At 67.2% G+C, this 56,353-nt stretch carries 53 protein-coding genes and 1 pseudogene (1 of these 54 cut by a window edge); 34 read left to right on the top strand and 20 right to left on the bottom strand.

What is annotated here, in order from left to right; translation table 11 throughout:
• The 5 genes from ASF72_RS12185 to ASF72_RS12165 all read left to right on the top strand — a co-directional run.
• On the top strand, positions 1-647 hold the 3' portion of the coding sequence (locus ASF72_RS12185) for a histidinol-phosphate transaminase (RefSeq protein WP_082484234.1). It extends 472 nt beyond the left edge of the window; 647 of the gene's 1,119 nt are visible here — the last part of the coding sequence; its start codon lies off the left edge, out of view; its stop codon occupies positions 645-647.
• A gap of 149 nt (positions 648-796) precedes the next feature.
• The gene (locus ASF72_RS12180; RefSeq protein WP_050683615.1) at positions 797-2,032 is read left to right on the top strand and encodes a thiamine pyrophosphate-dependent dehydrogenase E1 component subunit alpha; all 1,236 of its coding nucleotides are present in this window, start codon (positions 797-799) and stop codon (positions 2,030-2,032) included.
• A complete protein-coding gene (locus ASF72_RS12175) occupies positions 2,032-3,012 on the top strand; it encodes an alpha-ketoacid dehydrogenase subunit beta (RefSeq protein WP_050683614.1) in 981 nt (326 codons plus the stop codon). Before ASF72_RS12180 ends, ASF72_RS12175 begins: the two co-directional genes overlap by 1 nt.
• A gap of 7 nt (positions 3,013-3,019) precedes the next feature.
• Positions 3,020-4,528 (top strand): dihydrolipoamide acetyltransferase family protein, encoded by a 1,509-nt coding sequence (locus ASF72_RS12170; protein ID WP_056599203.1) that lies wholly within the window; start codon positions 3,020-3,022, stop codon positions 4,526-4,528.
• Complete coding sequence (locus tag ASF72_RS12165) at positions 4,521-5,150, top strand: phosphatase PAP2 family protein (RefSeq protein ID WP_235504717.1); 630 nt, start codon at positions 4,521-4,523, stop codon at positions 5,148-5,150. The genes ASF72_RS12170 and ASF72_RS12165 overlap by 8 nt, the downstream gene beginning before the upstream one ends.
• A gap of 16 nt (positions 5,151-5,166) precedes the next feature.
• Here ASF72_RS12165 and ASF72_RS12160 read toward each other — a convergent pair whose 3' ends face one another.
• From ASF72_RS12160 to ASF72_RS12140, 5 genes are all read right to left on the bottom strand, one after another.
• Positions 5,167-5,502: a hypothetical protein gene (locus tag ASF72_RS12160; protein WP_082484232.1), complete on the bottom strand. Its 336-nt coding sequence runs from the start codon at positions 5,500-5,502 to the stop codon at positions 5,167-5,169.
• Positions 5,503-5,654: 152 nt separating this feature from the next.
• Positions 5,655-6,083 (bottom strand): universal stress protein, encoded by a 429-nt coding sequence (locus tag ASF72_RS12155; RefSeq protein WP_050683612.1) that lies wholly within the window; start codon positions 6,081-6,083, stop codon positions 5,655-5,657.
• Between the two features lie 46 nt (positions 6,084-6,129).
• Positions 6,130-7,422 (bottom strand): aminotransferase-like domain-containing protein, encoded by a 1,293-nt coding sequence (locus tag ASF72_RS12150; protein ID WP_056599666.1) that lies wholly within the window; start codon positions 7,420-7,422, stop codon positions 6,130-6,132.
• Between the two features lie 48 nt (positions 7,423-7,470).
• Positions 7,471-8,355, bottom strand: coding sequence for a hypothetical protein (locus ASF72_RS21035; RefSeq protein ID WP_235504716.1), 885 nt, complete (start codon positions 8,353-8,355; stop codon positions 7,471-7,473).
• Positions 8,356-8,496: 141 nt separating this feature from the next.
• Positions 8,497-9,060 carry an NAD(P)H-dependent oxidoreductase gene (locus tag ASF72_RS12140; RefSeq protein ID WP_050683610.1) on the bottom strand — a complete coding sequence of 188 codons (564 nt, stop codon included), beginning with the start codon at positions 9,058-9,060 and terminating at the stop codon, positions 8,497-8,499.
• Between the two features lie 122 nt (positions 9,061-9,182).
• Here ASF72_RS12140 and ASF72_RS12135 point away from each other — a divergent pair, with 122 nt between their 5' ends.
• The 6 genes from ASF72_RS12135 (at position 9,183) to ASF72_RS12110 (ending at position 17,314) form a co-directional block, all read left to right on the top strand.
• Positions 9,183-9,791, top strand: a complete 609-nt coding sequence (locus tag ASF72_RS12135) for a TetR/AcrR family transcriptional regulator (RefSeq protein WP_235504715.1) — start codon at positions 9,183-9,185, stop codon at positions 9,789-9,791.
• A gap of 359 nt (positions 9,792-10,150) precedes the next feature.
• On the top strand, positions 10,151-11,134 hold the full coding sequence (locus tag ASF72_RS12130) for an ABC transporter permease (protein ID WP_056599197.1): 984 nt from the start codon (positions 10,151-10,153) through the stop codon (positions 11,132-11,134).
• 2 nt (positions 11,135-11,136) lie between these two features.
• A complete protein-coding gene (locus ASF72_RS12125) occupies positions 11,137-12,126 on the top strand; it encodes an ABC transporter permease (RefSeq protein ID WP_056599194.1) in 990 nt (329 codons plus the stop codon).
• Entirely contained in the window at positions 12,123-14,360 is a 2,238-nt protein-coding gene (locus ASF72_RS12120) for an ABC transporter ATP-binding protein (RefSeq protein ID WP_056599191.1), read from the top strand. Before ASF72_RS12125 ends, ASF72_RS12120 begins: the two co-directional genes overlap by 4 nt.
• A gap of 52 nt (positions 14,361-14,412) precedes the next feature.
• Positions 14,413-16,131, top strand: a complete 1,719-nt coding sequence (locus ASF72_RS12115) for an ABC transporter family substrate-binding protein (protein ID WP_056599660.1) — start codon at positions 14,413-14,415, stop codon at positions 16,129-16,131.
• A 115-nt stretch (positions 16,132-16,246) separates the two neighbouring features.
• Positions 16,247-17,314 carry a Gfo/Idh/MocA family protein gene (locus ASF72_RS12110; RefSeq protein WP_056599657.1) on the top strand — a complete coding sequence of 356 codons (1,068 nt, stop codon included), beginning with the start codon at positions 16,247-16,249 and terminating at the stop codon, positions 17,312-17,314.
• Here ASF72_RS12110 and ald read toward each other — a convergent pair.
• The gene (ald, locus tag ASF72_RS12105) at positions 17,311-18,429 is read right to left on the bottom strand and encodes an alanine dehydrogenase (RefSeq protein WP_050683604.1); all 1,119 of its coding nucleotides are present in this window, start codon (positions 18,427-18,429) and stop codon (positions 17,311-17,313) included. The genes ASF72_RS12110 and ald overlap by 4 nt on opposite strands.
• A 233-nt stretch (positions 18,430-18,662) precedes the next feature.
• On the opposite strand from ald, the gene ASF72_RS12100 reads away from it, so the two are divergent.
• Complete coding sequence (locus ASF72_RS12100; protein WP_050683603.1) at positions 18,663-19,883, top strand: PucR family transcriptional regulator; 1,221 nt, start codon at positions 18,663-18,665, stop codon at positions 19,881-19,883.
• A 9-nt stretch (positions 19,884-19,892) separates the two neighbouring features.
• Here ASF72_RS12100 and ASF72_RS12095 read toward each other — a convergent pair whose 3' ends face one another.
• Positions 19,893-20,297 carry a helix-turn-helix domain-containing protein gene (locus ASF72_RS12095; protein ID WP_056599188.1) on the bottom strand — a complete coding sequence of 135 codons (405 nt, stop codon included), beginning with the start codon at positions 20,295-20,297 and terminating at the stop codon, positions 19,893-19,895.
• A 48-nt stretch (positions 20,298-20,345) separates the two neighbouring features.
• Here ASF72_RS12095 and ASF72_RS12090 point away from each other — a divergent pair, with 48 nt between their 5' ends.
• Positions 20,346-21,152 carry an alpha/beta fold hydrolase gene (locus tag ASF72_RS12090; protein WP_056599185.1) on the top strand — a complete coding sequence of 269 codons (807 nt, stop codon included), beginning with the start codon at positions 20,346-20,348 and terminating at the stop codon, positions 21,150-21,152.
• Here the strand turns inward: ASF72_RS12090 and ptsP are convergent.
• A complete protein-coding gene (gene ptsP, locus ASF72_RS12085; RefSeq protein WP_056599182.1) occupies positions 21,149-22,834 on the bottom strand; it encodes a phosphoenolpyruvate--protein phosphotransferase in 1,686 nt (561 codons plus the stop codon). The two genes, ASF72_RS12090 and ptsP, sit on opposite strands and share 4 nt — an antisense overlap.
• A 160-nt stretch (positions 22,835-22,994) precedes the next feature.
• Between ptsP and ASF72_RS12080 the strand changes: the two genes are divergently transcribed.
• From ASF72_RS12080 to ASF72_RS12035, 10 genes are all read left to right on the top strand, one after another.
• Positions 22,995-23,720: a TetR/AcrR family transcriptional regulator gene (locus ASF72_RS12080; RefSeq protein WP_050683599.1), complete on the top strand. Its 726-nt coding sequence runs from the start codon at positions 22,995-22,997 to the stop codon at positions 23,718-23,720.
• A gap of 93 nt (positions 23,721-23,813) precedes the next feature.
• Positions 23,814-25,808: a PTS mannitol transporter subunit IICBA gene (locus ASF72_RS12075; RefSeq protein WP_050683598.1), complete on the top strand. Its 1,995-nt coding sequence runs from the start codon at positions 23,814-23,816 to the stop codon at positions 25,806-25,808.
• Entirely contained in the window at positions 25,808-26,971 is a 1,164-nt protein-coding gene (locus ASF72_RS12070; protein WP_056599179.1) for a mannitol-1-phosphate 5-dehydrogenase, read from the top strand. The genes ASF72_RS12075 and ASF72_RS12070 overlap by 1 nt, the downstream gene beginning before the upstream one ends.
• Before the next feature lie 200 nt (positions 26,972-27,171).
• Positions 27,172-28,122 carry a siderophore ABC transporter substrate-binding protein gene (locus ASF72_RS12065; protein ID WP_050683634.1) on the top strand — a complete coding sequence of 317 codons (951 nt, stop codon included), beginning with the start codon at positions 27,172-27,174 and terminating at the stop codon, positions 28,120-28,122.
• Between the two features lie 23 nt (positions 28,123-28,145).
• Complete coding sequence (locus ASF72_RS12060) at positions 28,146-29,153, top strand: ABC transporter permease (RefSeq protein ID WP_082484230.1); 1,008 nt, start codon at positions 28,146-28,148, stop codon at positions 29,151-29,153.
• A complete protein-coding gene (locus ASF72_RS12055) occupies positions 29,146-30,207 on the top strand; it encodes an iron chelate uptake ABC transporter family permease subunit (RefSeq protein ID WP_056599176.1) in 1,062 nt (353 codons plus the stop codon). The genes ASF72_RS12060 and ASF72_RS12055 overlap by 8 nt, the downstream gene beginning before the upstream one ends.
• Positions 30,208-30,244: 37 nt before the next feature.
• Positions 30,245-31,003: an iron ABC transporter ATP-binding protein gene (locus ASF72_RS12050; protein WP_050683595.1), complete on the top strand. Its 759-nt coding sequence runs from the start codon at positions 30,245-30,247 to the stop codon at positions 31,001-31,003.
• A 39-nt stretch (positions 31,004-31,042) separates the two neighbouring features.
• Entirely contained in the window at positions 31,043-31,552 is a 510-nt protein-coding gene (locus tag ASF72_RS12045; protein WP_056599173.1) for a GNAT family N-acetyltransferase, read from the top strand.
• Between the two features lie 49 nt (positions 31,553-31,601).
• Positions 31,602-32,045 carry a MarR family winged helix-turn-helix transcriptional regulator gene (locus ASF72_RS12040; RefSeq protein ID WP_200933647.1) on the top strand — a complete coding sequence of 148 codons (444 nt, stop codon included), beginning with the start codon at positions 31,602-31,604 and terminating at the stop codon, positions 32,043-32,045.
• 108 nt (positions 32,046-32,153) lie between these two features.
• On the top strand, positions 32,154-33,395 hold the full coding sequence (locus ASF72_RS12035; RefSeq protein WP_056599170.1) for an MFS transporter: 1,242 nt from the start codon (positions 32,154-32,156) through the stop codon (positions 33,393-33,395).
• Between the two features lies 1 nt (position 33,396).
• On the opposite strand, the gene ASF72_RS12030 is transcribed toward ASF72_RS12035, so the two are convergent.
• The 5 genes from ASF72_RS12030 to rraA form a co-directional block, all read right to left on the bottom strand.
• Positions 33,397-34,992, bottom strand: coding sequence for a DUF6297 family protein (locus ASF72_RS12030; protein WP_082484228.1), 1,596 nt, complete (start codon positions 34,990-34,992; stop codon positions 33,397-33,399).
• Positions 34,979-35,665 (bottom strand): ABC transporter ATP-binding protein, encoded by a 687-nt coding sequence (locus ASF72_RS12025; RefSeq protein WP_056599166.1) that lies wholly within the window; start codon positions 35,663-35,665, stop codon positions 34,979-34,981. Before ASF72_RS12025 ends, ASF72_RS12030 begins: the two co-directional genes overlap by 14 nt.
• A gap of 75 nt (positions 35,666-35,740) precedes the next feature.
• A complete protein-coding gene (locus ASF72_RS12020) occupies positions 35,741-37,180 on the bottom strand; it encodes a sugar porter family MFS transporter (protein WP_050683631.1) in 1,440 nt (479 codons plus the stop codon).
• Between the two features lie 178 nt (positions 37,181-37,358).
• Positions 37,359-39,008 (bottom strand): MDR family MFS transporter, encoded by a 1,650-nt coding sequence (locus tag ASF72_RS12015; protein WP_050683590.1) that lies wholly within the window; start codon positions 39,006-39,008, stop codon positions 37,359-37,361.
• A gap of 109 nt (positions 39,009-39,117) precedes the next feature.
• Positions 39,118-39,615, bottom strand: coding sequence for a ribonuclease E activity regulator RraA (gene rraA, locus ASF72_RS12010; RefSeq protein WP_056599163.1), 498 nt, complete (start codon positions 39,613-39,615; stop codon positions 39,118-39,120).
• Positions 39,616-39,733: 118 nt separating this feature from the next.
• On the opposite strand from rraA, the gene ASF72_RS12005 reads away from it, so the two are divergent.
• The 6 genes from ASF72_RS12005 (at position 39,734) to ASF72_RS11980 (ending at position 45,220) form a co-directional block, all read left to right on the top strand.
• Complete coding sequence (locus ASF72_RS12005; RefSeq protein WP_056599160.1) at positions 39,734-41,032, top strand: MFS transporter; 1,299 nt, start codon at positions 39,734-39,736, stop codon at positions 41,030-41,032.
• A 125-nt stretch (positions 41,033-41,157) separates the two neighbouring features.
• Positions 41,158-41,766 carry a TetR/AcrR family transcriptional regulator gene (locus ASF72_RS12000; RefSeq protein WP_050683587.1) on the top strand — a complete coding sequence of 203 codons (609 nt, stop codon included), beginning with the start codon at positions 41,158-41,160 and terminating at the stop codon, positions 41,764-41,766.
• A 290-nt stretch (positions 41,767-42,056) separates the two neighbouring features.
• Positions 42,057-43,253 carry an NAD(P)-dependent malic enzyme gene (locus tag ASF72_RS11995; protein ID WP_056599157.1) on the top strand — a complete coding sequence of 399 codons (1,197 nt, stop codon included), beginning with the start codon at positions 42,057-42,059 and terminating at the stop codon, positions 43,251-43,253.
• A gap of 23 nt (positions 43,254-43,276) precedes the next feature.
• Positions 43,277-43,780, top strand: a complete 504-nt coding sequence (locus ASF72_RS11990) for a DUF456 domain-containing protein (RefSeq protein WP_056599154.1) — start codon at positions 43,277-43,279, stop codon at positions 43,778-43,780.
• Between the two features lie 39 nt (positions 43,781-43,819).
• Positions 43,820-44,224 (top strand): nuclear transport factor 2 family protein, encoded by a 405-nt coding sequence (locus ASF72_RS11985; RefSeq protein ID WP_056599151.1) that lies wholly within the window; start codon positions 43,820-43,822, stop codon positions 44,222-44,224.
• A gap of 9 nt (positions 44,225-44,233) precedes the next feature.
• Positions 44,234-45,220: a hypothetical protein gene (locus tag ASF72_RS11980; protein ID WP_056599148.1), complete on the top strand. Its 987-nt coding sequence runs from the start codon at positions 44,234-44,236 to the stop codon at positions 45,218-45,220.
• On the opposite strand, the gene ASF72_RS11975 is transcribed toward ASF72_RS11980, so the two are convergent.
• Complete coding sequence (locus ASF72_RS11975; RefSeq protein WP_050683582.1) at positions 45,217-45,852, bottom strand: LysE family translocator; 636 nt, start codon at positions 45,850-45,852, stop codon at positions 45,217-45,219. The genes ASF72_RS11980 and ASF72_RS11975 overlap by 4 nt on opposite strands.
• 81 nt (positions 45,853-45,933) lie before the next feature.
• Here ASF72_RS11975 and ASF72_RS11970 point away from each other — a divergent pair, with 81 nt between their 5' ends.
• Complete coding sequence (locus ASF72_RS11970; RefSeq protein ID WP_082178095.1) at positions 45,934-46,389, top strand: Lrp/AsnC family transcriptional regulator; 456 nt, start codon at positions 45,934-45,936, stop codon at positions 46,387-46,389.
• Between the two features lie 18 nt (positions 46,390-46,407).
• Here the strand turns inward: ASF72_RS11970 and ASF72_RS11965 are convergent, their stop codons facing one another.
• From ASF72_RS11965 to ASF72_RS11955, 3 genes are all read right to left on the bottom strand, one after another.
• The gene (locus ASF72_RS11965; protein ID WP_056599145.1) at positions 46,408-47,073 is read right to left on the bottom strand and encodes a hypothetical protein; all 666 of its coding nucleotides are present in this window, start codon (positions 47,071-47,073) and stop codon (positions 46,408-46,410) included.
• Complete coding sequence (locus ASF72_RS11960) at positions 47,070-48,551, bottom strand: hypothetical protein (RefSeq protein ID WP_056599142.1); 1,482 nt, start codon at positions 48,549-48,551, stop codon at positions 47,070-47,072. Before ASF72_RS11960 ends, ASF72_RS11965 begins: the two co-directional genes overlap by 4 nt.
• An 82-nt stretch (positions 48,552-48,633) precedes the next feature.
• On the bottom strand, positions 48,634-49,092 hold the full coding sequence (locus ASF72_RS11955) for an Lrp/AsnC family transcriptional regulator (protein ID WP_050683579.1): 459 nt from the start codon (positions 49,090-49,092) through the stop codon (positions 48,634-48,636).
• 412 nt (positions 49,093-49,504) lie between these two features.
• Here ASF72_RS11955 and gluQRS point away from each other — a divergent pair, with 412 nt between their 5' ends.
• The 3 genes from gluQRS to ASF72_RS11940 are packed head-to-tail and all read left to right on the top strand — an operon-like array spanning position 49,505 to position 51,328.
• Positions 49,505-50,410, top strand: coding sequence for a tRNA glutamyl-Q(34) synthetase GluQRS (gene gluQRS / locus ASF72_RS11950; RefSeq protein WP_056599138.1), 906 nt, complete (start codon positions 49,505-49,507; stop codon positions 50,408-50,410).
• A 47-nt stretch (positions 50,411-50,457) separates the two neighbouring features.
• Complete coding sequence (locus tag ASF72_RS11945; protein WP_235504714.1) at positions 50,458-50,658, top strand: AsnC family protein; 201 nt, start codon at positions 50,458-50,460, stop codon at positions 50,656-50,658.
• Positions 50,659-50,680: 22 nt separating this feature from the next.
• Positions 50,681-51,328, top strand: a complete 648-nt coding sequence (locus ASF72_RS11940) for an HD domain-containing protein (protein ID WP_056599133.1) — start codon at positions 50,681-50,683, stop codon at positions 51,326-51,328.
• Here the strand turns inward: ASF72_RS11940 and ASF72_RS11935 are convergent.
• Together ASF72_RS11935 and ASF72_RS11930 are read right to left on the bottom strand one after the other, a co-directional pair.
• Complete coding sequence (locus ASF72_RS11935; protein ID WP_056599130.1) at positions 51,306-52,568, bottom strand: low temperature requirement protein A; 1,263 nt, start codon at positions 52,566-52,568, stop codon at positions 51,306-51,308. The two genes, ASF72_RS11940 and ASF72_RS11935, sit on opposite strands and share 23 nt — an antisense overlap.
• An 18-nt stretch (positions 52,569-52,586) precedes the next feature.
• On the bottom strand, positions 52,587-53,903 hold the full coding sequence (locus ASF72_RS11930; protein ID WP_050683575.1) for an ATP-binding protein: 1,317 nt from the start codon (positions 53,901-53,903) through the stop codon (positions 52,587-52,589).
• An 87-nt stretch (positions 53,904-53,990) separates the two neighbouring features.
• Here ASF72_RS11930 and ggt point away from each other — a divergent pair, with 87 nt between their 5' ends.
• Positions 53,991-55,823: a gamma-glutamyltransferase gene (ggt, locus tag ASF72_RS11925; protein WP_056599127.1), complete on the top strand. Its 1,833-nt coding sequence runs from the start codon at positions 53,991-53,993 to the stop codon at positions 55,821-55,823.
• An 85-nt stretch (positions 55,824-55,908) separates the two neighbouring features.
• Here the strand turns inward: ggt and ASF72_RS11920 are convergent.
• A pseudogene (locus ASF72_RS11920) lies at positions 55,909-56,353 on the bottom strand (amino acid permease); the annotation flags it as partial.

Genomic DNA, 56,353 nt, shown 5'->3' with positions numbered 1-56,353 from the left:
CCGTTTCTGCCCGGACCCGCGTCATTCTGCTCTGCACGCCCAACAACCCCACAGGACCGGCGCTCCAGGCAGCCGAAACCGAGTCCTTCATCCGTGCCGTGCCTGCGGACGTGGTGGTGGTCATCGATGAGGCCTACCAGGAGTTCGTCCGGTCGGACGGGGCCGTGGACGGCATCGACCTCTACCGCGGCTATCCCAATGTAGTGGTGCTGCGGACCTTCTCGAAGGCCCATGGACTGGCCGGGCTCAGGGTGGGCTACAGCGTCAGTAATCCCGGCATCACGCAGTACCTCCGGGCGGCTGCCACGCCGTTTGCGGTGTCGCAGATCGCCGAAAAGGCAGCCGTCGTTTCACTGCAGAATTTCCCCGAAGTTGTAGGAAGGGTACAAACCCTGGTGGACGAACGCGACCGTGTGGTTGCGGGGCTGCGGCACCTGGACTGGGCTGTCCCGGAAGCCCAGGGCAACTTCGTCTGGCTGGCCTTGGGATCCGACAGTGCCGGTTTCGCCGCGGAAGCGGCGGCAAGGGCACTGTCGGTCCGGTTGTTTCCGGATGAGGGTGTCCGGGTGAGCATCGGTGAAGCCGAGGCCAACACCCGCTTCCTGCAGCTCTGTGCGGACTATACAAAGGCGCCCCGGGGTTCCTAGCGCTTAACAAGTGGCCGCGGCGCTACCTACTGAAGATAAAGTTAGGATCAGTAAGCCAATGTATATGCCGTACCGGGAATGTATTCCTGTGAAGGCATATATCCCAGCGACATTGCATCCAACCTGGATGCGGCAAGCAAGGAGACGGTATGGGCACACATCTGCCTTCCACCGAGTTCGACGGAACAGCTGTTGACGATCAGCGCGAAGCTGATGCGGAAGCCGTGCTGGGTGCACCCCCCGCGCACATGGTCCAGCTGCTGGGCCCCGACGGAACGCTCGGGTCGGACCCGGTGTTCAGCAAGTACGCGGCAAAACTGACGCCGGACGTGCTCCGCGGCCTGTACGCCGACATGGCGGCCATCCGGCGCTTTGATGTCGAGGCCACCGCCCTGCAGCGGCAGGGCCAGCTGGCCCTGTGGGTGCCGCTCACCGGCCAGGAAGCTGCGCAGATCGGCTCGGGCCGGGCCAGCCAGCCCCAGGATTACATCTTCCCCACCTACCGTGAACACGGTGTGGCACTGACCCGCAACGTTGATCTGGCTGAGCTCCTGCGCCAGTTCCGCGGCGTCTCCAATGGCGGCTGGAACCCCAAGGACACCAACTTCCACCTCTACACCCTGGTCCTGGCGGCGCAGACCCCGCACGCCGTGGGGTACGCCATGGGCATCCAGCGGGACCAGAAGCTTGCGGCAGCCGCCGGGAACGCGGCCGCGCTGCCCAAGGCGGCTGTGATGGCCTACTTCGGGGACGGCGCCAGCTCCGAGGGCGATGTGCACGAATCGATGGTCTTCGCCTCCTCGTACAACGCCCCCGTGGTGTTCTTCTGCCAGAACAACCACTGGGCCATCTCCGTGCCCAGCAACGTCCAGACCCGGGTGCCGCTCTCAAACCGCGCCAAGGGCTACGGATTCCCGGGCATCCGGGTGGACGGGAACGATGTCATCGCCGTGCACGCCGTGACGGAATGGGCGCTCGAACACGCCCGCCAGGGCCACGGACCCGTCCTGATCGAAGCGTTCACCTACCGTGTTGGCGCCCACACCACAGCCGATGACCCCACAAAGTACCGGCCGTCGTCGGAGGAGGACGCCTGGCGCGCCAAGGATCCCCTGGCCCGCCTGGAAATTCACCTGCGCGCCGAGGGCATGGCGGACGACGACTTCTTCGCCAAGGTCAAGGCCGACGGCGACGACCTCGCCGCCTACGTCCGGCGCACCACCCACGACCTGGAAACGCCGGACATCCGAACCGCCTTCGCCAACACCTATGTCGAGGCGCACCCGCTGGTGGCCGAGGAGCTGGCCTGGTTCGAGGAATACAGTGCAGGGTTCGCCGGCCCGGACGAATCCGGCAGCCCGGCAGCAGCAAAGGCAGGCCACTGATGACCACCATGACCATCGCCAAGGCCATCAACGAAGGCCTCCGCGCCACTTTGGGTGCGAACCCCAAATCTCTGCTGATGGGCGAGGATATCGGGCCCCTGGGCGGTGTCTACCGGGTCACTGACGGCCTGATCGGCGAGTTCGGCCCGGACCGGGTCGTCGACACACCCCTGGCGGAATCCGGCATCATCGGCACCGCCATCGGGCTGGCCTTGAGCGGGTACCGGCCCGTCTGCGAAATCCAGTTTGACGGCTTTGTGTTCCCCGGCTTCAACCAGATCACCACGCAACTGGCCAAGATGCACTCGCGCAGCAACGGCAACCTGACTGTCCCCGTGGTGATCCGCATCCCCTACGGCGGTGGCATCGGCTCCATCGAGCACCATTCAGAGTCGCCGGAAGCGTTGTTTGCCCACACGGCCGGCCTGCGGATCATCACCCCCTCCAACCCGCACGACGCCTACTGGATGATCCAGCAGGCAGTGGACTGCCAGGACCCGGTGATTGTCTTCGAACCGAAGCGCCGCTATTGGCTCAAGGGTGAGGTGGACACAACGTCTCCCGGCGCCTCCGCTGATCCGTTCAAGGCACATGTCCTCCGTGAGGGTACGGACGCCACGGTGGTGGTGTATGGCCCGCTGGTCCCGGTGGCACTCGCAGCTGCCAACGCGGCGGCAGAGGACGGCCACAGCGTCGAAGTGATCGACCTCCGCTCCATCTCCCCGATCGACTTCGACACTGTCACCGCATCGGTCAAAAAGACCGGCCGGCTCATTGTGGCCCACGAGGCACCTACCTTCGGCGGGATCGGCGGCGAAATCGCGGCCCGCATCAGTGAACGGGCCTTCCATTCGCTGGAAGCCCCGGTCATCAGGGTGGGCGGCTTCCACATGCCTTACCCGGTGGCCAAGGTGGAGGAAGACTACCTGCCGGACATCGACCGCATCCTGGAGGCGCTGGACCGCGCCCTCTCCTACTGAGGACACCATGACTTTAAACAAGTTCAACCTGCCCGACGTCGGCGAGGGGCTCACGGAGGCGGAAATCGTCGCCTGGAAGGTTAAGCCCGGCGACACCGTGGCCGTCAACGACGTCATCTGCGAGATCGAAACCGCCAAGTCGATCGTGGAGCTGCCGTCCCCGTTCGCCGGGACCGTCAGGGAACTGCTGGTGCCCGAAGGCGTCACCATCGATGTTGGCACCGCCATCATCAGTGTGAGCGATGACGTTGCAGGCGACCCCACCCCCGCCGATGTCCGTGCGCCCGAGGCTCCTGCCCAATTGATGTACGGCACCTTGCCCGCGGACGCCGGCGATGACGCGGCAGCAGCGGACGACGCCGGAACACCGGGAGCGCGGCCGGCCGGCGGTCCGCTGGTGGGTTCGGGCCCCAAAGCCGACGCCGTGAAGCGCCGCCCCCGCAAGACAGCGGCGGCGCCTGCGCAGGCCGCACGCCCCGCTGCCACGCCCGCGCCCGCCACTGCGCCGGCGCCGGCGCCGGCCAGCGTGCCCGCGGCCGGCCCGGTGGCGGTGCCTGCCGCCCCCGCCGGAGCCGAGGACACCAGGCCCACCCTTGGTGGCACCATCACCGGCCTGGTCAACCGTGTCCTCGCCAAGCCCCCGGTTCGCAAGATCGCCCGCGACCTCGGTATTGACCTCGCGGACGTTGTGGCCACCGGGCTGCGTGGTGAGGTCACCAGGGAGGACCTGGTGAGCTACCAGTCGCAGCGCGATGCCGAGCTGGACAAGGCAGACGGCTTCTGGGGCAAGGCCGGCAAGCCGCAGGACCAGCGTGTGGAAACCATCCCCGTCAAGGGTGTCCGCAAGGCCACGGCCCGGGCCATGGTGGAGTCGGCGTTCTCGGCCCCGCACGTGAGTATCTTCGTGGATGTGGACGCCAGCCGGACCATGGAGTTCGTCAAGCGGCTCAAGGCATCCAGGGACTTCGAGGGCGTCAGGGTTTCTCCGCTCCTGATCCTTGCCAAGGCTGTCATCTGGGCCGCCGCCAGGAACCCGAGCGTCAACGCCACCTGGGTGGACAACGGCGCGGCAGACACCGCCGAAATCCAGATCAAGCACTACATGAACCTGGGAATCGCCGCCGCCACCCCGCGCGGGCTGATGGTGCCCAACATCAAAAACGCCCAGGACCTTTCCCTGAAGGAACTGGCGCTGGCGTTGAACAACCTTGCCACCACCGCCCGGGCCGGCAAGACCCAACCCGCAGAAATGCAGGGCGGCACCCTGACAGTGACCAACATCGGCGCCCTCGGCATCGACACGGGGACTCCCATCATCAACCCGGGCGAAGTGGCGATCGTAGCCTTCGGCACCATCAAGCAGAAGCCCTGGGTCCTGGACGGCGAGGTCATCCCCCGGTGGATCACCACGCTGGGTGGTTCCTTCGACCACCGCGTTGTGGACGGCGACCTGTCCGCCCGGTTCATGGCGGACGTAGCCGCCATTCTGGAGGAGCCGGCGCTGCTCCTTGACTGAAGCTGCGGTGCCGGCCGCCGGAATCATCAGGGCAAAAAACAGGGCTGCCCGCTGGATCACCGAAATCCTCCAGCCGCCGGTGGTGGTCAGTGCACAGCTTCTGCTGAGCCCGCTGACCACCCCGGGCTTGCCTGGAACACTGGGCTACGGGGCGCTGGCGGCCGTGTTTGTCTGCCTGCTTCCGCTGGGCCTGCTGCTCATCCTGGTCCGGCTGGGACGTGTCAGCGACCACCACATCAGCAACCGCAAGCAACGCGCCCCCGTGCTGGTCCTGACCCTGGTCTCCATTGGGGTGGGGCTGTTGGTGCTGGCCGCAACCGGGGCTCCGCCCAGTGTCACCGCCATGGTCCTGGCCGTGGTGGGCGGCGTGGTGGTCCTGGCGGCAGTGAGCCCCTTCTGGAAAATCAGCGGCCACGCGGCGGCAATTTCCTCGTCCACGGTCATCGCCGTGCTGATGCTGGGACCGGCATGGCTGCCGCTCGTGCTGCTGGTCCCGGCCGTGGGGTGGTCCCGGGTGGTCCTGCGGGCACATACCCTGGCGCAGGTAGTGGCGGGCACCTTGTTCGGCGGTGTGGTGATGGCCGGGATCTGGTGGCTCCTGCAGGGCTGGTTGGTGGGCTAGCTAGCCCCGGCCGGGATCAGTACGCCGGGTAAGCGGCCAGCATCTCCAGCGTCGAAGGATCCAGCGTGGCGCCGATAGTCACCGCCGCCATTGTCATCACCGTTCCCAGGACCGCCGTTGCTGCGCCCCAGGCCGCCAGGAATTTCCAGTCGTCCCGCAGGGTGCTGCCCACCGTTTCGGGAAGCCGCAGGCCGGGGGCGATGGTGTTCGGGGCACTGTCAACGCTGCCGTCGTCGAGCAGCGCCACGACGGTGCCGTTGCTCCGGTCCACCCGCATCGAGCAGATGTGGTTGCCGTGCCGTGCCAGCAGGATGTCGTGGCCTACGAGCTGGCGGCGCTGGAGAGTGATCAAGGATGCCCCTTTGGGTGCTGGTGGTCTGGTCCGCACCATTGGGGCTGCTTCAATTTTATCGTTCGCCCCGGGCGGAAACCGCGATCCGGGCGTGAGAACGGACACCCCCCGCCGCGACAATGGCCACAGCGGGGAGCGTCCGCGGAACGCTGCTAGTCGGCGTCGTAGGTGTTCGCGATGTACACATCGCACGGGGCGTTGTGGGCCACGCTGTTGGCCACACTGCCCAGCACCCGGCCGATCCCCTGCATCCGCCGGTTTCCCACCACGATGATGCGTGCTTCCCGCCGCACAGCTTCCTTAATAAGGGCATCTGCCGGCCTGCCCCGGGCTGCGGAGTAGGTCACGGCGACACTGCTGCCCAGGGAGTCCGCAACGGTCCGCGCCACGTGTTCGGCGGCGTCCGCGTCGGAAACGATCCACTGGTCGCTGCCGCTGCCGAAAACCTCTGTCCGGTCGCTGTCGAAAGCCGACACCACGTGCAGCGAGGCTCCCAGGGCGGCTGCCAGGTCCCGTGCGGACTCTGCGGCCCGCTTGGCCGTGTCGCTGCCGTCGACCCCTACAACGATGATTCCGCTCATGCGCCTTGCTCCTTCGCTTGGTGTGTCAGGGTTTGTGCTGCCTACGCTACAGCGCCGCGATGGCTTCCTGAAGGACCGGCGCCAGCCGGCGTACTCCTTCGGCAATGGCATCGGGGGGAACGGCGCTGAATGCGAGGCGAAGTTTGTTGGACGGTTCATCCGAGGGCGTGAACGCGGCCCCCGGAATAAACACCACACCGGCCTCAATGGCTTTGTAAAGCAGCGGGTAGGTGTCTATGCCCGCCGGCAGGGTGACCCACACGAAGAAGCCCCCGTCGGGCGAGGTCCAGGTGGCACCTGCAGGCAAGTGCTCCTCGAGGGCTTCGATCATGGCGCGGCAGCGTTCGGCATAAAGCCCCCGGTAGGTCTCGATCTGGCCTTTCCAGTCGTAGTCGCGCAGGTAGGCGGACACGAGCATCTGGTTCAAGGCCGGCGGGCACAGGGTCACCGACTCCGCCGCGAGGTAGTACCGGCGCTGCAGGTGGGCGGGCACCAGGGCCCAGCCGATCCGGAGGCCGGGGGCGAAGATCTTCGAAAAGGAGCCCATGTAGATGACGTCGTCCGGGTTAGCGGCCCGCAACGGGGCCAGTGGCCGGCCGTCAAACCGCAGCAGCCCGTACGGGTTGTCCTCCAGGACCAGAATATTCGCTTTACGGCATATATCGACGATCTGCTGGCGGCGTTCCGCCGCGAGGGTGATGCCCGACGGGTTGTTGAAGTTGGGGATGGTGTACAGGAACTTGATGGTCCTGCCTGCCAGCTGAAGGGCTGCGATGCGCGCCTCCAGGAGATCGGGCACCAGGCCATGCTCATCCATTGGCACGGTTTCCACCTGGACCTGGTAGGCCTCGAAGGTGTTCAGGGCGCCCACGTAGGTGGGGTCCTCAACCAGGACCACGTCCCCCGGGTCACAAAACACCTTGGTGGCCACGTCCTGCGCCGACTGGGAGCCGGCGGTGACCACCACGTTTTCGGGGCGGGCGTCGGTGATGCCTTCGGCGGCCATGACTTCGCAGATCTGGGCCCGGAGTTCGGCAGTGCCCTGGCCTGCACCATACTGCAGCGCGGTGAGGCCCTCTTCGGCGATGATCCGTGCCGCTGTGGCGGCCAGCCGGTCCAGCGGCAGTGACTGCAGGTAGGGGCTGCCCCCCGCCAGCGAGACCAGGCCCTCGCGGAGCGAGATATCAAAAACGTCCCGGACGGCTGACTGCCGGATGTGGGCGGCCCGCTCGGAGAACAGCTCCTGGTGGCGGTGGGCTGATGTTGCGGCCCGTTCGATGGCATCAATGGCTTCGGCCGGCAGCGCACCCGCGGCGGCATCAAGTGTTTCGTGGCTCACATCCTCAGGATACAACCGGGTGTTGCCTGAAAAGCAACAGCTGTTGAATCATGATTCACCCGGTGGCGGCGTTCCGGCGGTTCCGTCCCCTTGGTCCAGGCGGAGTGCCTGCCCCAAGGGCACGCCATTGATGTAGATCTCGGCCCGGACGGCACCCACGGCGGCCACGGCTGTCTGGGTCAGCTGCATTTCCAGCCTGGGCAGGTCGCAGACGCCATCGGGGTTGAGTCCGCCCGCAAGGTACACCGTGACGGTGGTTCCGTCGAAGCGGCCGGACAGGAGCGTCAGGGTGGCACCTGCCAGGGCGTTGTAGCTGCCTGCAGGCAACGCTGCCCCAAGGTCATCGGATTCCGCTGGTCCGAGGAGGGGGCCCAGTGCAGCACGCAGCGGTGCCGCGGCAGTGGCGGCCGGCAGCTGCCGGGAAAGGCCCACCAGGCTGTCATTGCAGCCGAAGCGGACGCCGTTCCGGCCGCCGTCGTCCAGCAGCACGTAGTACGTGGTGACGGTACGCAGTCCGGAAGGCGCACTGGCGCCGGAGGTTGGTATGGCACCGGGGACGGGTGCAGCAGCGGGGCCCGAAGAGGGTGCCGAGGAGGGGGTGGCGGCGGCACCAGGGGTGTCCGCCGGTGGGGGACTGCCCCCGCCAGTGCCGGGCGCAGGAGCCGGGCTGACCGGAGGCGCGGCATGACGGGCGCCGGGCGTCGCCGAAGCTGCGGACGGAACAGCCGCCGCCGTGGATGTGGTTGGGGCCTGCGGCCAGGGCGGAGCCTGCGGCTCGGGCGCCGGCGGGGCGGCCGGAACGCCAGGGTTGGTGGGGGCGGGCACACCCTCCGGCGCCGGGGCGCAGGCGCCCAGCCAGCAGCAGAGCGCCAGGGCCGCGACGGCCGCCTGCCGCGTTCCCCGCCCCTGACCGGCACCCCCGGTTCCTGGCATCCTGCACCGCTTTTCCGTTCCGGCCCGTCCAGCGCGGCGGCTCCGGTTGATTAACGTTACGGCCGGCGGCAGGACCGGGGATCTCCGGGTGGTACCGGTTGGGACAAGAGTTGGTTACAGCAGGGCAGGCGCCTCGAGGTACTAGGCGGCCGGTGCTGCGACTGCGGCGTCAAGGGCATCGAAGACGCCCTTGATCTGCTCCACGACCTCTGCGTCGTCCTTGGGGTGCAGTTCGGCGAACCGGACCAGCGAGCCGGGAACAGCCAGCTTGGCGTCCGCCAGGACGTTTGCGCCGGCGATGCCGGCAGCCTTGCGGGCCTCATCCTGGGCCCAAACGCCGCCGAACTGGCCAAAAGCGGTTCCGACGACGGCGGTGGGTTTGCCGGTCAGGGCGCCGGCGCCGAACGGGCGGGACAGCCAGTCGATGGCGTTCTTGAGCGGGGCCGGGATGGTGCCGTTGTACTCGGGGGTCACCAGCAGCACGGCACCGGCTTCTGCGGCAGCGGCACGCAGCGCGGCGGCGGCGGCTGGAACGGAACCTTCTACGTCGATGTCCTCATTGTAGAACGGAATGTTGCCCAGGCTGTCGTGGATAACAACAGCGACGTGCTCCGGGGCGTTGAGCTGGATTGCTTCGGCCAGCATCTGGTTGGTGGACTCGGCGCGGAGGCTGCCGACGAGCGTCAGGACGGTGTTCTTGGACATGGGGACTCCTAGGGTTCGGGCCGCGGGGGTTGCGGCGCAGCACAACTGGGGCGTCGGAACGCCTTCATCCAGAGTAAACGGACCACGGTCCGTTTAATATTCCCGGGGACTAGACTGGACCTGTGAGTTCCATCCCAATGCGGCCGGGAGTGGCCCCGGTTACCGCTGCCGAGCGCAGTGACGCCGCCCGGAACCGGGAGCGCCTCCTAAGGGCCGCCCGCGAACTCATTGAGGAGGGCGGGGTGGCCGGCCTGACCATGGACCGGCTGGCGGAGTACGCCGGCGTGGGCAAGGGCACCGTGTTCCGGCGGTTCGGCAGCCGAGCCGGGCTGATGGTGACGCTGCTCAACGACTCCGAAACCGACTTTCAGTCGCGGTTTATGTTCGGGCCGCCGCCCCTGGGTCCGGGCGCGCCCGGCCTTGAGCGGCTGATCGCCTGCGGCATCGGGCGGATCCAGTATGTACTGGCTTTCGGGGACCTGGTTCTCGCTGCGGAAATGGCGTCGCGGGGCCGTTTTGAAGTGCCCGCCGCAGCCCTGTGGAACCGGCATATTGAGATGCTGCTGCGGCAGGAAGGCTATGCCCCCGAGCCTGGCCTGATGGCCGGTTCCCTTGCTGCCACCCTGGATCCTGAGCGGCTCCTGAACCTGGTCCGGGTCCACGGCGTTGCGCCGGAACGGCTGATGGCTTCCTGGCAGGACCTTGTCACACGCGTCGTGCGCGGGGCGTAGGCTACGTCAGTTCCGGACCCTCGGTCCAGTCACATGAGCTTTACAGGAATGTTCATAACAATCTGATACGGGCCAGTAGCTTTCGGGCCGTCCCGGCGCAATCCGGGCTGCGGGCTGTGATAGTTTCCTCTGGAATGTGACCCGCAACATAGTCCACCAGGACCGGCCCCAAAGGCTGCGGGACGCCAGCCACCCGCTGGCACAGAACCCGGTGAGGCGGAGCAAACCCCCGCTCATCCGGGGATGACGGAAGGATCCAGCACGTGATTGTTGTTTTGCCCCGTATCCCGGCACTCCAGCTGCCACCCGCGCAGTGTCCTTCCGTCCAACGGCCGGCGGCGAAACAGAAGTAGCGCCCCATGCTCCGCTACCTTGCCAAACGCGGCTTCACTTACCTGGTCATGATCTTTCTGACCACCTCTGCCGGATATTTCCTGGCCGTCAGCTCCCTCAAACCGGCGCTGCTGGAACAGGAACGCATCCCCCGCCCCACTCCGGAGCAGGTCGCCAACTCCATGCGCCTCAAGGGCCTGGACCCGGACCTCAACCCGTGGGAGCGCTACGTTGACTGGCTCACCGGCATCGTGACCCGCTGGGACTGGGGCCGCAGCCCGAATGGCGCCTTCATCAACGCTGAATTTGGGGACCGCGTGTGGATCTCCACCCGGCTTTTCCTCGCCTCGATCGTGCTGACCCTGGTGATCGGCGTCGCGCTGGGTGTGTACTCCGCCGCCCGCCAGTACAAGTTCCAGGACCGGGTCATCACGTCATACAGCTACCTGGCCTACATCGTGCCGGCCCCCATCGCCTACTTCCTGGTGCAGTTGGGCGCCATCAACATCAACGAAACCGTGGGCAACCGCATCTTCTTCGTCACCGGCATCTCAACCCCCGGCATGGAGCCCGGGTGGGCGCAGTTTGTGGACATGGTGGGCCACTACGCCGTGCCCACGGTGGCCATCACCCTGGTGGGCTGGGGCTCCTACCAGATCGCCCAGCGCCAATACCTCCTGGACAACGTCAACGCAGACTTCGTCCGAACGGCGCGCGCCAAGGGACTGACCCGCAACCAGGCCATCAGCCGGCACGCCCTGCGCGTGTCCTTCATCCCCGTGGCCCAAAGCATCGCCTTCACCATCCCGGCCATCTTCGCCGGCGGCTTCTTCGCCGAAAAGATCTTCGCCTGGCCCGGCGTCGGATCCTGGAGCATTGACGCTATCTCGCTGCAGGACGTCAACGCGGCCACCGCCACCCTGGCGTACGGCTCCGTGATCTTCGCCCTGGGCGCCATCCTGGCGGACTTCGCCACCACGCTTGTAGACCCGAGAGTGCGGGTGCAGTAGCCATGACCAACCTCAACGCCGTAGACCCGGCAGCAGTTGCCCAGGACGCACACCTGGAAAACGCCGACGTCGTTATTGGCAAATCCACCATCATCTTCCGGCGCTTCCTGCGCAACAAAACGGCTGTGGCCGGGCTGGTCATCTTCCTGGCCCTGGTGGTGTTCTCCTTTGTGGGCAACTTCTTCACCACCTGGGACAAGGAGACCATCGACCCCTTCAACATCGGCATGCCGCCGTCCGCGGAGCACTACCTGGGCACCTCACAGGCAGGCATCGACCTGTACGCCATGACCGTGGAAGGAACGCGGATCTCCATCCTGATCGGCCTGATCGTGGGCCTGGTCTCGGTGCTGATCGCCGCCGTCTACGGCTGCACCATGGCCTACTTCGGCGGCAAGGTGGACAAGGTGATGCTCTTTGTCCTCGAGGCGCTCATCATGATGCCCGCGCTGCTGGTGGTGGCCGTGGCCACCAGCGGGGGCGGCGCCAACTTCAAGCAGAACCTGCCCTCGTGGCTGCTGCTGATCATCGTCCTGCTGATCTTCAGCTGGATGGGAACGGCCCGGCTCATCCGGTCCCTGTCCATGTCCCTGATGCAGCGCGACTTCGTCAAGGCCGCCCAGTACATGGGCGTCCCGCCCCGTCGGATCGTGTGGCGGCACCTGGTGCCGAACATCGGCTCGCTGCTGGTCCTCGACATCACCCGCGGCGTCACCGGCGCCATCCTCGCCGAGGTGGCCTTCTCCTTCATCGGCATCGGCATCAAGGTCCCGGACGTCAGCCTCGGCGTGCTGATCGGCGCAGCCACCTCACAGGTCCAGACGTTTCCCTGGATGTTCTGGGTGCCCCTGGCGGTGATGTTCCTCCTCACCGGGTCGCTGGCCATGATGAACGACGGGCTGCGGGACGCCTTTGATCCCAGTTCCAGCTCCGTGGGCAAGGCCCGGAAGACCAGTGCCAGGAAGAACCGCGCGGAGATGAAGACCCCATGAGCAGCGAAACCACCACCGGGGCCTTCGAGCCCACCCCGTCCACCGTGGAGCGGCTGCACGTCGCCGGCCTCCACGCCCCCACCGACGCCGTCCTGTCCGTGCGGGACCTGAACGTCCGGTTCAATTCCGAGAACGGCGTGGTCCACGCTGTCCGCGGCGTGGACTTCGACCTGCTGGCCGGCAAGACCCTGGGCATCGTGGGCGAGTCGGGTTCAGGCAAATCGGTCACGTCCCTGGCCATCATGGGGCTCCTGCCGCCCACCGCCGAGGTAACCGGCTCAGTCCGGCTCCACGGCAGTGAACTGCTGGGACTCAGTGACAAGGCCATGTGCGCCTACCGCGGGAACGACCTCGCCATGGTGTTCCAGGACCCGCTCTCCTCCCTGACCCCCGTCTACACGGTGGGCGCCCAGATCGTTGAGGCGCTGACCATCCACAACCCCGCGATGAGCAAGCAGGCCAAGGAGGCGCGCGCCGTCGAACTGCTGGCCATGGTGGGCATCCCCAGCCCCAAGGACCGGCTGCGGGCATTCCCGCACGAATTCTCCGGTGGCATGCGGCAGCGTGTGATGATCGCGATCGCCATCGCCAACAACCCTCGGGTGCTCATCGCCGACGAACCCACCACCGCCTTGGACGTCACCATCCAGGCCCAGGTCCTCGAGGTGCTCCACACCGCCCAGGAGGAAACCGGCGCGGCGGTGGTGATGATCACCCACGACCTCGGTGTGGTGGCCGGCATGGCGGACGACATCATGGTGATGTACGCCGGCAAGCCCGTGGAAACCGGCATGGTGGACGAGATCTACTACAACCCCCGGATGCCCTACACCCTGGGCCTGCTCGGGGCGGTGCCCCGCGTGGACGTCTCGGAGAAGTCCTCCCTGATCCCCATCGAGGGCATCCCGCCGAACCTCATCCACGCGCCCACCGGCTGCTCCTTCGCGCCCCGCTGCCCCCTGGCCACCGACGCCTGCCTCGAGGGCGAACCGGCGCTGCTGCCCGTGGCCGGCAGCGGCCCGCACAGCGCCGCGTGCATCAAGTCGGACTCCCTTGGCCAGGACGTGGACGGGCACGAAGTGTTCTCCGCCCCGCCCGTTCCCGTTTCCCGTTTCGACGCGATTCCCCGCAACGAACGCGCTACGGTGCTCCAGCTCAACGATGTCCGCAAGCACTTCCCGCTGACCAAGGGCGCACTGCTGAAGAAGCGGATCGGCACCGTCAAAGCGGTTGACGGCCTGAGCTTCGACATCCGCGAGGGCGAATGCTTCTCCATCGTGGGGGAGTCCGGCTCCGGCAAAACCACCACGCTCCTGGAAATCATGGAGTTCCACAAGGACCAGGACGGCGAGGTGGTGATCGGCGGCATCAGCAACAAAAAAGCCACTGATGCCCGGACCAAGAGCGCCATGCGCCGGGAACTGCAGATGGTGTTCCAGGACCCCACCGGCGCCCTTGACCCCCGGTTCACCGTCTACGAGGTCCTCGCCGAACCGCTGCAGAACGCGGGAATGGACAAGCCCGCCATCCGGAAGCGGATCATGGAGCTGATGAAGCTCGTGGGACTGCAGCCGGACCACGTGAACCGCTTCCCCAACCAGTTCTCCGGGGGCCAGCGCCAGCGCATCGGCATCGCCCGGGCCCTGGCAGTCAACCCCAAACTGGTGGTCCTGGACGAACCGGTCTCCGCCCTGGACGTCTCCGTCCAGGCCGGCGTCATCAACCTGCTGGACAAGCTTCGGGCCGAACTGGGGCTGAGCTACCTGCTGGTAGCCCACGACCTCTCGGTGGTCCGGCACATCTCCAACCGGGTTGCCGTGATGTACCTGGGCAAGATCGTGGAAGTGGGCGAGGTGGACCGGGTGTTCGATAACCCCCGCCACCCCTACACCAGGGCCCTCCTGTCCGCCATCCCGGTACCGGACCCGCACCTGGAACGCACCAGGGAACGCATCATCCTCAAGGGCGACCTTCCCTCTCCCCTGGATGCCCCCAAGGGCTGCAACTTCGCCACCCGCTGCCCGGTTTTTGCCGCGTTGCCGGCGCCGAAGCAGGAAAAGTGCCTCACGCTGGAGCCGCCCCTGGAAGCTGCCGGGCCGTCGTCGGCCGTCCAGGTCCTGGAAGCCGGCTCCGCGGAACCCGTCGACCAGCGCTTCGCCTGCTTCTTCCCCGACGGGGAACTGGACGAGGAAATGCTTGTGGTCCACGATTCGGCGGAACACAATGCACCCTAGATTTTTCCGACCCATCACCAGTATCACCACCCGCACCAACGAAGGGAACACCATGAGGAATCTGACGAAGATCGGCGGAGCAGCAGCCATCGCTGCGGCTCTTACGCTGACGGCATGCGGCAACGGCGGCGGGTCCACCGGCCCCGAAACCGCCAAGGGGCAGGAGTCGGGCAGCGACCTCTCAAAGCTCATCAGCGTCAACGAGAAGCCGGCAGCCGACCTTGAGCAGGGCGGCAAGGTCACCCTTCCGCTGGGCAACATCGGCCCGGACTTCAACGGTTTCTCCAACAACGGCAACACAGCGGATAACTCCGCCCTGCAGATCCCGATGAACCCGGTGGCCATGAACAGCGGCGGCATCGGCGGCTGCTGGAAGGTGGACTTCCTGGGCAAGGTCACGCCCAACACGGACTTCTGCGAGACCGTGGACAGCGAGGTGAAGGACGGCAAGCAGACCATCACCATCAAGGTCAACGATAAAGCCACCTACAACGACGGCACTCCGATCGACGTCAAGGCCTTCCAGAACACCTGGAACATCCTCAAGAGCGCCGACGCCGGCTACGACATCGTCAGCTCCGGCGCGTACCAGTTTGTTGAATCCGTCGAGGCCGGCAGCAGCGACAAGGAAGTCATCGTCAAGACGACCCAGCCGGTCTTCCCGGTGGATTCGCTCTTCTTCGGCCTGATCCACCCGGCCGTGAACACCCCGGAAATCTTCAACGAAGGCTACAACGGCGACCTGCACCCAGAATGGATGGCCGGCCCGTTCAAGCTGGACCAGTACGACACCGCGGCCAAGACGGTAACTCTGGCACCGAATGAGAAGTGGTGGGGCGCCAAGCCGGTCCTGGCCAACGTCACCTTCCGCCAACTGGAAACCAGCGCCCAGGTAGCCGCATTCAAAAACGGCGAAATCGATGCCGTTTCCACCAACACCATCTCCCTGTACAAGCAGGTTGAAGGCACCAAGGATGCGGACATCCGCCGTGGCCAGCGCCTCTTCGCAGGCGGCATGAACATGAATGCCCAGCGCATCACCGACGTTGCCGTCCGCAAGGCCGTCTTCGCCGCCGTCGACCGTCCGGCCCTCCGCGCCGTTCGCTTCAACGGCCTGAACTGGGAGGAGCCCAGCTCCGGTTCCATGATGCTGCTGCCGTTCTCCGAGTACTACCAGGACAACTACCCCGTCAAGGAAACCGGCGCCGACGCAGCCAAGAAGGTGCTGACCGACGCCGGCTACGCCCCGAACGCCAACGGCATCATGGAGAAGGACGGCAAGCCCGCTGCCTTCAAGATCAGCAACTTCGGCGACGACCCCACCACCCTTGCCGTCACCCAGACCCTGCAGAAGCAGCTCCAGGCCGGCGGCATGGATGTTGGCATCGACCAGCGCGCCTCTGCGGACTTCGGCAAGGTCATTGGCGGCCGCGAGTTCGACCTGAGCATCTCCGGTTACACCGTGGGCCCGGATGCCACGGACGCCGTCAAGCAGTACTACGACTCCAAGACCAACGAGAACGAACTGGGCGACGCCGAGCTGGACAAGAAGATTGCCGACCTCGCCGCCATCGAGGACAACGCCGAGCGCAACAAGGCGGCCATGGAAGTTGAGAAGGAGCACATGGCGAAGTACTTCTCCATGGGCGTGGCCTTCAACGGCCCGCAAATCTCCTTCGTCCGCACGGGCCTGGCCAACTACGGCCCGTCCCTGTTCCAGAGCCTCTCGCAGGTTCCCGACTGGACCACCCTGGGCTGGGAAAAGAAGTAATCCCCACCTGATCCGAGTTTTTCCGCGACGCTCCCCCACCTCGCAGCCTTTACCGGCTGGAAGTGGGGGAGCGTCTGCGTTTAAGCCCGGAACGTGGGGGAGTAGCGTGGAGGCCATGACCGGCATCCCCGAAGACCGCCCCATCCGCACGGCCATTGTGGGCTACGGCCTCTCCGGGAGCGTTTTCCACGCCCCGCTGATCGCCGCAGACCCCCGGTACGCCCTGGACCTTGTGGCCACGTCGGACACGGGACGGCAGGCTGCGGCGCGGCAGCTCCAGGGCGCGGAGGTGGTGGCCGACGGCGGCGCGGTCCTTGAGCGTGCGGCCCACCTGGACCTGGTGGTCCTGGCCACCCCGCCGGCCACCCATTTCCCGCTCGCGAAGGCCGCGCTGGAGGCCGGGCTGGACGTGGTGGTGGACAAGCCTTTCGCGGTCACCAGCGCGGAAGGCAGGGAGCTGGTGGACCTGGCACTCAGCCTGGGCCGGGTCCTTACGGTGTTCCAGAACCGGCGCTGGGACGGTGACTTCCTGACCGTCCGGAAGCTCCTGGCAGCCGAGGCGCTGGGTCCCGTGACCCGCTTCGAGTCCCGTTTCGAACGGTGGCAGCCCGTCATTTCGAAGGCCTGGAAGGCCACTGCCACGGCGGTGGATGGCGGCGGCACGCTCTTTGACCTTGGCAGCCACCTGATCGACCAGGCGCTGGTACTCTTCGGCCCGGCCCGGGTGGTCCACGCCGAGCTGCTGGCGCGCCGTTCGGACGAGCGCGTCGACGACGACGCTTTCCTGGTACTCCGGCACCACTCGGGAGTGACCAGCCACCTCGGCATGAACATGCTCTGCGCCCAGCAGGGCCCGCGGTTCCGGATCCTGGGCTCGGTGGGTGGATTCACCAAACACGGCGTGGACCCGCAGGAACCATATATCGCCGCAGGCGGCAGTCCACTGGACGCCGGATACGGCGTGGAAGCCCCGGAGTGGGCCGGGCTGCTGGGCCGGGACGGACACCTGGCCGCGCTGCCCACCGAACGGGGTGCGTACCCCGAGTTCTACCGGCTCCTCGCGGACCGGCTGGCCGGCGGTGGAACAGCTTCGACGGCGCCTTTGCCGGTGGACCCGGAAGACGCCGTCGAAACCTTGAAAATTATTGAAGCGGCCAGGGAGCTGGCCGGTTCGGCAGGCTAGGCGGAAACCAGTTCGTGCCAGTCAGCCGTAAGCGGCAGGCCATGGGCCTCGGACACGGAGTGGTGTGCCACGTGGCCTGCAGCGATGTTCAGGCCAGCTGCGAGGGCGGGGTCACGGTCAAACGCGGCCTTGACGCCCAGGTTGGCCAGTGACACGGCGTACCGGAGCGTGACGTTGGTCAGGGCGTAGGTGGACGTGTTGGGGACCGCGCCGGGCATGTTGGCCACGCAGTAGAAGATGGTGTTGTGGACCCGGTACGTGGGTTCCTGGTGCGTGGTGGGGCGGGTATCTTCGAAGCAGCCGCCCTGGTCCACCGCGATGTCCACCAGGACGGAGCCCGGCTTCATGCGGGCCACGAGGTCGTTGGTGACAAGCTTGGGTGCCTTGGCGCCGGGGATCAGCACGGAGCCGATCACCAGGTCCGCGTCGATGACGGACTTCTCGATTTCGTACTTGTTGGACGCCACGGTCTTGAGCCGGCCCTGGTACTGGGCGTCCAGTTCGCGCAGGCGGTTGATGTTGATGTCCATGATGGTGACGTCTGCACCCAGGCCCAGGGCCATGGCGGCGGCGTTGGTGCCCGCGACGCCGGCGCCGAGGACCACAACCTTGGCGGGGCGGACGCCCGGGACGCCGCCCAGGAGGACGCCCTTGCCGCCGGCGGGTGCCATCAGGGACGCGGCGCCCACCTGGACGGAGAGCCGGCCTGCGACCTCGGACATGGGGGCCAGCAGCGGCAGGGCCCGGCCGTCCTGGACGGTTTCGTACGCGATGGCGGTGACGCCGGCATTGATCAGTTCGCGGGTCAGTTCCGGCTCCGCGGCGAGGTGCAGATAGGTGAAAAGCACCAGGCCCTTACGGAACCGGTGGTACTCCGCGGCGATGGGTTCCTTGACCTTCATGACCATGTCCGCACGGCCCCACACATCATCCGCGTCGGTGACGATCTCGGCGCCCGCAATGGCGTATTCCTCGTCGGTGATCCCGGAACCGAGGCCCGCGCCGCGCTCCACCAGGACCGTGTGGCCGTGGCTCTGGAATTCGTGGACACCGGCGGCCGTAATGGCTACGCGGAACTCGTTGTTCTTGATTTCTTTGGGGACGCCGATGATCACGGGAAGCTCCAGGTTCTCGGCGGGATTCGCCGGAAAGTACTGATGTTTGATGTACTTCCACGATAAATCCGGTTGTGAGCCAGCCGACATTGACCACCGTTGCCCCATGCCAAGGTTCCCCGCCATTCCGGGACTTTCGATGGCGCGTGTTCGACACATGTCGAGGCCCGGGGCGGCAAGTGTCGTCTCATGTCCGTTCGTTGCGGCGGCCCGGCAGGCAGTACTGTGGGCCCATGCAGCAGCAGGGTGTGGAACAGCTCGTGGAACAGGTGGCGCAGAAACTGGGCCGCGGCCTCTCCCTGGAGGACCTCGACGGTTTGCTGCTCGCCTACAGCTCCAACCAGTCCCACGCCGACCGTGTCCGGGTGAACTTCCTGCTCAGCAAAAAAGTGCCGGCGGACGTCAGCGCCTGGCAGCTCTCCCACGGCATCGCCACCGCGGTGCGTCCGGTGGTGGTCCCTGCCAACCGCGCGCTCGGCATGCTGGGCCGCATCTGCGTCCCGCTGATGGTCCGCGGCTTCCGGGTGGGGTACCTCTGGGTCCAGCAGGACTCAGTGGAGGAAAGCCCGACGGCGATCCTCACCCAGTTGCCGGCCGTCAACCATGAGCTGGAGTCGCTGTCCGGGCTGCTGCTCGAATCCAACACCGCCGAATCGGAATTCCGCCGCGGCCGGGAACGTGAATTCCTGGCCGCCTGCGCGGGGGAGCCCAACGCCGTCGCAGCCGTGGCGGGCTGGAAGGAAGTCCAAGGCCGCGGACCCTGGCAGGTGGTGACCGTCCTGGACGCTGACGGCTGGGCCGGCGGTCCGGATTCTTTGGCCTCCACCCTGATCCACCGCTCCACAGCACTGCAGGCAACAGTGGGGGTGGACGCCGCGCTGTTCAGCGCCGGCACCGAGACGCATTCGGTGCTGCTGTTCCGCGAGTCAACGGGCCGGGCCAACCATGCGCAGGTGCTGGTGCACTACCAGCTGGAGCTGGCCAAGCGTTCGGGCCGGCCGGTCCACCGCATCATCTTAGGCATCAGCGAGGGCTTCGGCAGGACCCGGGGGCTGGCCGAGGCCTACCGCCAGTCGCGGCTGGCGGCGCAAGCCGCTGCGGTTGATCCGCAGCTCGGGGAACTGGTGGACTGCCGCTCCACCGGGGTGTACCAGCTCCTGGCCTCCGCCGGCGGTGGTGTGGGCGCCTGGGCGGACTCCGGTTCCGTGTACTTCCGGATGCTTGAGGACCACGACCGGAACGGCGAATTGATCCCGGTGCTGGAGCTGCTTTATGACAACGACGGCTCCGTGCAGGACGTGGCGGCCAGGCTGCACCTGCACCGCAGCAGCATCTACAACCGGCTGGGCCGGATCCGCCGGCTGCTGGGTGTTGATCCGCTCAAGGGGATGCCCCGGCTGGAACTCTCGGCCGCGCTGAAGATGCGGCGCTGGGCGGGCCGGCCCCGGATCTAGGCCTGGTGGCTAGGCATCTGTAGCTTCTCCCGACGCTCCCGGGACGGCATCCCGCTTCTGCTGGTCCACCCAGGCCAGGATCGCCGCCAGCGGGATCCTGCGGTGGGTGCCGCGGTACTCCACCGGAATCTCGCCGCGGTCCGTCATGTTCCGCAGGTACGTGTGCGAGATGCCGGCAAGTTCGGCCGCCTTGGAGGTGGTGAGCATCTCCTCGACGCTGCTGACAGTCACCGCCTCGCTCCTGCCAAAACGCCGGAGCAGGTCCACTACCGCGTCGGCCGCCAATGGCGGCAGCCGATGGACGGTGCCGTCCACAAAGACGGTGATGTCCTCGCTTCCCTCCAGCGCGCGGGCCAGGCGCTGGGCATCGTCACGGGGCAGGGCGCCGGTCATCCTGGGAGCTATCAGTGCCATGGGATCAGCCTACCGGCGTCCTTCCGGGCCCGGCGGTATGCTCGGCCGATGACGTTAAGTGGCGGCCGGGCCGTGGAATCCGGCGGACTGGACGGCACCCTGTACGCAACGGCCGGCCCGCAGACCGGCGGTGGGCAACGGCCTGCCTACGTGTTGCTGCACGGTATTGGGGTTTCGCACCGGTACCTGTCCCGGCTGCACCGCGAACTGGCCCGGGACGCGGACGTCTACTCGTTCGACCTGCCGGGCTTCGGCGGGACTCCGCGGCCGCCGCGGCAGCTGCAGGTGGCGGACTACGCCGCTTTTGTACTCGGAGCCATGGCCGCCGAAAGGCCCGGCACCTTTGTGGTGGTGGGCCATTCCATGGGCAGCCAGTTCGCCGTTGAAGCGGCGCTGCAGGCACCCGACCGCGTTACGGCGGTGGTGCTGATGGGGCCGGTGGTGGACGCGGCCCGGCGGAGTGTGCCCCGGCAGGCCGCCGCGCTGACCAAGGACGCCATGTTCAGTGAATCCCCCGGCGCCAACAGCATCGTATTAACCGATTACTTCCGGGCCGGGCCACGCTGGTACCTCACCGAACTGCCGGTCATGATGGCCTATGCGATGGAGGACCGGCTGGCCGGCGTGGCCCAGCCGGTCCTGGTGCTCCGCGGCGCCAGGGATCCGGTGGCCCGGCTGCCGTGGTGCCGGCGGCTGGCTGCGGCGGCACGGAACGGCGCCGTGGCCGAAGTCGCCGGGCAGGGGCACGTCTTCCAGCACACGGCGGCCGGCGTGGCCGCGGCAGCCATCAGCAGCTGGGTGCGGGCCCGAACGGCTTCGGCGTTACCGCCTGACCCGCAGCACCCGGTGGCTTAGAGGCCCAGCTCAGCCAGGACCGGCAGCTTCTCCCGGACCCAGTTCCGCGCCTCGGTGGCGCTCGGCGCCGACAGGGCCAGCTTGGCCAGTTCCTTCGCTTCGGCCAGGGTCACGGTCTTGAGCACTGCCGCAACAGCGGCCAGCGAACGGGCCGTCATGGACAGGGTGGTCACTCCGAGTCCGGTGAGGACGACGGCGAGGGCCGGGTCGGCAGCGGCCTCGCCGCAGACGCCAACAGGCTTGGCGTTTCCCTCGGCCCGGGAGCCTTCAACCGTGAGTCCCACCAGCCGCAGGACGGCGGGCTGCCAGGGGGTGTTGAGGTTGGCCAGCGGCCCGAGCTGCCGGTCCGCGGCCATGGCGTACTGGGTGAGGTCGTTGGTGCCCAGGCTGGCGAAGCCCACCTCGCGCAGGATCGCCTCGGCGGTCAGGGCGGCGGAGGGGACCTCCACCATAACGCCGGGCGTTTTAATGCCTGCGTCGGAGCACATGGAAGCGAACCGGGCCGCTTCCTCCGCCGTCGAAATCATGGGGGCCATAACCCACACGTCCGCCTCGGACTGCTTTTCGGCCAGGGCAATGGCTTCGAGCTGCCGGTCCAGGACCCCTGGTGTGGTGAAGTCGGTGCGGTACCCGCGGACGCCAAGGGCCGGGTTGGGCTCGGTGGAGTCGGTCAGGAACGGCAGCGGCTTGTCGGCGCCGGCATCCAGCGTCCGCAGGACCACCTTTTTGCCCGGGAAAGCGTCGAAAACGCTCTTGTAGGCCGCGGCCTGCTCCTCAACGGACGGCTCGGAGTCCCGTTCCAGGAAGCAGAACTCGGTGCGGAACAGGCCAACACCCTGCGCGCCCAGCTTGGCCGCCGCCTCAGCGTCCTTGCCGCCGCCAACATTCGCCAGCAGGGGCACCAGATGCCCGTCCGCGGTGATGCCCGTGCCGCTGAATTCAGCCAGCAGGGACGCCGTGGCCGCCCAGGCCGTGGCAGCCTCGCGCAGCGAATCATCGGGAGCGGCCGTGATGGTACCGGCGGCGCCATCCACGTAGACCTCGGTGCCGTCCTGGAGTTCATCCACGCCCACGGCGGCCACAACGGCCGGCAGGCCAAGGGAACGCGCAATGATGGCCGTGTGGGACTGCGGACCGCCGCCGGCAGTCACCAGGGCCAGGACCTTGTTGGGATCCAGGGTTGCGGTGTCAGCGGGCGCCAGGTCCTCGGCCACCAGCACAAACGGCGTGGCGGACGTGGGGATGCCGGGTGCCGGGACGCCGCGGAGCTCGGCCACAATCCGGGCCCGGACATCCAGGACGTCCGTGGCGCGCTCCGCCATGTAGCCGCCCAGGTTGTGGAGCATCTCCGAGACCGAGGAGCCGGATTCCCAGATGGCCCGCTCGCTGGAGATGCCCCTGGCCACCAGCTTGGCTGCACCCTTGATCAACATGGTGTCCTTGGCCATCAGTGCCGTGGCTTCCAGGACGGCCTTGCCGTCCCCGATGGCATGGGCTGCGCGGGCCTTGAGCTCGTCGTGGACCGACTGCGAGGCTGCTTTCAGCGCTGCAGTGGCTTCCTCCGCCGTGGTTCCTTCGGCCAGCTGTTCCCCCGCGGGCGGTTCGCTGATCGGTTTGGGCATCTGGCGGATGGTGCCGATGATGCGGCCGGGGCTGACGCCTACTCCTGGGAAGTTCTGCACTGAAGGTCCTATTCTCTGCCGGTAGCCAGGCCCGTCAAGATCTCCGGCGCCCTGCCGGTGCCGCCGGCGGACTGCTACGTCCGGAGGCGGAAAACGTGCCTGAAAAAATTGTATGTGATTCAGTTCATATAGCGATGCTATAGGTGCTAGGGTAGCGGTTATGAGTTTGGATGGCCAGCTTCCCCCGAAAATGCGGCTGCTCCGTGCTGCCGCGGAGCTGTTGGCCAAGTCTGCCGGCGCGCCCGTTTCCACCCGCCAGATCACGCAACTGGCAGGGGTCACGGCGCCCACGCTTTACCACCACTTCGGTGACAAGGAAGGTCTGTTCGACGCCGTTGTCGCCGCAGGGTTTGAAGAGTACGTCGCGGGTGAAAGGGATTTTGCCCCCTCCGGAAAGCCTCTTGAGGACATCCGGAGAATGTGGGACAACCATGTCCAGTTCGGCCTTAACCAGCCGGAACTGTACCTGGTGATGTTCGGCAACATCCGCCCGGAAAACCGCCCCGCCATCGTCGCCGATGCCGAGGCGCTGATGGAGGAAATGCTGAACAAGGCAGCGGCGGCGGGCCAGCTGAACGTCCAGCCCCGGGAAGCGGCCAGGTCCATCCTGGCGGCCAACGTGGGTGTGACGCTAATGCTGATTGCGGAGCCCGCCACCGAACGCAACCTCGAACTGTCCACCATGACCCGGGACGCCATGATCTTTGCGGTGTCCGCCGAGCCCGCCAGCGGCTCGGCAGCGGGGGATTCCGGGAGATCCTCGGTGGTGGTGGCGGCGATAGCCCTGAATGCCGCGCTTCAGGCCTCGCACTCGGACCAGCTTTCCAGCTCGGAACTCAAGCTGTTCCTCGAATGGCTTCACCGCATCTCAGCCAGCCCGGCCTAGCCGAGGCACGGCGCACCCGTTCCATCAGCAGCACGTCGTCGGAAATCATCGGACCATCCTGCGGAGCAGCAGGAATGACGGTTAGGAAATCACATGGCAACAGAGACAGTTGCAAAACCACGCACCAGCGCGCGGGTCCACGTCCAAAAGTTCGGGACCTTCCTGTCCGGCATGATCATGCCCAACATCGGCGCGTTCATCGCCTGGGGCCTCATCACGGCCCTGTTCATTGAAAAGGGCTACATCCCGATCCCCGAACTGGGCGGTTTCGGAACCAACGCCGACGGCGATCCCAACGTGGGCATCGTCGGGCCCATGATCACCTACCTGCTGCCCCTCCTGATCGGCTACACCGGCGGCCGGATGGTCCACGATGTCCGCGGCGGCGTGGTGGGGGCCATCGGCACCATGGGCGTCATTGTGGGCGCCGGCATCCCCATGTTCATCGGTGCCATGATCATGGGCCCCCTGGGCGGATGGACCATGAAGAAGCTCGATGCGTTGTGGGACGGCAAAATCCGGCCCGGCTTCGAGATGCTGGTCAACAACTTCTCGGCCGGCATCTGGGGCGCCATCCTGGCGCTGATCGGCTTCTTCGCCATCTCGCCCCTGGTGGCGGCCTTCACGGACGCTGCCGGCAAGGTGGTGGAGTTCCTGGTGAACAACGGCCTGCTGCCGCTGACCAGCATCTTCATTGAACCCGCCAAGGTCCTCTTCCTCAACAACGCCATCAACCACGGTGTGCTGACGCCCCTGGGCATCCAGCAGGCGCAGGTGGACGGCAAGTCCATCCTGTTCCTCCTCGAAGCCAACCCCGGCCCGGGCCTGGGCATCCTGCTTGCCTTTATGCTGTTCGGCCGTGGCGCTGCCAAGGCGTCCGCCCCCGGCGCAGCAATCATCCACTTCTTCGGCGGCATCCACGAGATCTACTTCCCGTACGTCCTGATGAAGCCGGCCCTGATCCTCGCCGCCATCGCCGGCGGCATGACCGGCATCGCCACCCTGTCCCTGACCGGCGCTGGTTTCCGGGCCCCGGTGGCCCCGGGCTCCATCATCGCCGTCTACGCGCAGGCCGCCAGCGACAGCTACATTGGCGTCACCCTCGCTGTGGTGCTGGCCACCGCGGCTTCCTTCCTGGTGGCAGCGGTCATCCTCCGGGCGTCCAAGGACAAGGGCGAGGGCGACCTCAGCGCCGCCACCTCCAGGATGGAGGGCATGAAGGGCAAAAAGAGCTCTGTCTCCAGCCACCTGGGCGGCGGTTCCGGCAACGTTGCAGTGCTCGCCGGTCCGGTCCGCTCCGTGGTTTTCGCGTGCGACGCCGGTATGGGCTCCAGCGCCATGGGCGCCTCGGTGCTTCGGAACAAGATCAAGGCGGCAGGCTTCCCTGACGTCAAGGTCACCAATTCGGCCATCGCCAACCTGAGCGACACCTACGACATCGTGGTGACGCACCAGGACCTGACCGAACGGGCCATGCCTGCCACGGCGAGTGCCACCCATTATTCGGTGGACAACTTCATGAACAGCCCCAAGTACGACGAGATCGTTGAGCTGGTCCGGCAAAGCAACTCCGACGCCGGCACGGCAGCACACGCCTCCGAGGCCGCAGCGCCCGCCCCGGCGGCTGCGGCGGAACCCGCCGCAACCGCCCCCGGCGCAGACATCCTGGCCCGCGAAAGCGTGGTGCTGACCGGATCGGCCACCACCCGTGACGCGGCCATCGACGAAGCCGGCCGGCTGCTCCTGGCCCGCGGCGCCGTGGACCAGGGCTACGTTGACGCCATGCACGAACGCGAGGAATCGGTGTCCACCTACATGGGCAGCTTCCTGGCCATCCCGCACGGCACCAACGCCGCCAAGGACCACATCATCAAGTCCGCCGTCTCGGTGATCCGCTACCCGCAGGGCATCGACTGGAACGGCAAGCAGGTCAAGTTTGTGGTGGGCGTGGCCGGCGTCAACAACGAACACCTGCACATCCTGTCCTCCATCGCCAAGGTCTTCACGGACAAGGCCCAGGTGGCCCGCCTCGAGGAAGCCACCACCGTGGAGGAAGTCCTGGAGCTCTTCGGAAAGGTCAACTCATAGTGAAGGCAGTACATTTCGGCGCCGGCAACATCGGCCGCGGCTTCGTGGGGCTGCTGCTCCACGAGGCCGGCTACGAGGTGGTGTTTGCAGACGTTGCGGAAGGTTTGATCGACCAGCTGTCAGCGGCTTCCAGCTACCGGGTCCACGCGGTGGGGGAGGAGCCCACGGTGCATTCCGTGGACAACTTCCGGGCGCTGAACTCCGGCAGCCAGGAAGCCGACCTGGTCGCGGAGATCGCCACGGCAGACGTGGTGACCACCGCCGTCGGACCCCACATCCTGAAGTTCGTGGCACCCGTGATCGCCAAGGGCCTCGCGGCGAGGTCCGCGGACCTCGCGCCACTGCAGGTGATGGCCTGCGAAAACGCCATCAACGCCACGGACATCCTGGCCGCCGAAGTGGGTGCCAGTCCGGAAGCCGGCCAGGGTGCGCTGGCCGGCCGCGCGGTGTTCGCCAACACCGCCGTGGACCGGATCGTCCCCAACCAGGAACCCGGCCAGGGCCTGGACGTCACGGTGGAGACGTTTTACGAGTGGGTCATCGACCGGACACCGTTCGCCGGGAACGCCCCGGAAATCCCCGGCGCCACATTTGTGGACGACCTCGCGCCGTACATTGAACGGAAGCTCTTCACCGTCAACACGGGGCACGCCTCGGCCGCCTATTTCGGGTTTGAGGCCGGGCTGGAGAAGATCTCGGACGCCATGGCGGACCAGGACGTGGCCGAGGACGTACGCGCCGTGCTGGCGGAGACCAAGCAGCTGCTGGTCTCCAAGCACGGCTTCAACGCCGATGAGCAGGAAGCCTACGTCCAGAAGATCCTGGTCCGGTTCTCCAACTCGCACCTCCCGGACACCGTGAACCGGGTGGGCCGGGCGCCCCTGCGCAAACTCAGCCGGAACGAACGGTTTGTGGGTCCCGCCGCGCAGCTGGCGGAACAGGGCATCGTCCCGGAGGCGCTCCTGGGGGCCATGGCGGCGGCCCTGCGCTTCAACGACCCCGCCGATGCCGAAGCCACTGAACTGACGCAGATCCTGGCGTCCGCCAGCGCCGCGGATGCCACGGCCAGGATCACCGGGCTGGAGCCGGGCCACCCACTGTTCCAGGCGGTGGCAACCCTGGTGGAAGAGCGCCAGGCCGAGGTGGCCGGTACTCCCGCCTGAGCCGCAGCCCGGCCCGCCGGGTGCTTGACCACTGCCCGCGACGCCGGCACCCACCTGGGTGCCGGCGTCGTTGAGTGTGATCCGCCGCACAATATGCACCGCATGACGTTTTTCGTTTTGAAGTTAGCCTTTCCTTACTTATAGGCTTCCCGGTATTAGGCAACAGAGTTGTGACGTATTACCGGAAACTGGAGAATGACGTGAAGAAGAGACTGTCGAGCTACCTGGGGGCGCTTGCGACGGGGGCGGCCCTCCTGGCCGTGACCGCATGCGGCGGGAGCGCAACAGCAACGTCCGTTGAAGGGGAAGCCAGGACGATCACCGTGGAGCACGCCCAGGGCAGCACCGCAGGAGTTCCGGTCAACCCGGAGAAGGTCTTCACGTTTGACCTTGGCATCCTCGACACCATGGATGCCCTCGGCGTGGACCCGGCCGGTGTCCCCGAGGCCAGCTACCCCGCATCCCTGGAAAAGTACGCCGACGCCAAGTACACCAAGATCGGCTCCCTGAAGGAACCCGATTTTGAAGCCGTCAGCGCCGGCGACCCGGACCTCATCATCATCACCGGCCGCACCGCCGGCGCGTACGCCGAGCTGAGCAAGATCGCCCCCACGATCGACCTGTCCATCGACGCCAAAGACCCGATGGCCAGCTTCAAGTCCCAGAGCGAAAAGCTGGGGGCCATCTTCGACAAGTCGGCAGCAGTTGAAGAGCAGCTCGCGGCCGTGGACGCCACCGTGACTGAAACCAAGGCCAAGGCCGCCGGCGCCGGCAAGGGCCTGATCGTGCTGACCTCCGGCGGCGAAGTCACGGCCTACGGCGCAGGCTCGCGCTTCGGCATCATCCACGACGTCCTGGGCGTGCCCACCGCCGCGGAGGTCAAGAGCGAGGGCAGCCACGGCGAAGCCGTCTCCTTCGAGTACATCAAGGCGACCAACCCGGACATCCTCTACGTCATCAACCGCGACACCGCGATCGGCACCGAAGGTTCCACCGTCAACCCCATCCTGGACAACGAGCTGGTCAAGTCCACCAACGCCGCCAAAAACGGCAGGATCGTCAACCTGGACCCCGCCGGCTGGTACATCGTGGGCTACGGCCTGAACAACGTCAAGGCCATGGTTGATGCCGTGGCCGGCTCCGTAGCCTGAGCCCAGCCCGGGTTGCCGCAGCCATGACCGTCACCGCCGTGCGCCCGGCCGCGCCGGCACCCCCCAGCCAGGCCCGCAGGACGGCGGGCCTGGCTGCGGCCGTTGCCGGCGTGCTGGCCCTGGCTGCGGCCAGCATGTTCATCGGCGTCAGCGACGTCTCCCTCCCCGCCCTGCTGTCCGGTGACCAGGCAACGGCCGAGGTCTTCTGGATTTCCCGGGTGCCGCGGACCCTGGCCGTGGTCCTCGCCGGGATGGCCGTGGCCGTGGCGGGGCTCATCATGCAGCTCATGGCCCGGAACCGGTTTGTGGAACCCTCCACCGTGGGCACCGTTGAAGCCGCCACCCTTGGCATCCTGGTGGTCACCGTCTTCGCCCCCGCCGCGCCCATGCTGGTCAAAATGCTGGTGGCCAGCGGGTTCGCCCTGCTGGGAACGGCGCTTTTCCTGGCCATCCTCCGCCGCCTGCCCGTCCGCAACACGCTCCTCATTCCGCTGGTGGGCATCATGCTGGGCGGCGTCATCGCCGCCATCACCACCTTCTTCGCCTACCGCTTCGACCTCCTGCAGACGCTCAGCAACTGGATGATCGGCGACTTCTCCGGCGTGCTGCGGGGCCGCTACGAACTGCTCTGGATCGTGGCGGTCCTGATGCTGGTGGGCCTCCTGGCGGCGGACCGTTTCACCGTAGCCGGCATGGGACAGGACTTCACCACCAACCTGGGCCTCAACTACGCCCGCACCATGCGGCTGGGACTGGTGATTGTCTCGCTGATCTCCGCCGTGGTGGTCACCACCGTGGGCGCGGTCCCGTTCCTGGGGCTGGTGGTGCCCAACATCGTCTCCCTGGTCTTCGGTGACAACCTCCGCCGGTCCGTCCCCTGGACCGCCCTGATGGGGGCCACCTTTGTGCTGGCCTGCGACATCATCGGCCGCACCATCCGCTACCCCTACGAGGTCCCGGTGGGCATGGTGATGTCCGTGGTGGGCGCCATCGTGTTCCTCATCCTGATCCTGAAGAAGCGCAATGCCTGAAACAGCCCCCGCCCCTGCCCGCCCCGGTGTGCCCGCTGGCCCCCGGGTGCCGCATGGTCCGGCCCGGACCGGAGCCGGCCGCCGCCTCAAAGCCGCCATCCGCAACGCCCCGCCGCACCTGGTGGCGGCCGTGCTGCTGGTCCTGGCGGCCGCCGTCGTCTGCTTGTTCCTGTTCTTCGACCTCAAGGGGAACGTGGGCTACATCCTGCCCCGCCGCGCCATCAAGGTGGCCGCCATGCTGCTGGTAGCGGTGGCTGTGGGCGTGTCCACCCTGCTGTTCCAGACCGTCACCGCCAACCGCATCCTGACGCCCTCCATTATGGGCTTCGACTCGCTGTACATCCTGATCCAGACGGCCCTGACGTTCACGCTGGGCGCCGCCACCGTCGTGGCCGCACCGCCCACCCTGCAATTCGGCCTCGAGGTGCTGCTGATGGTGGCCTTCAGTGCGCTGCTGTACCGCTGGATGTTCACCGGCGCCGCCCGGTCCCTGCACCTGCTCCTGCTGGTGGGCGTGATCCTGGGCAGCCTGTTCCGGGGCTTCTCCTCCCTGCTGCAGCGGCTGATGGAACCCAGCGAATTCATCATCCTGCAGGACCTCTTTTTCGCCTCCTTCAACAACGTGGACCCCGCCCTGCTGGGAGTCTCCGCGCTGATCATCCTGGCCGTCTGCGCCGCCGTGTGGCGTTCCCGGCACACCCTGGATGTCCTGGCGCTGGGCCGCGAAGTGGCCATCAACGTGGGGGTGGACCACCGGCGGGTGGTCATGCTGGTACTGCTGGGCTGCTCGCTGATGGTGGCCGTCTCCACGGCGCTGGTAGGACCCGTGACCTTCTTCGGCCTGCTGGTGGTCAGCCTGGGCTACCAGCTGTGCCGCGGGTTCAGCCACGCCTGGCTGCTGCCCATCGTCGTGCTGATCGGCGCCGTGGCCCTGGTGGGCGGCCAGCTGGTCCTGGAAAAGGTCTTCGGCTTCGGCGCCGCCCTGAGCGTTGTCATCGAATTCACCGGCGGCATCCTGTTCCTCTACCTGCTCCTGAAAGGCTCGCTCAAATGATCCGCCCCACCCCCCGCTCCGGCTTCGGGGCCCGGCCATGATCGAAGTCCGCAACGTCTCCAAGAGCTACGGCGGCGTGGCCGTCCTGGACGACGTCACCTGCACCATCCCCCAGGGCGGCATCACCTCCATCATCGGGCCCAACGGCGCCGGGAAATCCACCCTGCTGGCCCTGATCAGCAGGCTGCAGCCGCTGGAATCCGGCGCCGTCTCGGTGGCGGGGCTGGACGTCGCCGGCACCGACAGCCGCGAGCTGGCACGGACCATGGCCATCCTGCGGCAGGAAAACCACCTCACCATGCGGCTCACCGTGCGCGACCTGGTGGCTTTTGGCCGGTTCCCGCACTCCGGCGGCCGCCCCACGGTGGCGGACAAGGCCAAGATCGAGGAAGCCATTGGCCACCTCGACCTGACGCCCATGGCGGACAAGTTCGTTGATGAGCTCTCCGGCGGCCAGCGCCAACGCGCCTTTATCGCCATGGTGCTGGCCCAGGACACCTCCTACCTCCTGCTGGACGAGCCGCTCAACAACCTGGACATGAAGCACTCCGTGGAGATGATGCGGCTGCTCCGCCGCCTGGCCGACGACCTCGGCAAAACGGTGGTGCTGGTGGTCCACGACATCAACTTCGCGTCCTGCTACTCGGACACCATCCTGGCCATGAAGGACGGCCGGCTGGTCCACCAGGGCAGCCCCCGGCAGATCATGCAGCAGGCCATGCTGCGCGACGTCTACGACATCGACATCCGGATCGAGGAAATCGACGGGAACCGGATCGGGGTCTACTTCTCCTGAACTCGCCCGACGCCGGGGCGCACGGGTAGCGTGGGGCGCATGACGACGCCCCCCGCAGCGCTCCTGTCCACCGATGTTGCCGGCGGCACGTTCCTCCTGCGTGAGGCCACCAGCGCGGACCTTCCGGACATCCTGCGGCTCCTCGCCGATGACCGGCTGGGCGCCGGTCGCGAGGACCAGGCAGACCTCGCACCGTACCTGGCAGCGTTCACCGCGATCGACGCCGACCCCGCCCACCAACTGGTGGTGGGCCGGTTCCTTGGCCAGGACGGCAGCGACACCATGGCTGCAACCTGCCAGCTGAGCATGCTCCCCGGCCTTTCCCGGCAGGGGTCGTGGCGCGCGCAGATCGAAGCTGTCCGCGTGGCGGCGGAGCTGCGGAGCCACGGCCTGGGCGGGATCATGATCCGGTGGGCCATTGCGGAGTCCCGGCGCCGGGGCTGCACCATGGTGCAGCTGACCACCGACAAGTCCCGGACCGACGCGCAGCGCTTCTACTCCCGGCTGGGGTTCACGGGCAGCCACCTGGGCATGAAGCTGGTCTTCTGATGCAAGGCCACTTGACCATTAGGCACCCTAACTATTAGGATACCTAAGTATGAGTATCCCTCTGATCACCGACCCCCAGTTGCTGGCCCTGGCCCAGGATTTCCGCGAAAACCTGCGCCTGAGCGTCTACCTGGCCCGGCGGCTCGATTCCGAAGGGGAGCTCAGCTCGGTCCAGATCAGCACACTCAAGATGCTGTTCGACGGCGGCGTCCGGGTGGGGGACATTGCCCGCAACCTCGGCGTCAAGGTTCCCAGCGCCACGGAACAGATCATCAAGCTGGAGAAAGCCGGCCTGGCCAGCCGGGGCCCGGATCCGCACGACTCCCGCGCCGTCCTGGTGGACATCACGCCGGCGGGGCGCAGCGCCGTCGACGCCGCCAACCGCAAACGCAACGCGGCCGTGGCCGCCATCCTCGAATCCCTCGATGACAACGACCGGGCCGCCCTGGCGGCGGCGCTGCCCGTCATCGCGAAGATCAACGCCGCAGGCTGACCACCCCGCCGGGATGCCCGGCCACCACGCGCCGCCCGCACGTCCGGCGCGCACACCGCCGTCGACCCCAAAAGTCGACGCAAACCCGTGAATCAGGAGATTTTTCCCATGAAGGGCACGCTCGCAGGAGCACAGCCGGCAGCAGCACTGCCGGACGCAGAAGACACCCTCAAGGCCGAAAAGGCATCGTTCCTCAAACAGCCCAAGGCTGTGTGGGCCACCGCAATCGCCGCGGTGTTTGCGTTTATGGGCATCGGGCTGGTTGACCCCATCCTCCCCGCCATCGCCAAGAACCTGGACGCCAGCCCCAGCGAAGTATCACTGCTGTTCACCAGCTACTTCCTGGTCACCGCCATCGCCATGCTGGTGACCGGCTGGGTGTCATCACGGATCGGCGGCAAGCGGACCCTCCTGATCGGCCTGGGCATCATCGTGGTGTTTGCCTCGCTCAGCGGCACCGCCACCAGCGTCAACGAACTGGTCGGCTTCCGCGCCGGCTGGGGCCTGGGCAACGCCCTCTTTGTAGCCACCGCGCTGGCGGTCATCGTCGGCGTGGCCAGCGGCGGCGCCGGAACAGCCATCATCCTCTATGAGGCAGCCCTCGGCCTGGGCATCTCGCTCGGCCCCCTCCTGGGTGCCCTGCTGGGCGGCTGGCAGTGGCGGGCTCCGTTCTTCGGCACCGGTGTGCTGATGGCCATCGCCTTCATCGCCCTCCTGGCGCTGCTGCCCAAAACCCCCAAGCCCCAGGCCAAGGTCCGGCTCCGCGACCCGCTCCTGGCCCTGGGCCACAAGGGCCTGCGCACCACCGCCGCCAGCGGCCTCTTCTACAACTACGGCTTCTTCACCATCCTGGCCTTCACCCCCTTCATCCTGGGCATGGACGCCTACGGCATCGGTGGCGTGTTCTTTGGCTGGGGCGTGGCAGTTGCATTGTTCAGCGTGTTTGTGGCCCCCGTCCTGCAGAACAGGTTCGGCGCCGTCAAGGTCCTCACCGGCACCCTCACGCTGCTGCTGCTGGACCTGGTGGGCATCGGCCTGGCCGCCGGAAACTCGGTGCCCGCAGTAGTGGTCCTGGTCATCGTGGCCGGCGCGCTGCTGGGCGTCAACAACACCGTGTACACGGAACTGGCCATGGGCGTCTCCGACTCACCCCGGCCCGTCGCGTCCGCCGGCTACAACTTCGTCCGCTGGATGGGCGGCGCCCTGGCACCCTTCCTGGCGGCCCAGCTGGGTGAGCACTTCGGCCCGCAGGTGCCGTTCTTCGCCGGAGCCGTGGCCATGGCCGTGGCCATCCTGGTGGCGTACAGCGGCCGCAAGTACCTGACGGCGCACGAACCGCACCTGGTCTGAGCTACCGCCCGGCGCCGGGCCGGGCGGGACCGGACAGCAGGACGAGCAGCACCGCCGCCCCGCTCACCACCGCCTGGGCCGCCAGCAGTGCCGGGAAGGCCTGGCCCAGGTACAGGGCCAGGCCCGTGGGCAGCAGGCACAGGATGGTGGCATCCAGTCCGCGCAGCAAGGAAGCCAGTTGGGTCCGGGGAACCGGGCCCATCGGCGTATCCACCGGCGGCAAGGTCCAGTCGGCCGCGGGCCGGGTGGCGCCCCGGACCGTCCCGGCGCCCATTCCCAGGCCGGCCAGCGCGCCCATCAGCACCAGCAATGGCCCGCCGGCCCCCAGCAGCACCAGCGTTCCCGTCAGCACCGTCATCCACAGGGCAAGGGCGGCGGCCGGCATCAGCATCCTGCTGGCGCGGACCTGGGCAGGGGACAGCGGCAGGAGGGCGTCCAGTTCGGGCAGCAGGGCCGTCCGACGGGCCACCGTCCCCATTCCGCTGGCCACGGCGCACCCGGCCACAGCCACAAAGGCCAGCAGCATCGGCGCCGGAAGGCCGGCGTCGGAAATCATCAGCGCCAGGCAGGCGGCCAGCCACAGCCCGGGAGCGGTAAACCCCGGCTGCAAGCGGAGGAATGCGGCAATGTCCGCCCTGACCAGTCCGGCCAACGGACCCCGCGTGGGCCGCCGGTACAGCTCAGCGGCGCGTCCGGCCGCCGCGGGCCGGGGTTCGCCGGCAAGGGAGCGGAGCAGCTCGTTTGCATCCAGGAAAAACACCGACGCCCCGGCGTGGCCGGACACGGCGCCGCCCCGGATCAGTTCGGTGCTGCCGACGGTTCCCGCGCGCCGGAGGGCAACCGTCAAAACGACGACGGCGGCAGCCACCGCCAGCGCCACCGCTCCCAGCCCCGGCATCCCCGGCGGCCAGCCGGTGCCCGCGACCCGCGGCAGGAGGGCCAGCAGGGCAAGGACCAGCGCAATGACGGCAGCCCCGGCCCGGCGGCCGGTACGCGCACCCTGCGGCCCGAGCTGCAGGATGGCGGCGGCGCCCAGGACGGTCAGGGCGGCTGCGCCGAAGGTTGCCGCGGCCGCGGCATGCGCGCCAACCGTCAGGTCCAGGCCAGTCAACAGGCTGAACGGCAGGTAGCCCACGGCGCTGCCCAGCCCCACCCACAGGATCCGGCGCCGGAAGGTGGGCAGCACCATCGGTCCCCTGTCCACAGGCAACGGCAGCCACCAGGCGCCCTGCGCGCCGGTGACAGCCACCGGACCAAGGCGGCGGGCCACGGTGAGGATGCCCGCGAGGGCCGCGTACGTCATGAGGAACCACAGGACGGCGGCCGGCAGCTGCAGCGGACTTCCCGTAACCAGGCCGCTTCGCCCGGGATCGTTGCCTTCGATCCCGTCCCGGAGGGCAAACACGAAGGAGACCGCCATCGCGGCCGCGCAGCCGAACGCCAGGACGGACGTGTAGATGTCCGCAAAGGCATCTCCCAGGCTTGTCAGGGAGCGGTTGTAGGTTCGCGACTGCGCCCTGGTGAAGGCCACTGCTTCCCGGGCCAGCCGGCGTTCCGGCCCGGGCGTGACCAGACCGGGAGCCTTAGAGGCCTGCAATGAATGCCGCCCCTTCGTCAGCCGGGACCGTAGCCACCTCCGCCTTGATCACCAGGCAGGAAGTGGCTGTCCGGACCAGGAGCGTGGGATCGTGCGTCACCAGCAGGACAGCCCCGCCGGCGGCAGCGTGCTCCCGGATCCGGCCGGCCAGGGCGTCACGCATTACGGGGTCCAGCCGCTGTTCCGGTTCATCGAGGATCAGCAGCGAGGCCGGCCGGATAAACCCCGCGGCCAGCAGCAGCCGCCGCCGCTGCCCTGATGAGAGGGCGTCCGGAACCGCTGTGGCCCGGTCAGTGAGGCCAAAAAAGTCCAGTTCGGCGGCCACGCATTCCTCCGCGTTGGCCAGCGAATGGCCACGGGCCACCAGGAGCAGGTGCTCGGCCACGCTGAGGGACGGAAAGAAGAGGTCGTCGTCGAACACTGCCGCGACCTGCCGGCGGAAGTTCACCGCGTCCCGGTCCACCAGCAGGCCGTGGATCCGGACGTCGCCGGAGAGCGCCGGCTGGCGCCCGGCAAGGGTCTGCGCCACGGTGGACTTGCCGGCCCCGTTGACTCCCACCACGCCCAGGATCTCGCCGGCCCTTACCGCCAGGGTGACTTCGCCGCACACCGGCACGCCGCCGTACCCCACCAGCAGCTGCCCGGCCTCAAGTACCGCCCCCGATTCCGTCATCCTCCAAACCTATCGGGACGGTTCAACCGGGGACGCCGCCGGAAGGATGACGCCGGGAGGATGAGGGCCGGGGGATCAGCCCTTTTTGGAGCCCTTGGCCACAAACAGGGTTTCCGCCTGCTCCAGCGACATGCCGTTGGTCTCCGGGACCTTGAACATCACAAAGAAGAAGGACGCCGCCGCGAACAGTGCGTACATGGCGTAGGTCAGCGGCAGCGAGCCGGCTGCCATGACCGGGAAGCTGAGGGTGATGGCGAAGTTTGCCACCCACTGCGCTGCTGCCGCCACACCCAAGGCGCGGGCCCGGATCCGGGACGGGAAGATCTCGCCCAGCAGCACCCACACCAGCGGTCCCCAGGAGGCGCCGAAGCTGACCACAAAGATGTTGGCGGCCACCAGTGCCACCGGCCCCCAGGCGCCGGGCAGGGTGATGTCCTCACCAGAACCGGTGGCCGAGGAGAACGCTAGGGCCATGGTGCCCAGGGAGACCGCCATGCCGATGGAACCGGTCAGCAAAATGGGGCGGCGGCCGATCCGGTCCACCAGGGCAATGGCAACCAGGGTCACCAGGATGTTGGTGACAGCCGTAGCCACGGAGATGGTGAGGGAGTCCTCCTCGCGGAAGCCCACCGCCTTCCAGAGCGTGGTGGAGTAGTAGAAGATCACGTTGATGCCCACGAACTGCTGCAGCACGGACAGGGTAATACCCACCCAGACCACTGCCTGCAGGCCGAAGGTCTTTCCGCGCAGCGAGCCCTTCTGGCCGGCCAGCTTGTCCTCTTCGATGGCATCCCGGATTTCCCGGATCTGCCGGTCGGTATCCTCGGCGGGGGCAATGGTGCCGAACACCTTGCGGGCCTCGTCCTCCTTGCCCAGGAACACCAGGAAGCGCGGTGACTCGGGAAGCGTGAAGGCCACCCAGCCGTACACAACGGCCGGAACGGCTGCGGCCAGGAACATCCACCGCCAGGCTTCGATTCCCAGCCAGAAGGGCTGGTCGGCGCCGCCGGCGGTGTTGGCGAAGAGTGCGTCGGAAAGCAGTGCGGCAAAGATGCCGGTGGTGATGGCCAGCTGCTGCAGCGAGGCCAGCCGGCCGCGGACCTTGCGGGGGGATATCTCGGAGATATACGCCGGCGCGATCACTGACGCCAGGCCGATGCCCAGGCCGCCCACCAGGCGCCAGAAGACCAGGTCCCAGACACTGAAGGCGAACCCGGTGCCGATGGCGCTGACCAGGAAGAGCAGTGCGCCCAGCTTCATGGCGGGGATGCGGCCGTAGCGGTCCGCCACCTTACCGGCAAGGTAGGCGCCCACGGCGCAGCCCAGGAGGGCGATGGCCACGGCGAACCCGGTGACGGCCTCGGAGAGCGCGAATTCATCCTTCATTGCGTCCACGGCACCGTTGACCACGGACGAGTCGAAGCCGAACAGGAATCCGCCCACTGCGCCTGCGAGCGCCAGCCAGATCACCCGCCGCGGGATTTTGGCGTTTGACTGCTCCTGGTCAGTGGGCATGGTGCTCCCTGGGTTGTTGGGATGGAGGTGTGTGGCGCGGACGTCGTCGGCTGCGGGTGCGGCGGTCAGGGCCGGAGCACAGGGAACAGTGTTCCACGCCCCGGCCCCCTGTTCCACTCCGGACCCGTTTGCCGGGGTCCGCGGGCACCCTGCTCCCCGCCCCGGCCCGGCTGCTGCGCTAGTGCGCTGCTGCCGATTCGCGGGCCGCCTTGGGATCCGTCAGTTTCTTGTTGGGCAGGGCGAAGCTGATGAGGAACGCAATGCCGGTCAGGACGGCCGCGGTCAGCATCACGGCGTCGATCGCGTAGGCGAAACCTTCGGTGATGGGGCGGGTGAGGACGCTGTTGGCGGTGTGCAGCCAGCTGGTGTCGTTCAGGGAGTCGTTGGAGGCGCCGTTCTGGAAGAACTCGTAGAGTTTGGCGTTGGCGGGGTCCGCGGCCACCGCCGGGTCCTTCAGGACTGCCTGGTAGTCGGCGCTGCCCATGGCGGACTTCATGCCGTCCGCGATCCGGCCGGCCGCCACGCTGAACAGCATGGAGATGAACACTGCAGTGCCCACTGCGCCGCCCATGGACCGGAAGAACGCAGCGGAAGACGTTCCCACGCCCATGTCCCTGGCCGGGACGGAAACCTGCATGGCAAGAGTCAGCGGCTGCATGCAGAAGCCCAGGCCCATGCCGAAGAACACAGCGATCAGGCCGGGCACCCAGAGGCCGGTGTCCACGCCCAGGACCGTTCCCATCACCAGGGCGGACGCCGTGAGGATGGCCGTGCCCAGGATGGGGAAGATCCGGTATGTGCCCGACGCCGAGATGGTCCGTCCGGCGGTGATGGAACCGGTGAGGATGCCCACGGTGAACGTGATCATCATCAGGCCGGCTTCGGTGGGGGTGAGGCCCTTGACCAGCTGCAGGTACATGGGGAGCATGGCGATGGCGCCGAACATGCCGATGCCGATGATGAAGTTCAGCAGCGAGGACAGGCCGAATGTGGCGTTCCGGAACAGCCGCAGCGGGATCAGTGCGTAGTCGCCGGCCCGCTTTTCGGCCAGGATGAACCACACGATCCCGGCAACCCCCAGCCCGTAGCAAAGGAACGAATTGGCGGACGCCCAGCCCCAGCTGCGGCCCTGCTCGGCCACCAGCAGGAGCGGGACGATGGCCAGCGTGATGGCGGCTGCGCCCCAGTAGTCGATCTTCTGCTTGACGTGCTTGGCGGGCAGGTGGAGGAACAGGAACACCACGGTGAGCGCGGCCAGGCCGATGGGCAGGTTGATGAAGAACACCCAGCGCCAGCCGTCAAAGCCCAGGATGTTGGCCGAGCCGGCAAACGCGCCACCCACCACGGGACCCAGCACCGAGGAGATGCCGAAGACGGACATAAAGTAGCCCTGGTACTTGGCCCGGTCCTTGAGGGAAACGATGTCGCCGATGATGGTCAGCGCCAGTGCCAGCAGGCCGCCGGCGCCCAGTCCCTGGACGCCGCGGGCGATCGCCAGTTCGGTCATCGAGTGCACCGAACCCGCGTAGAGGGAGCCCACCAGGAAGATCACGATCGCTGCCAGGTACAGCGGCCGGCGGCCGAAAATGTCGCTCAGCTTGCCGTAGAGGGGGGTGGTGACGGTGGAGGTGATCAGGTACGCGGTGGTGGCCCACGCCTGGAGGGAGAGCCCGTCAAGGTCGTTGGCGATGGTGTAAATGGACGTGGACACGATGGTCTGGTCCAGGGATGCCAGGAACATGCCCAGCATCAATCCCACCATCACGGTGACAATCTGGCGCTGGGTCAGCGCTTCGCCGGCAGGGCGCGCCGTGGTGGCTTTGGACATGGGGTCTCCAGGAAGTAAAAGGGGGATGCAGCATTGATAGTTGCTTTCAGTAACTATCTTACTCCCGCATTTCTTCCCGTGACGGAAAAAAACTTTCCGGACCTCCGCGTCAGGGGGCGACGAGGACGCCGTCCGGATCGCACCATACAGTGGCACCCGGCCGGAACGTCACGCCGTCGATGACCACTTCAACATCCACTTCACCCGCGCCGGCCTTGGCACTTTTTTTCGGGTTGCTGCCCAGTGCCTTGACGCCCAGGTCCAGTTCCGAGATTGCCGCGCGGTCACGGATCGCCCCGTTGATCACGACGCCGGCCCAACCGTTCGCAACAGCGCTTTCGGCAATCATGTCCCCCATCAGCGCCGTGCCCAGCGAGCCGCCGCCGTCCACTACCAGCACCGCGCCGTTGCCCGGGGTGGCCAGGGTGGACTTGACCAGGGCGTTGTCCTGGAAACACCGGACAGTCCGCACGGGACCGCTGAAGTGGGTGCGGCCGCCCAGGGACTGGAACTGCAGCGCCACGGACGCCAGTTCGTCGCCGCGCTCGTCGTAAAGATCCGCGGTGTTGACGCCGGTGCCCGCCCCTGGCGTGGCTGCTTCGCTCATGGTGTTCTCCTCGATGCCTGGCTTGTCGCTGAAATTCCAGGCCGTATGACAAACGGCCCGCTACCGCCCACGATAGTCTGATTTTCCGACCCGCCGCCCCTGTCAGGAGAGCACCATCATGAGCCCGTCCGACCCTTCCGCGCCGCCGGATCCTGCCGCGGCTGATGCTACGGCGCTGCCTCCTGCAGCGGCAGCGCTGTCGGAACCCACGCAGAAGGTCACTGCCCGGTGGGTGACGGGCCTGGTCCTGGTGAATGTGGGCATCAATGCCGCGTTCTTTGGCCCCATCAACATCTTCATCGGCCAGCAGGCCATCGCCATTGACGCGCCCAGCAAGGAAGCCATCCTTTCACTGGTCACTGGCTGCGGCGCAGCCGTGTCCCTGGTGGCCAACCCGCTGTTCGGCGCCTTCTCGGACCGCACCACGTCACGCTTTGGCCGCCGCGCCCCGTGGGTGCTGGCCGGTGCCATCCTGGCCACCGCGGCGTTGCTGGCCATGTCAGGTGCCGTCACCGTGGCCATGATGGTGCTTTTCTGGTGCCTGGTCCAGCTTGGCGCCAATGCCGCGTACGCGGCCATCACCGCCGCCGTCCCGGACAGGGTGCCGCTCAAGCAGCGCGGTGGTGTGGGCGGGCTTGCCGCCATGGGTCAGACCCTGGGAATCCTGACCGGCGCTGTCTTCGGCGCTGTGGTCACCGGAAACTACATGGTGGGGTACTGGCTGTGCGCGGCCGCCTTGCTGCTCTCGGTGCTGCCCTACATCTTCCACCGGAACGATCCCCCCCTGCCCGCGGCAGGGCTCCGGGCCTTCCGGCCGCGCACCTTCATCAAGGGCTTCTATATCAGCCCTTTTGTGTACCCCGACTTTGCCTGGGCCTGGCTCACCCGCTTCCTGGTCAATGTGGGCAACCAGTTGACCATCGTGTACCTCCTGTTTTTCCTCCGCGACGTCATTGGCCACCAGGATCCCGCCACCGGCGTCCTGGTCCTGACGGGCATTTACGCGGTGATGGTCATGATCACCGCAGTCATCGCCGGACCCTGGAGCGACCGGGTGGGCAGGCGGAAGCCGTTCGTCATCGGATCATCCATCATCATCGCGATGGCGGGCGCCATCATGGCGTTTTTCCCGGTCTGGCCCGGCGCGCTCGCCGGTGCCGCCGTCCTGGGGATCGGGTTCGGGGCCTATTTGGCCGTGGACTTTGCCCTGTTGACCCAGGTCCTGCCCTTCGCCGTGGACCGGGGCAAGGACATGGGCGTTATTAATATTGCCAACTCGCTGCCCCAGATGGTGGCGCCGCTCGTTGCCTATCTTTCGGTGCGTCAATTCGGCGGCTACGTCACGCTGTTCAGCACGGCGGCTGTGATCGGCCTGCTGGGTGCCGTGTTTGTCCTCAAAATCAAAAACGTGGACTGAGCCGCATCAACACCGTGGACTGAATCCGGAAAGTTACCCTGCCGTATAGTTGAAGCGGATCGCAGGCGGCACGTGATGGGGACGCTCCGTGCTGCTGCACCGCCACACACAACCCCGGAATATTGATGCCTGAGACCACTCCAGACCATCCGCCCATGGCTGAAATGCCTTCTGCCCCGCGGCAACGCCTGCGGTACCTGCGCATCCTCGATGCTGCTGCCGGCCCCGCGCGCAAGGGCCTGGACGCCGTGGACCTTCCTGAGGTGGCGGAAAGGTCGGACGTTCCGCTGGGCACCGTGTGCCGCTATTTTCCCACCCCCACCCACCTGATGCTCGCTCTTTACCGGCACCAGCTGGGGGAGCTGCGGGCCGCCGCGCCCAAGCCATCGGCACGCCGGGGCGGCCGGATGCTGACCGGTGCGGTGATGGAAGTCTTCCACCTGCGCGTGATGCAGCCCGCCGTGGAGCAGTGCCTGGTCCGTGGCGTCTACCTTCCGGAGCTGGACACCACCGCCCTGCTGCAGGACACGGACTCGCTCGCAGGGAAACTCATTATTGATGCCGGCGGGGATGCCACCACCGCCCGGCTGCTGCTCCCCGCCATCACCGGTCTGGTCCAGTCCGTGCGGAACCGCCGGCTGTCCCTCTTCGAAGCGGAGGAAGACCTGAAGAAGGCCTGCGCGCGCCTGGCTCCGGCCGTCGACACCGGCCTCACCCTGCCTCGGACGGCGTAACCGGTCTAGACCAATCCGGAAATAAATCATCCATAATGCCGTGATAACCGTCACTTAAGTCCTAAATGTGGCCCCCGAGGTGGGTTTGGCAGCGCGGAAGACCATTCAGCGTCCTCCCGTTGCCTAGCATGGAGTAACGGAGCGGCCGGGAGGATCCATCCCTTGCCGTTCCGGGTTCTGCAGACTTCCGGACCCGCACCCCAGGGCCCGCCGCACCCATCACCTGCGCCCCGCCCGCCCGGGCCGGAGCCCCCATGCCGTGCGCCCACGGCAGACCAGGAGACAACGACGTGTCCATTGACGCAGCCACAGCCATCGACAATTCCGCAGCCACAGACCTGACCGAGGCCGAGATCTTCGACGCCCACCGGGGTGGCAAGCTCTCTATCACCAGCACGGTGCCGCTGACCAACAAGCGGGATCTGTCCATCGCCTACACCCCCGGCGTGGCCGAGGTCAGCCGGGCCATCCACAGGAATCCGGAACTGGCCCGCACCCTCACCTGGGCCGAGCGGCTGGTGGTTGTGGTCAGCGACGGGACCGCCGTCCTGGGCCTGGGCAACATCGGCCCCAGCGCCTCGCTCCCCGTGATGGAGGGCAAATCCGCCCTGTTCAAGACCTTCGGCGACCTCGACTCCATCCCGCTGGTGCTGAACACCACCGATGTTGACGAGATCGTGGAGACCCTGGTCCGGCTACGCCCCAGCTTTGGTGCCGTGAACCTCGAGGACGTCGCGGCGCCCCGGTGCTTCGAGCTTGAGGAGAAGCTCATCGAAGCCCTGGACTGCCCTGTGATGCATGATGACCAGCACGGCACAGCAGTGGTGGCCCTGGCCGCACTGACCAATGCCGCCAAAGTCACCGGCCGCGAACTTGGTCAACTGCGCGTTGTGGTGTCCGGCGCCGGGGCGGCCGGCATCGCCGTCGCCGAAATCCTGCTCTCCGCGGCCGTCACCGATGTGGTCCTGCTGGACTCCCGCGGCGTTATCAACAGCGCCCGGCCGGACCTTGCCGGAGCCGCGGGCAAGAAGGCGGAGATCGCCGGCCGCAGCAACCCCCGCGGGGTGGAAGGCGGCCCGGCCGAAGCCCTCGCCGGCGCGGATGTCTTCATCGGCGTTTCCTCCTCCAAGCTGGACGAAACCCACCTGGCCCTGATGAACCGGGACTCCATCGTGTTTGCCCTTTCCAACCCGGACCCGGAAGTCCTCCCCGAAGTCGCCGTGAAGTACGCAGCCGTGGTGGCCACCGGGCGCAGTGACTTCCCCAACCAGATCAACAACGTCCTGGCGTTCCCGGGGATCTTCCGCGGTGCGCTGGATGCCGGCGCCCGCCGGATCACGCCGGCCATGAAGCTGGCCGCGGCCCGGGCCATCGCAGACCTGGCCGCGGCGGACCTGGCCGTCGACTACATCGTTCCGAGCCCGCTGGATCCCCGGGTTGCCCCGGCCGTGACAGCCGCCGTCGCCGCCGCGGTGGAAGCCGGCTAGTTTCCCGGCCATAAACTGGGGGCATGAGCCCGGAAACCCTCGTGACCATCCTGTGCGGCCTGGCCATTGCGGTAGGCGTTGCAGGCACCATCATCCCGGTCCTGCCGGGCAGCATCCTGATTGGCGCCAGCCTCCTGGCCTGGGCCGTCTGGGGCGGCGCCGGCACGGCCGGGTGGGTGGTTTTTGCGGTAGGCATGCTGTTTGTGGTGGCCGGCATGGCGGCCAGCGCCGTCCTGACCGGGCGCAAGCTCAGGCAGCACGCCATCCCCGGCCGCAGCATCATGGCCGGCCTGGCGGCAGCGGTGGTGGGCATGTTCGTCATTCCGGTGGTGGGCCTGTTTGTTGGTTTCGCCGTCGGGCTGCTGGTCAGCGAACTGTTCAGGACCCGGCACTTCCGGACCGCCGCGGCCGGCAGCTGGGCTGCCCTGAAAGCCACCGGCCTGGGCATGCTGGTGGAGTTCGGCTTGGCCGCGCTCGCAGCCAGCACCTGGGTGATCGGCGTATGGGTGGCCGCAGTCAACGGCTAGGCACTTGCCGGGCCGCGGCGCCCGGCGTAGAACGGATGGATGACGGAAAGCACGATGGCCGCCGGACACATCGCGGCGTGGATGGAGCGTTACCAGGCGGCGTGGGCCAGCAACCGGCCTGAAGACATCGGCGGCCTTTTCACCGGGGACGCGGTCTACGAGACCCGCCCCCACGATCCGCACCCGTGGCGGGGGCGGCAGGAGATCACCGACAGGTGGCTCGCCGCCAGGGACGAGCCCGGGGCCTGGTCCTTCACCTGGGAGCTGCTGGGTACGGACGGCGCCACTGCCTTCGTCCAAGGGGTCACCGTCTACGTGGAGGGTCCCAGTTACGAGAACCTCTGGGTGGTACGGATGGACGGATCCGGCCGTGCAGCGGCGTTCACCGAGTGGTTCATGGAACGGTCCAAGGGCCCCGCCCCGGGCACCCAGCTCCTTGGATAGCATGGAACCATGACCGTTGGGGATGCCAAACCGATCTATCAGGACACCCGCGACCTCACGCCGTTCGGCACAGCCCAGTTATGGACGCCCGTCCGCGGCCTGACGGACAGCGTGGGCGGACTGCTCTCGGGGATGCTCGGCGTCCGCGACTCCGCCCCCCTGGCCGTCGAAGGGGACATCCCGCGGTTGGGCCGGCGCGAATCCCGGACCGCTAAAACCTTCCACCAGGCCGTCTACGCCTCAGGGCGGCCGGACCGGCTCCTTGCCCTGGCCCGGGACCATCCCGGCTGGGCCGGCCTGAGCCATTTGATGGCGGGCCTCCAGTCCTACCGGAATGCCGGCTACCGGCGCGCCTCGGAACTGCTGCGCCGCGGATTCGACCTTCGGAACGACGACGACGCCAACCGCTACGCCGTTACGTACCTTTCGCGGGTGGTCACCCGCGTCGAGGTGGCGGAAAAAGTCGAGGTGCCGGTCCTGTTCAGCGAGGAATCGGTGCTGCTGGCCCTCTCGCATGCGCTGCGGGAGACCGGGCGCCTGGAGGATGCGCTGCATGCTGTCAGCTGGCTTCCGCCGTCGCTTCCCTCGGCACTGGCCCGCAGTTCCCTGGCCCTGACGCTGGGCCGGACCGGCGCGGTCATCGCCTGGACGGAAGGCCTGCTGAACGAGGACGACCTGTCTGCTGCCCTGCTGCTGGTGCGGGCCCGGGCCCTGCGCCGGGAGGGCTGGCTGGACGAGGCCCAGGACGCCATCTCCGAAGTCCTGCGGCGGCGGGGCACGGCCATGGTCCTTCGCAACGATGCCATGGCGGACCGCACAGCGCTGGTCATCGAAATCAGCCGCCGCGGGATGTCCCCCAGGGAATGGTTGCGGAAACCCTCCGAAACGCCAGGCCGGCGGGACATCGACGAGCAGGAACGGATCCGGCGCGACCAGGATTCCCGCCGGATCTGGAAGCAGGAATGGGAACGGCTGGGCGGCGATACGGGGGACTAAAGTCCTGCGGCCAGCGGCAGGACCTGTTCGGCCACGAGTACCGAACCCAGCACCAGCATGATGATCCCGCTGGTCAGGGTCACCACCCTGGCGGCCCCGGGCCTGCTGTGCAGCAGCGTTCGCGAGAGCAGCGCCACCGCCGTGTACACCAGTCCGGCCAGGAGGACAAAGGTCATGCCCAGCACCCCGGACTGCACCGGGACGGGCAAGGCGGCGTCTGCGCTGACAAACTGCGGCACCAGTGCCACGTAGAAGAGCAGTCCCTTGGGGTTGATGCCGCTGGTGCCCATGCCCTGCAGGAATGTCCGCAGCCTGGTACCGCCGCCGGCGTCCGCCGCTGCGAAGCTCGCACCGCGCCAGGACCTGATGGTGCCGGCACCCAGCCAGATCAGGTAGCCGGCGCCGGCCAGGGTCAGCCAGGCCAGCACACCGGGCATGCCGGTCAGCACCACCGCGAGGCCGGCCACCAGCAGGACGGTGTGCAGGACATATCCGCTGCACAGCCCGGCCACCGCGGGGACAAAGCTGCGCTGCCGCAGGCCGGCCGTGATGGAGTAGGCCCAGTCCACGCCGGGGGTGCAGGCCAGGGCGGCAGCCACCAGCACAAACGCAAGAAACAGTTGGGGGTTCACAAAAGAAACTTTAGGAAAGATCGCGCCATAAGTGCTGTCCGGTTTTAGCCCTGATGGACGCCGCGACAGTACGCTTATTGCGTGATTGACCATATTGACAGGAATATTTTGCGCCACCTGCAGGAGGATGGCCGGATGACGGCCACGGCGCTGGCCGCGAAGGTGGGCCTGACCGTGGCGCCGTGCCACCGCCGGCTCCGTGACCTGGAGCGCTCAGGTGTGATCCGCGGTTACAAGGCGGACGTGGACCCGGCCGCTGTGGGCCTGGGGTTCGAAGCGATTGTGTTTGTCACCCTCCGCCAAGTGGACCGGGCCACCATGGAGATCTTCGAGAGCCGGGTGGCAGCAAACCCCAACGTGGTGGAGGCCCAGCGGCTCTTTGGTTCGCCGGACTACCTGTTGAAGGTCATCGCGGCCGACCTGCCGGCATACCAGCGGTTCTACGATGCTGAACTGACGTCCCTGCCGGGCGTGGAGCGGCTGACTTCCACGCTGGTGATGAAGAACCTCAAATCCAACGCCGGGCCGCCGGTCTAGGCAGCTGCCGGGACGGGCTCAGCCTGCCGGCAGGACGTGGACGATGATCACCCTGGTGCCTGCGCCGCCGTCGTACCTGAGGTCGTAGGTGATTTCCAGCCCCGTGGCGTTTCCGGATGTCAGGGAGAAGTCGCTTTTGGCATCCGGGGCAGCCTCGGCGCTGCTGATCCACCGCTCCGCCGAGCCGCTGTCGATGCCGTAGCGCCGGACCCCATCGCGGACCAGGCTGAAGTAGTCGGCTGCCGAGTCCGCCGTGAGGAAGTAGGTGACCTCGCTGAAGTCGGGGCGGCTGCCGGTGGTGTTGAAGCGGATCCGGTCCGTTTCGCCGGAGACCTCCCCGTTGGGCGCCGTGATGGACAGGCTGATTTTCCCGGCGTCGCGGGTGTTGATCTCCGGGCCGTAACTGTCGTCCGTGACGTTGACGGCCGATTTTTCCAGCCGGCCGGAGCTCATGTCCAGCCGCGCGGCCTTCGACTCGCGGATGGTGGCCACGCCGGCGGCGTCGAGGGTGGAGAATTCTGAGGTTGTCACGGTGCTCCCCTGTGAGGTCGGGTCGGTGGAGGTGGGTGGAGCGGCCTGGCAGCCGCCCAGCGTCAGGCCAAGTGCCAGTACGGGCAGGAGCAGGCGGACGACGGCGGTACCTCGCCGGTGCGGCCGGGCTCCGGTTGTGCGGGTGGCCGTCATTGGTGGACCTCCGCCCCGAAGCCGTCCACAAACCGGTCCATGATGCCTGGGATGTTGTTGATGGGCCGGTACTGCTCCACCCGGTCATCGAAGTCCGAGCCGATGATCTGCGCGGCCCGGTCCGGATCCGTGGCCAGCAGGTCCTGGTAGGCGGGGAGGGTGTCCTGGCGGATCAGCTCCCAGCGCTGGTCGGCGTTGGCAATGTTGCCGTCCGGGAAGCCCGTGGTGAAGTCGGTGCGGAACTGGGTGGGGTTGTCCCAGTTGGTGAAGGGGATGTTCTGCGTTCCAGGGCTCTCCACGCTGAAGGTGTACGGGAAGACCTCGGGATAGCTCCGGGCGCCGGGGATGGACGGTTCGCCGGCCAGGGTCACCAGGTAGGTCACGGCTTCCCCACCGGGATGGTTGCTCATGGCGTCGTAGTCATCGGCGATGATCTCGTTTTGCTCGCGGTAGAGCAGGGAGGTGTTTCCTTCCTGGACGCGGCCTGGATCACCGGAATCGATGTCGGCCCAGGCCGCGGCGGTGCCTGGATCGATGGCGCCGGAATCGCGGAGCCGGTTGATCTCGGCCAGTCCGCCGTCCAGGTAGGCCTGGTGCTGCCGGGCCTGGTCCAGGAAGATTTCCTTGTTCATGTCCAGCATGCTGGTTTCATAAAAGCGGATCTCCTCGTCGGTCATCCCCGCGAGGTCCTCGATCTGATCCAGGATGGGCAGCGGGATGTCCGAGACCGGGTTGTCCGCGATCTGTTGGGCCAGGTCGCGCAGCATCGCCATGTCCCGGAATCCGCCGGCGAAGGAAGGGCCGATCATGTTGGCCATTCCCGCCCATTGAAGGTCCGGGTTGGCCAGGTAGGCCTGCCCGTAGAAGTCGTAGACGCTCCTGATGGTTTCCCAGTTCGGTTCGGTGCCCAGGGCGGTGTCCCAGCTGGCAGGGTCGATGCCCATGTCCAGCATTGCCTGGTGGTTCCAGTAGTCGCTGAGGAACGCGGCGTACTCCGGCGAGTTTTTGGAGATCAGGCCCGAATCGGCGGCAGCATCCATGGCAGCTTTCGCTGCAGCGGGGTTGGCCAAGGCCCAGTCCCGGAATTCCTGGCTCTGCAGGTAGGCCTGCCGTTCGGCGGGCGTCATGGCCGCCAGGGTGTTGGTCAGCTCCTGCGCCTTGGCGTCGGCTGGGCCGGTTCCCTGCGGGCCGCCGGATCCGCCGTTCCCGCCGGTGCTGGCCTTCTCCTGCTCATCGGCGTTGGCCAGGACGGCCTTGGCCGCTGCTTCCAGTCCGGCCGTGGCGGAGCGCAGCAGCTTTACATGCGTTCCCGTCCAGTCGCTGCGGAAGCGGTCGCCGTCGCGGCCTTTCCAGGCGCCGGTGCCCACAGTGGTGCTGAGCTGCCGGCACAGGGCCTCGAGCCGGGTCGCTCCACCCGCGAGGTCCCTGGCGAGTCGCCGGAGCTGCGCCACGTCGCCGCCGTAGAAAGTGCCCGTCATGCCTACCCCCGATTGGATGTTCCGTGCAAGCTTAACCGGGATGGGGGCAGGCGGCGATGGGGAGATGTCCCCGTCCCCGCGCTCAGTCCGCCAGCAGCCCGGTGGTGCGGTAGGGAATGACTTCGCGCAGGAACATGCTGGTGGAGGTGCGCACAATGCCCGGGCACAGTCGGATTTCCTCCGATACCCGGTAGAGATCGTCAGGGCTGGTGGCCACCACACGGATCAGCAGGTCTGTGTCCCCGGCGGGCGCGTGGCATTCCAGGACCTCCGGGATCCTGCGCAGGGCGTCGATGGCTTCGTTCAGGTGGCTCTGGTCCAGCTCTGCGCTCACGGCGGCCGCCACCCCGCGCCCCAGCGCCCCCGGAAGGACGCGGCTGCTGTTGGGCCGCAGCGCGCCGGAAGCGCCCATGCGCTCCAGCCGGGACTGCACCGTGCCGCGCGCCAGGCCCAGTTTCTGTGCCAGCACCATGATGGGAACCCGCGGGTCAGCATCCAGGGCCCGGAGGATCCGCCGGTCCGTTGCATCAAGTTCCTGCAATCTGTTCAACTCCTGCCGGTCGACTGTGTGCTTATTGGTCAATCTGATCAAGGATAAGCCAGCCTCTTGCACCAACTGTAGGTCTCTTGCTGAAATAGTGGCAACAGGGCAGCGGCTACCGCCAAACCCGCAGGCTGACGGCCTTCCGGCACACACCACCCGGACGCGCTGGATCCGCTTCCCGCAAGGAGGCCGCCCGCTGATTGACTCTTGTTCACGCATCGTCTCTCCGCGCCGCCCACGGCAAGGGCCCCTGAGCCACCGACGTCCGGTCACCGGAGCATCGGTAGCTGAGGGGCCCTTGTGCTGTGCGGTCGAGGTGCGGCTGTGCGGTCGAGATGGGGCTATGCAGCGGGAACGCGGCTGCGCAGCCTGTGCGGACCGGCGATGCCCTTCCGCATAGGCTTGAACCATGGATTCCGCCGGCCGCTTTGCTCCCAGCCCTTCGGGTGACCTGCATGTGGGCAACCTGCGCACGGCAGTCCTGGCCTGGCTTTTCGCCAGGTCCACGGGCCGGAAGTTCCTGCTGCGCGTGGAGGACCTGGACCGGGCCCGGGCGGGGTCCGAAGCGGCGCAGTTGAGGGATCTGGCTGCCGTGGGACTGACCTGGGACGGCGCTGCAGTCCGGCAAACGGACCGCGGAGCGCTTTATGCTGCTGCCCTGGATGGACTTGAGGCGGCTGGACTGACGTATGAGTGTTTTTGCACCCGGCGGGAAATCCAGGAGGCGCCGTCTGCGCCGCACGCGCCGCAGGGCGCCTATCCGGGCACCTGTCGGAACCTTATGGGCCCTGAGCGGGCCGAAAAGCGCGCCATGCGCCCGGCTGCCATCAGGTTGCGCGCCGGAGTTTCGGCCATCATGGTCCACGACCGGCTGCACGGGGACTTTACCGGCGTCGTGGACGACTTTGTCCTGCGCCGCAATGACGGCGTCACCGCCTATAACCTGGCAGTGGTTGTGGACGATGCCGAGCAGGGGATCGACCAAGTGGTCCGCGGCGACGACCTGCTCCCATCAACTCCGCGCCAGGCCTACCTCGCGTCCCTCTTGAATATTCCCGTTCCGGAATATGTCCATGTCCCCTTGGTGCTCAATGGCCAGGGAGTGCGGCTGGCCAAGCGCGACGGTGCTGTGACCCTGACGGACCTGGCGGCCGGCGGCGTCCCCGCGGATTCCGTGCGGGACTCCATCCTGTCCTCCCTGGAGCTGCCACCGGGGCCCCTGGGCAACGCCCTGGGGGCCTTTGATCCGGACCGCCTGTCCCGGCAGCCGTGGATCTGGCGGCCACAGGGTCCGCCCTCCGTCAACCTTGGTTGACGATGCCGCGTCCGTCAACTAATGTTGACGGTATGGAGGTGGACCGGATGAAGACATTGGTCGGATCAATGGACGGGATGGGGCCGGCGGCGGCGTTGAACGCCGTGGCCGAGTTGCGGAAGGAAGTCAACAGGACGGAGTCATCGCTGGTCCGGAACGCTCGGCAGGCGGGCCTGTCCTGGGAGGCGATTGCCGTGTGCCTGGGTGTGAGCAAGCAGGCTGTGCACCGCAAGTACGGCAAGCAGTAGCCCCGTCCCATAGGCTGGTTCCATGCAAGACCAACAGCCCGAAGAGTCCATGCCCCGCTTTACCGTCGACACCGCCAGGGTTCTGGCGGAGGTGGCGCACAACCGGCAGAAGGACAAGCTCAAGCGGCCCTACCGGGAGCACGTCCTGGCGGTGGGGGACGCCTTGGCGGATTTCGACGACGACATCCGGATCGCGGGGTACCTGCACGACATTGCCGAGGACACCCCCGTCACCCGTCAGGCGCTGCTGGAAATGGGGGTACCGGAACGGGCCGTCAACATCGTCGAACGCGTCACCACGCGGCTGCACGACGACCCGGACGACTACGCAGCGGTGATCCGCGACATCGCCGGGGACCCCGACGCGGCCCTGGTCAAGATCGCCGACAACGCCCACAACTCGTTGCCGGAACGGGTCAAGGCGCTTGCTGACAAATGGCCGGACAAGCCCCCGGTCACCAAGTACCTGGATGCCCGGCCCGTCCTGTACGCCGCGGTGCCAACAGAAGACATCCGCCTGATCCTGGCCCGGGTCAACCCGTGGCTGCTTGAAGAGCTGGACGACCGCCTGGATGAGGAAGACGCCACGGACTACGAAAACCTGTCCTACGACCAGGCGGGCCCGCACCTGGACGCGGACGGAAATCCTATCGCGGACGGGGAGCGGTAGCCTCCGCCTCCAGCTTTTCCAGGGCGGCGTGGATGCGGCCTGAAGCCCGCAACTCATCAACTGCCACGGAACCGGCGAGGGCCAGGACAATCAGCAGCAGGCACAGGGTGACCGGTACTCCCGCTGCAGCCATGCCAATGCTGGCGGCGAGCAACACCAGCACGCCCGCGGTCACGGCCAGGATGGTTTTGTCGGCGCTTTTCATCATGACGCTGTAGAGCCACGTCAGGGCAGTCTTGAACACGGCAACCGGGATGGCAATGCTGGCAATGACCACCGCGGCATCAACGTGTGCCTCGTGGTTGATGTAGTAGGCAGCCACGTGGAGGCCTGCGCCGGCCGCGGCGATGGCGGCGAAGATGGGGATGTGGCCGTAGCCGAAGAGGTAGGAGCGGTGCCTGCGGACGTGCAGGGCGCGGCCGGCCGGAAGCATAAAGTAGACCCACCACATTCCGAAGGCCAGTGCTGTGCTGCCGAAGCCCACCAGGGCGGCGTCCATGCTCCAGCCGTTGGTTGCCACAATGGCCCGGAGCGTTTCGATGGCGCCGATCAGGCATTCGCCCAGCGCAATGATGGCCAGCAGGCCGTAGCGTTCAGCGATGTGGTGGGCGTGCCAGGGTGTCCGGCTTTTCCGTTCCGCCGCGTACGGGGTGGCCATTTCCAGCACAACCAGCGGGATGGTCAGCATAAAGGTGGTGGCCACGTCCGTCTCCACCAGCAATAGGGCGATCCACCCCACCTGAACTATTGCCAGGTACTTCGCGTAGCGCAGGCACGTTTCCCGGCGGGCAGGGTCCTGCCGGGCGGCCCGGAGCCACTGGGCCACCAGCGCCAGCCGCATCAGCACGTATCCGGCCACCATCACGCGGTTCTCCACATGCTCGCCTTCCACCAGCGAGTGGAACATCGGCTCGATGCCCATGGTCAGGATGAGGACACCCACGATCTGCACCATGGTCACCACCCGGAAGATCCAGTCGTCGGTGTCGTAGGCGCTGGCGAACCAGGTGAAGTTGATCCACGCCCAGATCACCGCAAACATGGCGAAGGAAAACCCCAGCAGGCCGGGTACGAATTTGCCCTCCGCCACCTCATGGGCCAGCTGGCTTCCGGCCACGCCAAAGGCAATGACGAAGGTCAGGTCAAAGAAAAGTTCCAGAGGTGTGGCGGCCCGGTGCTGCTCGTGCGGATCACGGCCACCCATGCGGGAAAGGGCGTGCCGGAGGGGGTTTGAAGACATGGTTCAAAGATAGCCGGGTCAGACCCGTCCCAAAGCGTTGATGTCGACCAGAAAGTCCTCGTGTACCTCGGCGCTGACGGTGGTGCGGGTGTCCCCGATGGCGTCCAGGTAATCCTGGGTGGCTGGACCACGGCGTACTGCCGCCCGGGCGGCCGCGCCGCCACCGGTTGCCAGCCCGCCGTCGTCGTACACTGCTTTTTCCAGTGCCCGCTGGGAGGCGCTGCGGGCAGCGTATTCGATGTCCGCCGGTGAGAAGCCCTCCGTGCGTTCCACCAGCAGCTCCACGTCCACGGTGTCCACCACTGCGGCCGGGATGAAGCGCTGCCACATGGCAGTGCGCGCCTGCCGGTCGGGCAGCCCGATGGGGATGACGTAGTCGAACCGCCCATGCCGCAGGAACGCCGTGTCCAGGGCCCGGATGAAGTTGGTGGCGCACACCAGCAGCCGGCCGGGCTGTTCGCGGAAGGCCGGGATGATCTTCAGGAGCTCGTTGGTGACGCCCTGCAGGGGCGAGGGGGGCTCGCCGGAACGCTGCGAGGCGATCTCCTCCACCTCGTCGATGAACACCACGGCGTGTTCCAGCTCCGCGATTTCGAGGAAAGTCTCCCGCAGGGCGCCAGCCAGGCCCTGGGGATCGGCGGCCAGCCGGGACGGGAAGACCTCCACAAACGGCCACTCCAGCCGGGACGCGATGGCCTTGGCAAACGTGGTTTTGCCCGTGCCGGGCGGGCCGAAGAGGACCACTGCGCGCGGCGGCACCACACCGAACTCGTCCGCCAGGTCAGCCTCGGCCAACGGCAGCACCAGCCTGCGTTCGAGTAGTTCCTTTTCCTTGCGCATGCCGGCGACGTTCTCCCAGAGGTCCCGGGCCAGGATGCGGCCGCCCAGCTGGCCCAGGGCGCCAAGTTCCTGCCGCTGCACCGGAATGGTCCGCTCGAAATAGCGCAGGTTCTTCTTTAATGCGAAGCCGCGGCTCAGGAATGCTTCCACGCGGGTTTCGGATTCGGGCATCAACGCCGACAGCTTGTTGAGCCCGTGGGGCGCCATCCGGTTCTCGACGGCGGCAAGCAGGGAGGTGCCGATGCCCCGCCCGCGGTATTCGGGCAGGGTGGCCAGGAAAACGATCCAGCCCTGGTCGTGCGCAGCGCGGCCCACCGCGGCACCCACCACCTGTTCGCCCTGTACCGCCACCACGGCATGGTCCTTTTCGCAGGAGGCCAGGACCTCGGACAGGGCGTACACCGGCTCCACGTTGTGGGCCTTGAGGGTCTCCCACAGGTGCAGGATGCCGTCCAGGTCAGCAGAGTGGAAATCCCTGATCCGCCAGTTGGTCATGCTGTTCCTCCGGGAGGTTCGTCGTTGAACTGAACGTGGCGCGGGAGTAAGGTGTGGCGCACCTCACCCACCCCGTTAGGAGCAACCATGCCACATCCGGGACGCCGGGCCGCAGCCATTACGGCTGTGCTGGCAATGAGCGTAACCACAGGTGCCATCATGACGCCGGCCGCTGCCGATCCCCGGCAAACGGACCGGAGCGCCACCGCCACCGGATCCGGCGGTGCCGTCAGCACCGTAGATCCCGAAGCGTCCGCGGCGGCCATCGAGGTCCTCCGCAAAGGGGGCAACGCGGCCGACGCGGCGGTTGCGGCAGCAGCGACGCTGGGCGTCACGGAGCCGTACAGCGCCGGTGTTGGCGGCGGCGGCTACTTTGTGTTTTATGACGCGGCCACCGGGAAGGTGGGCACCATCGACGGCCGGGAGACTGCGCCCGCGGGGATCCGCAGTGACGCGTTCATCAATCCGGCCACCGGCGGGCCCTACACCTTCAGCCCGGACCTGGTGACCAGCGGCGTTTCGGTGGGTGTGCCCGGAACGCCCGCCACCTGGGAACGTGCGCTGGAGCGCTGGGGCACCGTCAGCCTGGCCGAGGCCCTGAAGCCCGCCATCAAGGTGGCCACCCGGGGCTTCGTCGTCGACGGCACCTTCCGCAAGCAGACCGAGGACAACCAGGCCCGCTTTGAAGCGTTCCCTGCCACTGCAGAGCTGTTCCTTCCGGGCGGACAGCTTCCGGTGGTGGGGTCGGTGTTCAGGAACAAGGACCTCGCGGAGACGTACCGGCTGCTGTCCCGGCAGGGAACCGGCGCCTTCTACACCGGCCCGCTCGCCGGGGAGATTGCGGCCACGGTCCAGGCCCCACCCAAAGCTGCCGACACGGAGCTGCCGGTTCCGCCAGGCTCCATGACGGTGGCGGACCTGGCCAACTACCGGGCAATTGACCAGGCAGCCACCAAGGTGAGCTACCGCGGCTATGACGTCCACGGCATGGCACCCTCCAGCAGCGGCGGCACCACGGTGGGTGAGGCGCTGAACATCCTGTCCGGCTTCGATTTGCCGGCCACTGCACAAGCCCGGCCGTCAGTCCTGCACCATTACCTGGAGGCAAGCGCGCTCGCGTTTGCGGACCGCGCCGAGTATGTGGGCGATCCCGCCTTTGTGCCGGTTCCCACCGCAGCGCTCCTCAACCCGGTCTTCGGCAAGGAACGCGCCTGCCAGCTCAATCCGCTCCAGGCCGCCGTCAAACCCGTGCAACCGGGCAATGTTTTGTCCTACGACGGCGCCTGCACCACACCGCCGGTCCCGTTGGCCAATGACACTGATACGGAGAACATCTCCACCACCAACCTCACGGTGTCCGACAAGTGGGGCAACGTGGTGGAGTACACCCTGACCATTGAGCAGACCGGCGGGTCCGGGATTGTGGTTCCGGGCCGGGGCTTCCTGTTGAACAACGAACTCACCGACTTCTCCACCGTCTTTGATGAGGAAGATCCCAACCGGATCCAGCCGAGCAAGCGTCCGCGGTCGTCCATGTCGCCCACCATCGTGCTCAGGGATGGCAAGCCGTTCCTGGCCCTTGGCTCACCGGGCGGTTCCACCATCATCACCACTGTCCTGCAGACCCTGATCAACAGGATCGATCTCAAGATGGGCCTCCTCGACGCCGTGGCCGCACCCCGTGCCGCCCAGCGGAACACGGCGTCGGTGAGCGCGGAACAGGGCTTTATCGACAGGTACGGCCCGGGCCTGGCCCCGTTCGGCCATAAGTTCACGGCTGCCGGCCCGCCAGGCAGTTCGGCGGCGGAGATCGGCGCCGCCACCGCCATTGAGTTCCTGCCATCAGGCGGTGTGCTGGCCGTGGCCGAGCCTGCCAGGCGGGGCGGCGGCTCGGCGATGGTGGTGAAGCCAGCCAAGTGAGCCGCGGCAGGCGTTAAACCACGACGGCGGCACCTGGGTTCGGATCATTCCGGAACCCGGGTGCCGCCGTCGTACGCCCTGCCGGCTATCTCTTGAAGGTGTCTGCCGCCGGGTTGGCGATGACGGGGGCGGTGCCGGTGTAGCCCTTGCGGGTTTCGGCGATTTCGCGGATGCGTTTGCGGCAGGCGAACCAGCCGGCCACCATGAGTGCTGAGGCGATGCCGGTGACGAGCATGGTCAGGGGGGAGTCGATGAACACCATCACCAGCACGCCGACGAGGAAGAGCAGGGAGAGGTAGCCGGTGTAGGGGGCGCCGAACATGCGGAAGCTGGGCCGTTCCAGCCAGCCTTTGTCGGCCCAGCGTTTGAGTTGGATCTGGCAGAGGACGATGGTGGCCCAGGTCATGATGATGCCTACGGAGGCGACGTTGAGGACGATTTCGAAGGCGTCGGCCGGGACGAGGTAGTTCAGCGGGACCCCGAGCAGGGACACGGCGGCGGTGATCGCGATGCCGCCGTAGGGGACGCCG

The sequence above is a fragment of the Arthrobacter sp. Leaf141 genome (assembly GCF_001424565.1).
Taxonomy (GTDB): domain Bacteria; phylum Actinomycetota; class Actinomycetes; order Actinomycetales; family Micrococcaceae; genus Arthrobacter.
The sequence above is the reverse complement of the archived record's forward strand: the minus strand, read 5'-3'. Positions and strand labels throughout refer to the sequence as shown.

Bases quoted from the DNA above. Each gene is read 5' to 3' on its own strand.
- ASF72_RS12170 (WP_056599203.1), top strand. From the start codon at position 3,020: ATGACTTTAAACAAGTTCAACCTGCCCGACGTCGGCGAGGGGCTCACG.
- ASF72_RS11980 (WP_056599148.1), top strand. From the start codon at position 44,234: ATGACCGTTGGGGATGCCAAACCGATCTATCAGGACACCCGCGACCTC.
- ASF72_RS12090 (WP_056599185.1), top strand. From the start codon at position 20,346: ATGACGTTAAGTGGCGGCCGGGCCGTGGAATCCGGCGGACTGGACGGC.
- ASF72_RS12000 (WP_050683587.1), top strand. From the start codon at position 41,158: ATGCCTGAGACCACTCCAGACCATCCGCCCATGGCTGAAATGCCTTCT.
- rraA (WP_056599163.1), bottom strand. From the start codon at position 39,615: ATGAGCGAAGCAGCCACGCCAGGGGCGGGCACCGGCGTCAACACCGCG.
- ASF72_RS12100 (WP_050683603.1), top strand. From the start codon at position 18,663: ATGCAGCAGCAGGGTGTGGAACAGCTCGTGGAACAGGTGGCGCAGAAA.
- ASF72_RS12055 (WP_056599176.1), top strand. From the start codon at position 29,146: ATGCCTGAAACAGCCCCCGCCCCTGCCCGCCCCGGTGTGCCCGCTGGC.
- ASF72_RS11965 (WP_056599145.1), bottom strand. From the start codon at position 47,073: ATGACGGCCACCCGCACAACCGGAGCCCGGCCGCACCGGCGAGGTACC.
- ASF72_RS12020 (WP_050683631.1), bottom strand. From the start codon at position 37,180: ATGCCCACTGACCAGGAGCAGTCAAACGCCAAAATCCCGCGGCGGGTG.
- ASF72_RS12025 (WP_056599166.1), bottom strand. From the start codon at position 35,665: ATGACGGAATCGGGGGCGGTACTTGAGGCCGGGCAGCTGCTGGTGGGG.
- ASF72_RS12060 (WP_082484230.1), top strand. From the start codon at position 28,146: ATGACCGTCACCGCCGTGCGCCCGGCCGCGCCGGCACCCCCCAGCCAG.
- ASF72_RS12155 (WP_050683612.1), bottom strand. From the start codon at position 6,083: ATGAGCGGAATCATCGTTGTAGGGGTCGACGGCAGCGACACGGCCAAG.
- ASF72_RS12140 (WP_050683610.1), bottom strand. From the start codon at position 9,060: ATGTCCAAGAACACCGTCCTGACGCTCGTCGGCAGCCTCCGCGCCGAG.
- ASF72_RS12050 (WP_050683595.1), top strand. From the start codon at position 30,245: ATGATCGAAGTCCGCAACGTCTCCAAGAGCTACGGCGGCGTGGCCGTC.
- ASF72_RS12095 (WP_056599188.1), bottom strand. From the start codon at position 20,297: ATGGCACTGATAGCTCCCAGGATGACCGGCGCCCTGCCCCGTGACGAT.
- ASF72_RS11985 (WP_056599151.1), top strand. From the start codon at position 43,820: ATGACGGAAAGCACGATGGCCGCCGGACACATCGCGGCGTGGATGGAG.
- ggt (WP_056599127.1), top strand. From the start codon at position 53,991: ATGCCACATCCGGGACGCCGGGCCGCAGCCATTACGGCTGTGCTGGCA.
- ASF72_RS12075 (WP_050683598.1), top strand. From the start codon at position 23,814: ATGGCAACAGAGACAGTTGCAAAACCACGCACCAGCGCGCGGGTCCAC.
- ASF72_RS21035 (WP_235504716.1), bottom strand. From the start codon at position 8,355: ATGCCAGGAACCGGGGGTGCCGGTCAGGGGCGGGGAACGCGGCAGGCG.
- ASF72_RS12130 (WP_056599197.1), top strand. From the start codon at position 10,151: ATGCTCCGCTACCTTGCCAAACGCGGCTTCACTTACCTGGTCATGATC.
- ASF72_RS12115 (WP_056599660.1), top strand. From the start codon at position 14,413: ATGAGGAATCTGACGAAGATCGGCGGAGCAGCAGCCATCGCTGCGGCT.
- ASF72_RS12180 (WP_050683615.1), top strand. From the start codon at position 797: ATGGGCACACATCTGCCTTCCACCGAGTTCGACGGAACAGCTGTTGAC.
- ASF72_RS11930 (WP_050683575.1), bottom strand. From the start codon at position 53,903: ATGACCAACTGGCGGATCAGGGATTTCCACTCTGCTGACCTGGACGGC.
- ASF72_RS12175 (WP_050683614.1), top strand. From the start codon at position 2,032: ATGACCACCATGACCATCGCCAAGGCCATCAACGAAGGCCTCCGCGCC.
- ASF72_RS12080 (WP_050683599.1), top strand. From the start codon at position 22,995: ATGAGTTTGGATGGCCAGCTTCCCCCGAAAATGCGGCTGCTCCGTGCT.
- ASF72_RS11935 (WP_056599130.1), bottom strand. From the start codon at position 52,568: ATGTCTTCAAACCCCCTCCGGCACGCCCTTTCCCGCATGGGTGGCCGT.
- ASF72_RS11990 (WP_056599154.1), top strand. From the start codon at position 43,277: ATGAGCCCGGAAACCCTCGTGACCATCCTGTGCGGCCTGGCCATTGCG.
- gluQRS (WP_056599138.1), top strand. From the start codon at position 49,505: ATGGATTCCGCCGGCCGCTTTGCTCCCAGCCCTTCGGGTGACCTGCAT.
- ASF72_RS12045 (WP_056599173.1), top strand. From the start codon at position 31,043: ATGACGACGCCCCCCGCAGCGCTCCTGTCCACCGATGTTGCCGGCGGC.
- ASF72_RS12040 (WP_200933647.1), top strand. From the start codon at position 31,602: ATGAGTATCCCTCTGATCACCGACCCCCAGTTGCTGGCCCTGGCCCAG.
- ASF72_RS11940 (WP_056599133.1), top strand. From the start codon at position 50,681: ATGCAAGACCAACAGCCCGAAGAGTCCATGCCCCGCTTTACCGTCGAC.
- ASF72_RS12035 (WP_056599170.1), top strand. From the start codon at position 32,154: ATGAAGGGCACGCTCGCAGGAGCACAGCCGGCAGCAGCACTGCCGGAC.
- ASF72_RS11945 (WP_235504714.1), top strand. From the start codon at position 50,458: ATGAAGACATTGGTCGGATCAATGGACGGGATGGGGCCGGCGGCGGCG.
- ASF72_RS12015 (WP_050683590.1), bottom strand. From the start codon at position 39,008: ATGTCCAAAGCCACCACGGCGCGCCCTGCCGGCGAAGCGCTGACCCAG.
- ASF72_RS11960 (WP_056599142.1), bottom strand. From the start codon at position 48,551: ATGACGGGCACTTTCTACGGCGGCGACGTGGCGCAGCTCCGGCGACTC.
- ASF72_RS12125 (WP_056599194.1), top strand. From the start codon at position 11,137: ATGACCAACCTCAACGCCGTAGACCCGGCAGCAGTTGCCCAGGACGCA.
- ASF72_RS12005 (WP_056599160.1), top strand. From the start codon at position 39,734: ATGAGCCCGTCCGACCCTTCCGCGCCGCCGGATCCTGCCGCGGCTGAT.
- ASF72_RS12110 (WP_056599657.1), top strand. From the start codon at position 16,247: ATGACCGGCATCCCCGAAGACCGCCCCATCCGCACGGCCATTGTGGGC.
- ASF72_RS12120 (WP_056599191.1), top strand. From the start codon at position 12,123: ATGAGCAGCGAAACCACCACCGGGGCCTTCGAGCCCACCCCGTCCACC.